Source organism: Microbacterium foliorum (assembly GCF_006385575.1).
Lineage (GTDB): Bacteria > Actinomycetota > Actinomycetes > Actinomycetales > Microbacteriaceae > Microbacterium > Microbacterium foliorum_B.
On sequence record NZ_CP041040.1, the window covers coordinates 1 to 56347 of the forward strand.

Consider the following 56347-nt stretch of genomic DNA (forward strand, 5'->3'; position numbering starts at 1 on the left):
ATGTCATCACCTGCCCAGCCCGACGTCCCGATCTGGACCACGGTGCAGGAGCTCCTCGAAGCGGATGACAGAGTCACCCCTCAGCTCCAGGGATTCCTCAGCCTCGCTGTTCCTGCCGGTGTGATGGCGGCGACGCTCTATCTCGAGGTCCCCAACGATCTCACCGCCGCGCAGATCAACAAGAGACTGCGCCTGCCGATCATGGAGGCTCTCTCTCACATCGGCGACGAGGTCACCTCCTACCGAGTGGTGGTCAACCACGAACTCGCCGAGCAGCCGACGGCGCCCATCGCCGTCGCCGACTACGGCCGCCAGGAGCAGATCCGCGTCGAATCTCCGATGGAGCAGCCGACGCAGCAGCGTCACGAGTCACGCCTCAATCCCAAGTACACCTTCGACAACTTCGTCATCGGGCAGTCCAACAGGTTCGCCCATGCCGCAGCCGTCGCTGTCGCCGAAGCGCCGGCCAAGGCCTACAACCCGCTCTTCATCTACGGTGACTCCGGCCTCGGCAAGACACACCTGCTGCACGCGATCGGTGACTACGCCCAGTCGCTCTATGCCGGCGTCAAGGTCAGGTACGTGTCGAGCGAGGAGTTCACGAACGATTTCATCAACTCGATCGCGAACAACCGGGGTGCGGCGTTCCAGGCCCGGTACCGCGACGTCGACATCCTCCTGATCGACGACATCCAGTTCCTGCAGGGTCGCGCCGAGACCCAGGAGGCGTTCTTCCACACCTTCAACACGCTCCACGACCACAACAAGCAGGTCGTGATCACGAGCGATGTCGCCCCGAAGCATCTGACCGGATTCGAGGACCGGATGCGGAGTCGGTTCGAGTGGGGTCTGATCACCGACGTCCAGGCTCCCGACCTCGAGACGAGGATCGCGATCCTGCGCAAGAAGGCGCAGAGCGAAGCCCTTCATATTCCCGATGAGGTACTCGAGTACATCGCCACGGTGGTGTCGTCGAACATCCGCGAACTCGAAGGTGCGCTGATCCGGGTCTCGGCCTTCGCCAGCCTGAACCGCTCGGCTCTCGACATCTCTCTGGCGCAGACGGTGCTGCGCGACATCATCGACACGGCAGAGGACAACATCATCTCGCCGACGGACATCATCACTGCGACCGCGCAGTACTTCAAGCTCACGGTCGACGACCTCTACGGCTCGAGCAGGTCGCAGCAGATCGCGACCTCGCGTCAGATCGCCATGTACCTGTGCCGGGAGCGCACCAGCCTGTCTCTGCCGAAGATCGGGCAGCTGTTCGGCAACCGTGATCACACCACCGTGATGTACGCCTACAAGAAGATCAGCGAGCTCATGAAGGAGCGTCGTTCGATCTACAACCAGGTGACCGAGATCACCACACAGCTCGGTCGACGCTGAACTCACGTCACCTCTAAAAAGGGGGTCGTAGCTTCCGATGGGACGCTACGGCCCCCTTTCCGTGCGTGCGGGAGGCATATGCGCGACCGGATCGATGCCAGTTTGCACATGTGGATAACTTGTGGATGAGTCGCCTCGAGATCGGGACGGATGTGTGTGAAACGGCCGAACCTGTGGATAACTCGGGGAGACGGTTCGACCGAGGGGAAGCTGTCCACCCGCGGATTCCTCAGGGTTTCCACAACTGACAACCGTGTAGTTCCCTACTCGCGTCTGCTTTCCACCGAGTTATCCACAGTATCCACAGGTGTTAACACCGTTAAGGAGTTAATTCAATTCAAGGGCGATCCGATCACCAGACGGTGGGGAAAGTCCGACGGGCCGGAGGTTTGCACCGGTCGTAGGGATACGCCCGACTGTGGGGCTAGCATGGGAAGCCCTGCACAGGCAGGACCGATGACGACACGTCTCAGAATGACGACAAGGGAGCACCAGTGAGGTTTCAGGTCAACCGCGATGTCTTCAGCGAGGCTGTCTCGTTCGTCGTCAAGCTGCTTCCGCAGCGCAACCCGCAGCCGATCCTCGCCGGAGTCCTCATCGAGGCAGACGGATCCGGGCTGACACTCTCGGCCTTCGACTACGAAGCATCCGCTCGGACCACCATCGAGGCCACGGTCGACACACCCGGCACGATCCTCGTTCACGGCCGACTGCTCTCCGACATCGCCAGCCGCCTCCCGAATGCTCCGATCGAGATCGCCGTCGAGGACGACGGCAGCATCACGGTCACCTGCGGCTCGGCTCGATTCACTCTCGCAGCCATGCCGGTCGAGGAATATCCATCCATCCCCGAGGTCTCCGGCTCGTCTGGTGTCGTCCCCGCCGATGACTTCGGAACCGCGATCGCTCAGGTCGGCTTCGCCGCATCGCGTGATGACGTGACCCCGGTGCTCACCGGTGTCCAGCTCGAGGTCTCCGGGCACACGCTCAGCCTGGTCGCCACCGACCGCTACCGCGTCTCGCTCCGAGACGTCCCCTGGGATGGCGAGGCTGTCGAGGCGAGCGCGCTGGTTCCCGCACGCACGCTTCTCGAGGTCGGAAAGACGTTCGGTCACGCCGGAACGATCCAGATCGCGTTCTCCGGAGCCGGCGACCGCGAGATCATCGCCTTCACGGCGGGCAACAAGACGGTCACCTCGCTGCTGATCAAGGGCAACTTCCCGCCTGTCCGTCGTCTCTTCCCCGAGCAGACCGAGCACTACGCGGTCGTCAACACCGCCGACCTGGTCGAAGCGGTCCGCCGTGTGTCGCTCGTGCTGGATCGCGCTGCTCCGCTGCGCTTCACGTTCACGTCCGACAGCGTCACGATGGATGCATCGGGCAGTGAGCACGCTCGCGCCTCGGAGTCCGTCGACGCGATCCTGAACGGTGGCGACGACGTCACTCTGGGCCTCAACCCGCAGTACCTCATCGAGGCGCTCGGCGCGGTCAAGAGCGAGTTCGTCCGCGTCACGTTCACCTCGAGCGACAACGCGAACAAGCTCAGCCCGGTGCTGATCACGAGCCAGACCTCGGTCGATCAGGCCGGACTCGACTCGTTCAAGTACCTGCTGCAGCCCAACCTGCTGCTCCGCTGATCCTGCGACGGGCGCGCTTCCGCGCGGCGACAGCGGTGTCAGACCCCGAAGGTAGGCTGACAGCGTGATTGTGGAACACCTGAGCCTGGTCGACTTCCGCAATTACGCGACCGCGGATCTGGCCCTGCACAAGGGCCCCAACGTTCTGGTCGGCCGAAACGGACAGGGCAAGACGAATCTCGCAGAAGCGGTCGTCTTCCTCGCCACTCTCGGCTCCCACCGGGTCTCGTCGGATGCGCCGATGGTGCGCGAAGGTCAGGACTTCGCCATCATCCGTGCTCGCCTCTCGCACGGTGAACGCAAAGTGCTGATCGAGGTGCAGCTCAACAAGCAGGGATCCAACAAGGCGCGCATCAACGGCTCGCCCTCGAAGACCAATGAGCTTCCCCGGTATGCGCATGTGGTGCTGTTCGCCCCTGAAGATCTCCAGATCGTGCGCGGCGATCCGTCGTCGCGGCGTCGTTTCGTCGACCAGCTGCTGATCCAGCGCACTCCTCGCATGTCCTCGGTGCTCGCCGACTACGACCGTGTGCTCAAGCAGCGCAACGCCCTGCTGAAGTCGGCACGGGCGCGGGGCATCAAAGGCGAAGGCCTGAGCACCCTCGACGTGTGGGACGACAAGCTCGTCTCGCTCGGGGCAGAGATCATCACGGCGCGGCAGCGTCTCGCGGCCGATCTGCAGAATCCGGTCGCAGAGGCATACGCGGCGATAGCCGGTGAGGACCACCGTCCGCAGCTCGACTGGGCGCTCTCGGTGCGCGGCGCAGATCCCGAAGAGGGAGTCGATGCGCCGGCCGAGACGTCGGGAGACATCGCCGAGATGTTCCACGCCGCGCTGCTCGCCAAGCGATCGAATGAACTCGACCGCGGACTCACCCTCACCGGCCCTCATCGCGACGATCTCGTACTCCGGGTGCGTGGTCTGCCTGTGAAGGGCTATGCATCCCACGGAGAATCCTGGTCCGTGGCTCTCGCTCTGCGCCTCGCCTCGGCCGAGCTGCTGCGCAGCGAGTCCCCCGCCGGCGACCCCGTGCTGATCCTCGACGACGTGTTCGCCGAACTCGACGCAGACCGCCGTCAGCGTCTCGCCGCCCTCACCGCGGGATACGAGCAGGTGGTCGTCACTGCAGCGGTGGAGGAGGATATCCCCGAGGTGCTCCACGCGCATGTGGTGAGGATCTCCGCCGGAACCATCAGCGACGAGAGGGAGGTGTCCGATGAGTGACACCACACCTGTTCCGGCATCCGAGACCCCCGAGACGGTCGCGACCTATCTGCGACTGCGTGGTCTCGCACCGAGCTCGAAGTCGTGGAAGCGCAAGCGGCGGATCGTCACAGACGATGACAACGCCCCCTTCACGCCCGGCCGCGATCCCGGCCCCCTCGGAGCGGTGCTCGACAAGCTCAGCCGCGACTCGGGGTGGCAGAAGACCCTGGCCCGTGAAGACCTGGTCAGGCAGTGGGCCGATCTCGCGGGCACCGACACCGCGAAGCACTCCGAACCCGTCTCGCTCGAGCGTGGAGTGCTCACCGTGAAGTGCGATTCGACCGCCTGGGCGAAGAACCTCCAGTACATGCGAGGGACCATCCTCACCGAGATCGGTCGACGGTATCCGGATGCCGGGGTCGAGAACCTCCGCTTCATCGGACCGGACGTACCCTCGTGGAAATGGGGTCCCAGAGTCGTTCCAGGACGGGGCCCGCGCGATACCTACGGGTAGGGCACCGTTCAGGGGGTTCGGGAGGCTCAGAGGGCCACACACGGCCGTTCAGCGGGATTTCGAGTCGAAAGACCGCTAGAATGGGAGTTCGTGATATCGATGTGGAGTATGCCCTCTGATGACGCCTGAATTCCCTGCTGACGAGACGGAATCGACCACCGGGGAAACCCCTGACCCCTCCCAGGGCGCAGAGACCCAGACTCCCGCGGAAGCGGAGACGAGGTCTACATCGATCTCCCCCAAGATCAAGCAGCCCGGCGAGTACGGTGCCGACTCGATCCAGATCCTCGAGGGACTCGAGGCGGTGCGCAAGCGCCCCGGCATGTACATCGGATCCACGGGTCCGCGTGGTCTGCACCACCTGGTCTACGAGATCGTCGACAACTCGGTCGATGAGGCTCTGGCCGGCTACGCCGACACGATCTACGTGACGCTGCTCGAGGACGGCGGCGTGCGCGTCATCGACAACGGCCGCGGAATCCCGGTCGACCCGCACTCCTCCGACCCGTCGAAGTCGACGGTCGAGGTCGTGCTGACCATCCTGCATGCGGGTGGCAAGTTCGGTGGCGGTGCCTACGCCGTCTCGGGTGGTCTGCACGGCGTCGGCTCCTCTGTCGTGAACGCCCTGTCGACCCGCTTCGATGTCGAGGTCAAGCAGAAGGGCTTCGTCTGGCGGCACAGCTTCGCCGACGGTGGAGTTCCGCAGCAGAAGCTCATCAAGGGCGAGGAGACCGACGACACCGGCACGAGCATCACGTTCTGGCCGGATGCCTCGATCTTCACCGAGACGACCGACTTCGACTACGACACCCTGCGCACCCGCTTCCAGCAGATGGCGTTCCTCAACAAGGGACTCCGTATCGAGCTGCTCGACGAGCGCGCGTCCTCGGCCTATGAGGTCGAAGATGCCGGTGTGACCACGACCAAGCAGCCGGGCGATGTCTTCTTCTACGAGCGTGGACTGGTCGACTACGTCGAGTACCTCAACAAGGTGCGTCACGCCGAGGTCGTCAACGACGAGATCATCGCTTTCGAGTCCGAGGACACGGCGCGCAAGATCTCGCTCGAGGTCGCGATGCAGTGGACCACCTCGTACACCGAGAACGTCTTCACCTATGCGAACACGATCAACACCCACGAGGGCGGCACCCACGAAGAGGGCTTCCGCGCCGCGCTCACCACGCTGGTGAACAAGTACGCGCGCGCGAACAACATCCTCAAGGAGAAGGAAGAGAACCTCTCCGGCGACGACGTGCGCGAGGGACTGACCGCCGTCATCTCGATCAAGCTCGGCGAGCCCCAGTTCGAGGGTCAGACCAAGACCAAGCTCGGCAACACCGAGGCCAAGGCTTTCGTGCAGAAGGTCGTGGGCGATCAGCTCGGCGACTGGTTCGACCGCAACCCGGCCCAGGCGAAGAACATCATCCGCAAGGCGCTCGACGCCGCGACCGCACGTCTCGCCGCACGCAAGGCGCGCGAGACCGCACGACGCAAGAGCGTGTTCGAGTCCGCGGCGATGCCCGACAAGCTCAAGGACTGCACCAGCAAGGACCCCTCGATCAGCGAGATCTTCCTCGTCGAGGGTGACTCGGCCGGCGGCTCGGCAGTGCAGGGACGCGACCCGCACACGCAGGCGATCCTCGCGCTCCGCGGCAAGATCCTCAACGTCGAGCGCGCACGTCTCGACAAGGCGCTCGGCAACCGCGAGGTCCAGGCGATGATCCAGGCCTTCGGCACGGGCATCGGCGAAGAGTTCGACATCGAGAAGGCGCGCTATCACAAGATCGTGCTGATGGCGGATGCCGATGTCGACGGTCAGCACATCACGACGCTGCTGCTGACGCTGCTGTTCCGGTACATGCGCGGACTCATCGAGGCGGGCTTCGTGTACCTCGCGATGCCGCCGCTGTACCGCCTCAAGTGGTCGAACTCCGCACACGAGTACGTGTTCAGTGACGCCGAGCGCGACGCGCTGCTGAAGTTCGGCCTCGACAACGGCAAGCGCATCCCGAAGGACGCCGGCATCCAGCGCTACAAGGGTCTCGGCGAGATGAACGCCAAGGAGCTGTGGGAGACCACGATGGACCACACCACGCGGACGCTCCGCCAGGTGACCATCGAGGATGCCGCGGCAGCCGACGAGATCTTCAGCGTGCTGATGGGCGAGGACGTCGAATCCCGACGCAGCTTCATCCAGCGCAACGCCAAGGACGTCCGCTTCCTCGACATCTGAGGCGCTCCGCGCCCTGCATTCGCTCGACTAACGACCGGAATCGACAACACACATGACTGACGACGCACGCCCCGAGCCCCCGGCACACGACCACGGAAAGATCGACCAGGTCGATCTGCAGTCCGAGATGCAGCGCAGCTATCTCGACTACGCGATGGCCGTGATCGTCGGCCGTGCCCTCCCCGACGTGCGCGACGGTCTGAAGCCTGTGCACCGCCGCGTGATCTACGGCATGTACGACGGCGGATTCCGGCCCGACAAGTCGTTCTCGAAGTGCGCCCGTGTCGTCGGCGAGGTCATGGGTCAGTACCACCCGCACGGTGACTCGGCGATCTACGACGCCCTCGTGCGTCTGGTGCAGCCGTGGGCGCTGCGGTACCCGCTCGCGCTGGGTCAGGGCAACTTCGGCTCTCCCGGCAACATGGGCGCCGCGGCTCCTCGATACACCGAGACCAAGATGGCTCCCCTCGCGCTCGAGATGGTGCGCGACATCGAAGAAGACACCGTCGACTTCCAGGACAACTACGACGGCCAGACCCAGGAACCGACGGTTCTTCCCGCGCGGTTCCCGAACCTGCTCGTCAACGGCTCGGTCGGTATCGCCGTCGGCATGGCGACCAACATCCCCCCGCACAACCTGCGTGAGATCTCGGATGCTGCGCTCTGGGCCCTCGACAACCCCGGCCTTCCGCGTGACGAGCTGCTCGACGGGCTGATCCAGCGCGTTCCGGGCCCCGACTTCCCGACCGGCGCTCAGATCCTGGGCACCAAGGGAATCCACGAGGCGTATCGCACCGGCCGCGGATCCATCACGATGCGCGCGGTCGTCAACGTCGAGGAGATCCAGGGCCGCACATGCCTCGTGATCACCGAGCTGCCGTACCAGGTCAACCCCGACAACGTCGCCGTGAAGATCGGCGACCTCGTGCGTGACGGCAAGATCAGCGGCATCGCCGACATCCGCGACGAGTCCTCCGACCGCACGGGTCAGCGCCTCGTCGTCGTGCTCAAGCGCGATGCCGTCGCGAAGGTCGTGCTCAACAACCTCTACAAGCACACGCAGCTTCAGGAGAACTTCGGCGCCAACATGCTCGCGATCGTCGACGGCGTGCCGCGCACGCTGGCGATCGACGGGTTCGTGACCTACTGGATCACCCACCAGCTCGAGGTCATCGTCCGCCGCACGCGCTTCCGTCTGGCGAAGGCCGAGCGTCGCATGCACATCCTGCGCGGTTATCTCAAGGCGCTCGACGCGCTCGACGAGGTCATCGCCCTGATCCGCCGCTCCGCCACGGTCGAGGACGCCCGCGAGGGGCTGAAGAAGCTCCTCGAGATCGACGACGACCAGGCCCAGGCCATCCTCGACATGCAGCTCCGCCGCCTCGCGGCTCTCGAGCGGCAGAAGATCCTCGACGAGGCGGCCGAGCTCGAGCGTCTCATCGCCGAGTACCAGGCGATCCTGGCCGATGAGTCGCTGCAGCGCGACATCATCCGCGAGGAGCTCACGGGCATCGTCGACCGCTTCGGCGACGACCGCCGCACGCACATCCTGCACGGTTTCGACGGCGATGTCTCGATGGAAGACCTCATCGCCGAAGAGGAGATGGTCGTCACCATCACCCGCGCCGGGTACATCAAGCGCACGCGGAGCGACAACTATCGGTCGCAGCACCGCGGCGGCAAGGGCATCAAGGGCGCCCAGCTGCGGGCGGATGACATCGTCGAGCATTTCTTCGTGACGACGACGCACCACTGGCTGCTGTTCTTCACCGACAAGGGGCGCGTGTACCGCGCGAAGACCTATGAGGTTCCCGAGGCCGGGCGCGACGCCAAGGGAACGCACGTCGCGAACCTGCTCGCCCTGCAGCCCGACGAGAACATCGCGCAGGTGCTCGACATCCGCGACTACGAGGTCGCCGACTATCTGGTGCTCGCGACGCGCGACGGTCTCGTCAAGAAGACGCGCCTCGACACGTATGACACCAACCGCCAGGGCGGCGTCATCGCGATCCGTCTGAACGACGAGGACGAGCTCGTCTCGGCCCTCATGGTCAACGCCGAGGACGACATCCTTCTCATCAGCCGTCGGGGCATGTCGGTCAGGTTCAGCGCGACCGACGAGGCGCTGCGGCCGATGGGCCGCGCGACCGCGGGTGTGAAGGGCATGAAGTTCCGTGAGGGCGACAGCCTGCTGTCGGCATCCGTCGCAGCCCCCGGTCAGTTCGTGTTCGTGGTGACCGACGGCGGGTACGCCAAGCGCACGGCCGTCGAGGAATACCGCGTCCAGGGACGCGGTGGTTACGGCATCAAGGTGGCCAAGCTCCACGACGATCGGGGCACTCTCGCGGGTGGTCTGATGGTCTCGTCCGACGACGAGGTCCTTGTGGTTCTGTCCAGCGGCAAGGTGGTACGCTCTGCCGTGGCCGAGGTGCCCGCCAAGGGCCGAGACACCATGGGAGTGGTGTTCGCACGGACGACGGAAGCCGACCGGATCCTCGCCATCGCCCGCAACGGCGAGCGGGGCCTCACCGAAGAAGACGAATCGGATGAGGCTGAGGTGGAATCCGAGTCCACCGCCCCCGAGACGAACGAGAACCCTGAGGAAGCAGACGCATGAGCACAGTAGCCGACAAGCTGGCGAAGAAGTCCACGCGCAAGACCAGTGGCAAGCAGGTGCGCCTGCGTCTCGTCTACGTCGACTTCTGGTCGGCCGTGAAGCTCTCCTTCCTCGGAGCGGTCGCACTCGCGATCGTCACCATGGTGTCGTTCTTCCTGATCTTCCTGGTGCTCCAGGCGACGGGACTCCTCACCCAGGCCGACGAGATCATCGGCGCGATCACCGACAACTCGGTGCGCATCTCCGAGGTGGCCGGTCTTCCGCAGGTGATGGCGTTCGCCGCCGTCGTGTCGATCCTGAACCTCATCGTCTTCACGGTGCTCGGCGCGGTCGTCGCCGGCATCTACAACGTCGCCGTGAAGGTGACGGGCGGTCTGCTCGTCGGCTTCATGTCGAACTGATCCTCCGGATTCGAAGAGGGGCGGATGCTGCGGCATCCGCCCCTCTTTCTGTTCTCCGGCGGAGTAGGGAAAACCCGAAGCCGGGTGTCTGGTTTGCTCGGTGTCGGCGCGATCGGCGCCGCCGTACCTTTGAACCATGACCACACACACTGCCACGCCACCACAGGCAACGGCCACGAAGCCGCCGCTGCGCATCGTGCTCACGATCCTGCACCTCGCAGGCATCGGAGTCATCGGCGGCTTCATCTTCGCGACTCTCTCCGGACTCCTCGGCACAGGCCTCGGCCTGCTCTTCGCGGCGGGCGTCGGCATCGTGCTGCTCGTCGGACTCGTCTACGCCCTCTTCGGCGTGGGCTGGTTCGAGGTGGCGCGGGTCAGCGCCCTCTACCGGTCGCCGATCACGCCGCTCAGGTGGCGTCCGCGTGACCGTCCCGGGTTCTCCGGCTGGGTGCGCTCGCTCGGACGCCAGTCGATCGACGGCCGCATGTGGCGGGCACTCGCGAACTTCGCGATCACCGCCGTACTCGGCTGGATCGTGCTGCGCCTCGCCTTCGGCCTGGTGTGGTCGATCACGATCTCGTTCGCACCTCTCACCGGAGCGGATGCCGTGATGGGCCCGTTCGGCGGAGGCGGCATCGACCCCGCGTGGGCACCGCTCGTCGGCATCCTCGGCATCGCAGCCTGCCTTGCCGGAATGATCGGTCTGGCGCTCCTGAACCGTGTGCTGTCGCTCGCCATCGTCGTTCGCAGCCGTGAGGCAGAGCTCACGGAGCGAGTGCGCACCAGCACCGCTCAGCGTGAGGGCGCGGTGCGCGCCGCAGATGTCGAGCGCACCCGCATCGAGCGGGATCTGCACGACGGCGTCCAGCCGCGACTCGTCTCGGTCGGCATGACCCTGGGGCTCGCACAGCAGAAGATCGACAACGATCCGGATGCGGCCAAAGAGCTGATCGCCGAGGCACACACCTCGACCAAGGCGGCGATCACCGAACTCCGTCAGTTGGCCCGCGGCATCCATGCATCCGTCCTCGACGATCGAGGCCTCGACGCAGCCCTCTCGGCCCTCGCAGGCCGGTCGCACATCCCCGTGAGTCTCGACGTGCGGATGGACGGACGCTGCAGCCGTGAGGCCGAGGCCGCCGTGTACTTCTCGATCGCCGAGTCGCTCACGAACGCCGCCAAGCATTCACGAGCCAGCGAGGCACGGGTCACCGTCCGTCTCCGCGACGGAGGAGTGCTCTGGGCACGTGTCGAAGACAACGGCATGGGCGGCGCGCAGGTGCAGCCCGGCGGCGGGCTCGACGGCATCGCGAATCGCGTGCTGGCAGCCGGCGGAACCTTCCGCCTCGAGAGCCCCGTCGGCGGGCCGACCAGCCTGGAGGTGAACGTGCCATGCGCATCCTGATCTGCGAGGACTCCGTCCTGCTGCGCGAGGGACTCGTGCGACTGCTCGAGGACGCCGGCCACAGTGTGGTCGCAGCTCTCCCCGACACCAACGGTCTCAGCGAAGCCGTGGTCGAGACCGATCCGGAGCTCTGCATCCTCGATGTCAGGCTGCCCCCGACGTTCACCGATGAGGGCATCCGCGCGGCACTCGGCCTGCGCGTCACGAACCCTGCGCTGCCGCTGCTCGTGCTCTCGCAGTACGTCGAGGAGCGGTATGCCTCCGACCTCATCGCGGCGCAGGGCGGGCCGCTGGGCTATCTGCTCAAGGATCGTGTCGCCGACGTCTCGGAGTTCCTCGCCTCGGTACAGAGGATCTCGGAGGGCGCGACGGTGCTCGACCCCGAGGTCGTGGCTCAACTGCTGATGCGTCGCAACCGGGACGACCGCATGCAGCGTCTCACCGAGCGCGAGCGCACCGTGCTGTCGCTCATCGCCGAGGGCAAGTCGAACCAGGCCATCGCGGGCCTGCTCTTCCTCTCGGAGGCGAGCGTGGAGAAGCACATCACCGCGATCTTCCAGAAGCTGGGCTTCGAGCAGGGCGAGTCGGGCAACCGACGCGTGCTGGCGGCCCTCGCACACATCGAGAACACGGGCGGCACGCCGCCGACCGGACAGACAGGACTGGGACGATGACCACGAACGACGACTTCCAGGGCGGGCACACCCCCCTCACTCCCCCGCCGGCATCTGCGCCTCAGGGCCATGAGCAGGCCCCCGCCTCCGCCACCGCTCAGACGACACCCGCCGACGCGGGGCGCTCGTCGGGAACGACGGCGATCATGATCGTGACGGCGATCGTCGGCGGAATCGCGCTGCTCGGCGCGGGAGGGTCTGCCGCCTTAGCGGCGACCGGCACCATGATGGGTTCTTCCGAGGGCAGCGATTCGGTGCTGACCGAGGATGTCTCAGGCATCGAGGGCATCGACCTCGACGTAGATGCGGGAAACATGCGCATCGAATTCGGAGACGTCGACGAGGCCCGGCTTGCGATCACCGACGCCCGTGGCCCGGCGTGGACTCTCGAGCGTGACGGAGACGACCTGGTCGTGCGGAGTCCGGAGTTCCGTTTCGGATGGTGGTTCGGCAGCTGGTTCGGTGACGACCAGTCTGCGGTGCTGACCCTCCCTGAAGAACTTCGCGACGCGCAGCTCGACGCCGACCTCACGCTCGATGCGGGCAGCCTCGATGTGGTCGGTGAGTTCGGCGCTCTCGACGTCACCGTCAACGCGGGGGCCCTCGATCTCGAAGGAGCGGCGGACAGCCTCAGCATCGACATGAGCGCCGGCCGTGCGGACGCGCTGCTCGACGGCGTCGACGAGGCGAACCTCAGCGTCTCGGCGGGCGATCTCAACGTGGAGCTGACCGGACGTGCACCGTCGCAGACGACGATCGACGTGAGCGCGGGATCGGTCGACCTCACCGTTCCTGACGAGTCGTACTCGATCATCCAGGACGTCAGCGCCGGATCGCTCGACGCGAAGGTCGACCAGTCATCCGACACCCGGAACGTGATCGACGTCTCGCTTTCGGCGGGCAGCGTGACCATCCGCCCGGGGCGCTGACCACGATCGAGGGCAGGGGCGCGCCGTGCCCCTGCCCTCGATTGGGTATTTCGAGGAATCTCCGGTAAAGTTTCGGAGGTTGACGGGCCCATAGCTCAGGCGGTTAGAGCGCTTCACTGATAATGAAGAGGTCCCAGGTTCAAGTCCTGGTGGGCCCACTCCTCAACTTAAAAATTCCCTCACGGGGCCTTAGCTCAGTTGGTAGAGCGCCTGCTTTGCAAGCAGGATGTCAGGAGTTCGAATCTCCTAGGCTCCACACTGTGTTGAGACAGTTCGAGAAGGCCCCGCCTAGTGCGGGGCCTTCTCGTTTCTCCCCTCGCGCGTGCTCGGCAGCTACGCTCGTGGGATGAGCGCATCAGTGACGGATACCTCGCCGGTCGTCGCCCGGCCCCCGCGCTGGTTCGCCCGACGTCGGTTCGTGCTGATCATGAGCCTTTTCGTCATCCCGATCGCACTCTCCGCATCCTTGAACAGCTACGGACCGCTCACCGTCGACTCCGCCCTGCGCATGGCCTTCGCTTCGGTCGCCGGTCAGACCATCGCGATCCTGGGCGCGCTGGTGGCGTTCGTCATCACGCTCACGTCTCGCCGCAGCCTCCCCGGCGTCGTCTTCTTCGCACTGGTGGTGTTCTTCGTCACCACGAATGCCGTCACGGTGATGGGTGGAACAGGACAGCTGCTTCTGGATCGACTCGACCTGATCGCCGAGACGGCCGCCCTCGACTAGCGCATCCCGCGCTCCTCCACAGGTGTTAACAACCCTGTTAACAACTGCCCCAGCCTGCTCGAAACGCTGATCTTCGAGTCCACAGGTGTGGATGGGCCTGTTAACAACTAGGAGATGCCCTAGTTATCAACCCCCCTTCTCACTTCCAGGTCGAGGGCGTAGCGTGCACGCATGGCTGACAGGGAGACGATGATCCAGACCGAGGTCGTGTTCGACGGAGCGAGCTTCCTGCTCTCCCAGGATCAGGACGTCGACGACCTGCGAGAACGCATCGAGTCGGCGACGAGGACCTCCGGCACGTTCGTCGACCTGGTCGTGGTCGGAAACAGGGCCGTGAGCGTCCTGATCACCCCGAACACCCAGGTGACGATCAGCGTCGCACCGGTGGCGTACGACCCGCGTGACACCGGCGACGTGGACTTTCCCTACAGCGGATACCACGACGAACTCTGAAGGCGGGATGCGGCGGCAGAACCGCCCGTGATCAGAGCTTCGGACCGCGGATGATCCGTACCGGCCCCCTGGCCTCACGGATGCTCACCCGCTCGCCCTTCTGAGTGACGACGAGCTCGTCGCGGTCGGCGAGCTCTGCGGCTACACGCCGGACGTCGGACATCAGAGGGCGCCAGGTCTCGCCGCCCACCGTGCGGGCGACATCGCTCGGGCAGATCGACGACTCCGCACGCTTCCGGGTGAGTGCACGAAGCGCGGCCGCGATCCTCTCGTCGAAGCCGGCGCCGGCGCGGTCCTCCCACCAGGGCTCCCCACGTTCACCCAGCGCGGTCTTCGCATCGTGCACCCGGCGTCGCGCATCGGGATCCTGGGCCTTCACGGCACGACGCGCAGCCATGAGCTCGTCGACCAACTCCTGGCGGAACGCGTCGGGGATCGACGGGTCCGTCGCCCGCCATCGCCGTCCGTCGATGATGACGTGGTGCCCGTCTGCGGTGTGCTCCGGGCCGCGCACATCGCTGAGATCGGTGCTGTCGTCGGGTGCCATGGTGCCAGTCTCGTCACCCGGATCGCGTCGGCCAAGGGGCTTGACCGCTCGTGAGCGGGCGATCCGCGGCGCAGTTCAGACCGCGGTGAGCCCGTGGGGTGCGATGTTCAGTCGCTCGCACCCGTCAGCGGTCACGACGACGATGTCCTCGATGCGTGCACCCCACTCGCCCGCGAAGTAGATGCCGGGTTCGATGCTGAAGGCCATGCCCTCGCGCAGCACCAGATCGTTGCCGGGCGCGATGTAGGGCTCCTCATGCACCGAGACGCCGATCCCATGACCGGTGCGATGCAGGAAGGCCTCTGCGAGCCCGGCCTCGGCCAGCACCGAGCGCGCCGCCGCGTCGACCTCCTCTGCCGTCACTCCGGGGCGCACGGCGTCGACCGCGGCGTGCTGAGCGCGCACGAGCACCGCGATGCGATCGGCGGCCTCGGGGTCGGGGGCGCCGACGACGTAGGTGCGGGTGCTGTCGGAGTTGTAGCCGCTGGGCACTGCTCCCCCGATGTCGACGACCACGATCTCGCCGTCGCCGATCACACGGTCAGACACCTCGTGGTGCGGGTCGGCGCCGTTCGGGCCCGAGCCGACGATGACGAATTCGACGGTGCGGTGTCCCTCGGCGACGATGGCCTCGGCGATGTCGGTCGCCACCTCGCGCTCGGTGCGCCCTGCGCGCAGCCACTCGGGCACGCGCCTGTGCACGGCATCGATCGCCGCACCGGCGAGGCGCAGCTCGGCGACCTCCTCGGGATCCTTGATCATCCGACCCTCACGCAGCACCGGTGTCGCGAGCTCGGCGCGCACGTCGATCCGGTCGGCCAGCGGAATGACGTGCAATGCCGGCAGTGCGTCGGAGACACCCACCCTCGAGACGGAGCCGAGGGCTTCGGCCACGAGGTCGTAGGGGTTGTCGCCATCGACCCAGTCGGAGACCGCGAGTCCGAGCTGCCCCACGGCGGTGGTCCTGACCTTCGCCAGCTCCATCCGGGGCACGATGATCGTGGGTGCGATGCCGGGTCCGAGCACGAGTGCGGTGAGGCGTTCGATCGTGTCGCCTTCGACTCCGACCAGGTACTGCAGGTCGGGCCCAGGGCCGACGACTATCCCGTCGAGGCCGGAGTCGGCGGCGAGAGATGCTGCGCGGTCGAGTCGGGCGGCGTACACGGAGGCGGGGAACGGCAGTGTGCTCACGGCATCCACGCTACTGCTCGGGCCCCGGCCAGGGAACGGCGACTCAGCTCACGGCGAGGCGGATGCGCTCAGTGAGCAGCTTGCGGTTCGCGGGGGTCAGGTCGAGCAGCGCGTAGGCGGTCGGCCACATCGTGCCGTCGTCGAGGTTCGAGATGGGCTCGAAGCCGAAGGTGCCGTAGCGCACCTTGAACTTGCTCGCCGGCTGGAAGAAGCAGAGCACCTTGCCGTCCTTGCCCCACGCCGGCATGCCGTAGTAGGTGCGCGGCATGAGCTCGGGAGCGACCTCGGTGACGAGGGCATGCAGCGCCAAAGACAATTCGCGATCCTTGTCGTCCGGCAGCTTCGCCACCGCAGCCTCGAGATCTGCGACCCCCTCGGCACGCACCTCTTCAGCGCTCTTCTTGGCCCGAGAGCGCGACTTGCGCTTGTCGGCCGCGGCCTCCTTCATGGCCTCGCGTTCCTCGGCGCTGAAGTTCTTCTCGTTGTCAGCCATGACGGGTTCCTTTCTCGGCGTGATCTGCGATGAACATCACACTACGGATGCCGCGGTCGGCTGTGCTTCTCGATTCCTGATCGATCCGGCCATCCTGTGCGAGCACGACTCGACACACAACGCTCGAGGTCATTGCGCGGCGGCTAGGGTGAGGGCATGGACATGCGGGTCGCGGCATACGCGGTCGTCACCGATGACGACGGACGCATACTTCTCGCGCGATGGACCGAGGGTCGTCGAGTCGCGTGGACCATGCCCGGTGGTGGCCTCGAGGCGGGCGAGGCACCCGAAGACGCCGTGCGACGGGAGCTTCGTGAGGAGACCGGCTACAGCGTCAAGGTCGGAGAGCTGCTCGGCATCCACTCGCGGGTGATCCCCGCCAGCCAGCGGGTGAACGACTCAGACCAGCCCCTGCACACGCTGCGCATCGTGTATCGAGCATCGGTCACGGGCGGCAAGCTGACCTTCGAGGCCGACGGCTCGACCGACATGGCCGAGTGGTTCCCTCTCAAGGCCGTGAAGGAACTGCAGAGGGTGAAGCTGGTCGACATCGCGCTGCGGATGGCCGGCATCCTCTGAGTCAGCCGCGCGCCTCTTCGGGAACCGAGATGTCGGCCACCGTGGCGCCGTAGGCGGTGATGAGATCGTCTGCATCGACGAACAGGCTGTACCCGTGGGCGCCGGCTCCCATGGCGATCCGCTGTCCGACGATCGACTCGTCGGCGAACACGGGCCATTCGGTGGTGCTGCCGATGGGCACGATGGTGCCGCGCTCGTACCCGGTCGCCGCGAGGGCGAGCTCCGGCTCAGGCAGACGCAGCTTGTTCACACCGACCACTGCCCGCAGCTTGGGCCACGAGATCGATCTGCCGCCCGGAACGAGCGCGAACAGGTAGGTGTCGTCCGAGCGCTTGACGACGAGGGTCTTGACGATGCCGGAGGGCAGGATGCCGAGCAGCTCCGCAGCTTCGACGAGGCTGCGGGCGGCTGGCCGTTCGCGGATCTCGATATCGAGGCCTCGTGCGGCTGCGGCATCCCTCACCCGGGCATGCAGATCCCCCGGCTCGGAGGCCGGGGGCTGCGATGTCGAGGTCACGCGTCAGGTGCAGCGAGCGGGTCGTCGGCGACCCAGAGCTCGTCGTCCGCGCGCAGTGCCTGCCAGGCGGCGTAGAGAACACCGGCTGCTGCGGCGACTCCGAGGATCAGGGCGATGATCGAGCCGACGCCCGGGCCCTTCGGCTCGGGCTTGGTGGCCTTCCGGACCTTGCGAACGACACCCTCGCGCTTGGCGTTGGCGACGTCCCACGCGGTGAGCGCGGTTCCGACGACTCCACCGACGATCGGGACGACCTTGTCGTCCACGACGTGGTGCCCGAACCGCACGCCACGGTCGACGACCGGGGCGACGCGACGGTTGTAGGTGTCCTGCACGACAGGACCGACCTGCTCGCGACCGAAGTGGCCGAGCTGGCGTCCGGCCTCACGTGCGACGTCGGCGGCGTGGCCGACCAGGACCTGCTGGTTCTCCCAGAGCTGGTTGGCGTCGTTCTGAAGACGACGCAGCTCCTTCTTCCGCTTGCGGCTGATGCTCACGATGCTCTCCTGTCGATTGGAGTACGGATTCCCCATCTTGCCACGCGACCCTGGATGGGGCGAGGGAATCGCCGAACCCTTGCGTCGAAGGGCGAACACCGCTAGACGCGGGCCAACTCATGGGAAGCTCTGCGAGAATGGACGCATGGCTCACGCTTCTCATGTCGCAACCCTGCACACCAACCACGGTGACATTGTCATCAACCTCTTCGGCGATCACGCTCCGAAGACGGTCAAGAACTTCGTCGGCCTCGCCGACGGCACCCAGGAGTGGACGCACCCCGCCACCGGCAAGCCCGGCGAGGGCGCTCTCTACAAGGACGTCATCTTCCACCGGATCATCCCGAACTTCATGATCCAGGGCGGCGACCCGCTCGGACAGGGCGTCGGCGGTCCCGGCTACAACTTCGACGACGAGATCAACATGGAGCTCAACTTCAACGAGCCCTACATCCTCGCCATGGCCAACGCCGGCCTGCGTCGAAACGCCATCACGGGCAAGCCCGAGGGCACCAACGGCTCGCAGTTCTTCATCACGACCGACCCCACGCCCTGGCTCCAGGGCAAGCACACGATCTTCGGCGAGGTCGCGGATGACGCCTCCAAGGCTGTCGTCGACGCGATCGCCGCAGTGCCGACGGCCGCGGGCGACCGCCCCATCGAGCCCGTCGTGCTGCAGTCGATCGACATCGTCGCGGCCTGACGCCGACGCTGGCCGATCCGGATGACCACGCCTGAGTTCGCGGACAACCGCGACAACTTCTGCTACCGGCATCCGGATCGGCAGAGCTTCGTGCTCTGCCAGCGGTGCCTGCGCACCATCTGCCCCGAGTGCCAGACGCAGGCACCCGTCGGAGTGATCTGCCCTGAATGCATGGCGGATCAGCGCAAGAACCGCACTCCCGCCCAGAAGCGCGCCGAGCGCCGCTGGGGCGGCCGCAACTCCGCCACCGCCACCGTGCGCAGTGGCAAGCCGATCGTCACCTACGTGCTGCTCGCGGTGACGTCGTTCATCGGGCTGGTGCAGCTCATCCCGGGGATCGGCGATGCGATCACGGGCCAGCTGCTCTTCGCCGCGGGCTACCTGTACCCCAACCTGTCGCTCATGTCGTTCGAGCCCTGGCGACTTCTCACCGCCGTCTTCGCGCATGGCGGGTTCCTGCATCTCGCGCTCAACATGCTCGCTCTGTGGATGCTGGGGCAGAGCCTCGAGCCGATGCTGGGCCGGGTCCGCTTCCTCGCGCTGTATCTGATCAGCGGTCTCGGCGGCTCCGTCGCCGTCGCCCTGCTCGCGCCCGGGACCGCGACGGTCGGCGCGTCCGGTGCGATCTTCGGCCTGATGGCCGCGCTGCTCATCATCGGCAGGCACATCGGTGCGAATGTGACGGGGATCCTCGTGATCCTCGGCATCAACTTCGTCGTCGGATTCGTGTTCTCTCAGAACATCGCCTGGCAGGCGCACCTCGGCGGTGCGATCGTCGGAGCACTGCTCGCCTTCATCCTCACCAGAACCCGAAGGCGCGAGCAGCGCACACTGCAGATCGTGCTGCTCGCCGCGGTCGTCGTCGCCCTGATCCTGATCGTCGCCCTGTTGGTGCCATTCCTGATCACGACGGTTTACTCCTGATCAAGAGTTGTTAACAGGGTTGTTAACCGTTGTGAATAACATGGGTGTAATTCTCCCCAGGGTGGGGATAACCTGTGGATAACTCTCTTTCGTCGAGAACGAAAGAAGGCCCCTCTCGCCGGAGCGAGAGGGGCCTTCTTCGAAGAGGAGGGGCTGGCGTCAGCGCCAGCGAGTGGTCATCAGGAAGCCGATCAGGGCGATGCCCAGGCCGATCGCGAGGTTCCAGTTGTCGAGACCCGGGATCGGGAACTGCATGCCGGAGATGTAGAACACGAGAATCCACACCAGACCGAGGAGCATGAAGCCGATCATCACCGGCTTGAACCACACGGCGTTGGGTGCGGCTTCGCCTTCGCTGCGCGGAGCTTCGGGTTCTTCAGTCTTGCGGTCGCGTGCCATTCCCACAGTGTACCCAAGAGTGTCATATCGCGCGGAAAAGCAAGGCCAGAGGGCTGGTGTCCAGGTCTGGCGGATAAGATCTGGCCATGACTGCATCCGTCGTCTCGGGGGAGCGACGTGCACACCGCCGTCGCCCCCGATCGCGCGCGACCTTCACGAGCGTCCTCGGGGAGCTGCTGCTCACCGGCGGAGTGCTCGTGCTCCTCTTCGTCGCGTGGCAGATGTGGATCGGCGACATCATCATCGCCGCACAGAAGAACGACGAGGGCGCGGCCATGTCTCAGACGCTTGCTGAGGCTCCCGCACCCGAGCCCCCGCCGCTGGTCGAGGGGGAGGACGGCACGACCTACTACGAGCCCGTGATCCCTGCCGCACCCGCAGACGCGCAGTGGTTCGCACAGATGCAGGTCCCGCGTTTCGGGTCCGAGTACAACGTCGGCATCTACGGCGGCACGAGCCGTGCGCGCACTCTCGACGACCTCGGAATCGGCGTGTACACCGACTCGAAGATGCCCGGCGAGGTCGGCAACTTCGCCATGGCCGGGCACCGCACCACATGGGGCAAGCCCTTCAACCAGCTCGACAAGCTCCAGGTCGGCGATGCGATCGTCGTCGAGACCCCCGACGGATGGTTCACCTACCGTTTCCGGACGCTGGAGTACGTGAAGCCGACCCAGACCGACGTGCTGCTCGATGTGCCGCAGATGCCCGGCGTCGAGACCGGCGAGAAGTACATCACACTGACCGCCTGCTCCCCGCTCTACTCACTGGCCGAGCGCATCGTCGCCTACGGGGTGTTCGAGAGCTTCCAGCCGCGCGCCGAAGGCCCGCCCACAGCTCTCACCGACCCCCCGCCTCCGCCGGCAGCGCCGTCGATCTAGCCGAACGGAACGAGACACATCATGTATGCCGCCCTCTGGCGCCTGCTGCCCGGTCCGTGGTGGCTGAAGCTCTTCTTCCTTCTCGTGCTCATCGCAGCGGTGCTCTACGGGCTGTTCTGGTTCGTGTTCCCCTGGGTGAGCCCCCTGATCACCCCGGGCGAGGTCGATCTCGAATGACCCGCGTGCTCGTCGTGGACAACCACGACAGCTTCGTGCACACCCTCGTCGGGTACCTGCGTGAGCTCGGCGCCGACGTCACGCTGATCGAGGCGGATGCCACCGACGCCGTGCAGCTCGAGGGGATGCTGCCCGCGTTCGATGCGCTGCTGCTCTCGCCCGGACCGGGCGCTCCGGCCGATGCCGGGGTCTCGATCGATGCCGTGCGCCTCGCCACGCGGATGCGGATGCCGCTCCTCGGGGTCTGCCTCGGGCATCAGGTGATCGGCGCGGCGTTCGGCGCGGCCGTGTCGGAGGCGCCCGAGCTGATGCATGGCATGGTGTCGCCGGTCACGCATGACGGCTCGGCGCTCTTCGCCGGCATCCCCTCGCCGTTCGATGCCGGCAGGTATCACTCCCTAGCCCTCGCGGAGTCGGCGCTGCCGTCTGACGTGGTCGTCACTGCACGCACCGACAGCGGCACCGTGATGGCCCTGGAGCACACTCGGCTGCCGATTCTCGGGGTGCAGTTCCACCCCGAGAGCGTGCTCACAGAAGGTGGCTACCGTCTACTCGCGAACTGGCTCGAACTCTGCGGCGACGCAGATGCCGTGGCGCTGTCATCGAACCTGCACCCGCTGTCGGGGGAGTGACGCGCCGCTGAGGTGTCGTCCCGGTCGCGCTCGTTCGTCGCGCGGTGCGGCGTCCCCCGAGGGAGCGAGACGGCTCAGTCGGCGGCGACGCAGTAGCGCAGTTCGACGGTCGAGCCGATCGCGACATCGCCCGGCGCGGCCGACATCGACGACACGGTCGGAGGCTCGGTCGGCGTGCAGTCGATCAGCTCGACCGGGCTCGGCGTGAGCCCGATGCGTTCGAGCTCTGCCTGCGCGGCATCCATCGTCCACCCCGTGACGTCGGTGAGGGTCACCCGGCCGCTGGCGACCACGAGATTCACGACGGTCTGCGGCGCGACTTCGCTCTCGGCGGCCTCGCTCGCCTCCATCACCGTCTCTGCTGCCAGCCCCTTGTCGTTGCGCTGGATCACTGTGCCGAGTTCGAGACCCGCTGCCGCGAGAGCATCTTTGGCGGCCGTCAACGACAGACCCTCGAGAATCGGCACCATCACGGTCTCCTTGCCGGATGACACGTAGATGGTGACGGAATCACCCTCGCTGACGGCTGTGCCGCTCTCCGGATCGGTGCGGATCACGTTGCCCTCGACGATGTCGTTGCTCGACTCGAGCACGAGCTTCGACGTCAGATCGAGTTCGCCGAGATCGTCCTGAGCGCGCTCGGACGAGACGTTGACGAGATCAGGCACGACACGAGCGCTCGACGGCACGTCATCCGGGCGCATGCTGAGCGTCCACACCCAGAACAGCACGGATGCCAGGAGCACCGCGAGCAGCGCGACGCCTGCCCAGATCCACGCGACCGGCGGACCAGACTGCGTGCGAGCCATGGTCGTGTCGGTGCTCAGCTGGCGCAGCGATCGGGCGGTCTCCTGCGCGGCGCGGGGGCTCGGGCCGTACAGCTCGCTGGTGAGCGCGCCGAGTTCCTTGCGGCTCGGCGCGTGACCCGAGACCGCGGAGTCGAGCGCTGCGCGGAAATGCGCAGCATCCGGGTACCGCTGGTACGGATCCTTCGCGAGTGCACGCAGAACGATCGGGTCGAGCGCACCGGGGGAGTCCTCGTTCACCTCGGTCGGAGGCACGGGGGTCTCGCTCACGTGCTGGTAGGCGACAGCGACCGGCGACTCGCCGCGGAACGGCTGACGACCCGTGAGCAGTTCGTAGAGCACCACGCCCGTGGAATACAGGTCTGCCCTGGCGTCGACCGGCTCGCCCTTGGCCTGCTCGGGTGAGAAGTACGCGGCGGTGCCGATGATCTGCGTGGTCTCGGCGACGGTCGACGATGAGTCGGACACGGCTCGGGCGATGCCGAAGTCCATGACCTTGACCTGGCCCTTGTCGGTGACCATGACGTTGCCCGGCTTGATGTCGCGATGCACGACACCCGCGCGGTGCGAGTAGTCGAGTGCCTCGAGGATGCCGTCGACATAGCGCACGGCGTCTTCGACAGGCACCGGCCCCTTGGCGATGATGTCCTTCAGCAGGGTTCCGCTGATCAGCTCCATGATGATGTACGGAGGCTCATCGGTGCTGCTGTCGGTGGTCGAGGGGTCACCGGCGTCGTAGACGCGGACGATCGACGGGTGCGACATGCGCGACGCCGACTGCGCCTCGAGCCGGAAGCGCGTGCGGAACGCATTGTCGCGCGCGAGCTCGGGGTCGAGGATCTTGATCGCCACCGCACGACCCAGCGTCAGGTCGTACCCGCGGTACACCTTCGCCATGCCGCCGTGCCCGATGAGCTCGTCTACGCGGTAGCGTCCCGCGAGAACTCGTGGCTCTGTCGACACGTACTGACCCCCTGATACGACCTTATGGATGCTCTAGCCTACGGCGCGAGCGGTTTACTCGCCTGAGTCGCCGCCGTCTGTGTCGCCCTCACCGGGATCCGGTGCGGCAGGCAGGATGGGGACGCCCGGCATGGCATCCGACTGCTCGGACGGCATGTCGCTTCCGCAGAACACACGGAACGTGGCGGTGATCGTCTGTCCGGCCGTGCCGGGGATGATCTGCGTCGAGAGCACGCTCGGACCGAAGCTGCGGATGGACTCGCCGGAGTTTCCGCCCGAGAAGGTCGCGTTGGTGAGCGTCACCTCGAAGGCCGATCGCGCCGGGGTGCCGGAGGGGCATTCGAAGCTGGGCCAGTTGAGCGTGACGGGCTCGCCCTCGGTGGCGGTGCCGGCGATGGTCGGCGTGCCCGAGGGCTTGCCCACCTTCACCTGCTCCTTGAAGGTCGTCAGCATGATGGTCGTACCCTCGGGAACGTTGCCACCCGGCTGGACCGATTCGACCGTTCCGACCTGATTCGCGCTCGGGGCGACGGTGTTGCCCACCGTGCACTCGGCCTGGAGCCCGGCGTTGACCGCCGCGGCCTGCGCGGCCTCGCACTGCATTCCGACGAGACCGAGAGCATCGACGTCGACCAGTTCGGGCTCAGGCGTCTCGCTTTCGCTCGGCGTCGGCTCGGGCGTCTGCGAGGTCGTCTCCGACTGGGAAGGCGCGGGCTCAGGGTCACTCGGGTTCATCAGCGCGAACACGGTTCCGCCGAGCACGACCACCAGCAGGGCGATCAGAGCGATGAGCGGCCACGTCCACGGGCTGCGCTTCTTCTTCGTCTTCTCGGCGTCCTCATCGGCCTGCTCACCGGTGGGCAGCTGAGCCGTGGTGGGGAGGATGCGAGTCGTGCCGTCGTCGCCCGATGCCGTGAGCAGTCGGGTGGCGTCGTCGGAGGCCACACCACCGGTCGCGATGGCCGGCACCGCGATCGCTGCGGAGTTCAGGTCTCCTCGGCGCAGTGCCTGCGCGGCGCGCGCCACCGTGGCGGACGACGAGGGTCGGTCGGCCGGCTTCTTGGCGATCATCGCCATGACGAGGTTCTGCACCGGGATCGGCACGGTCGGCGGCAGCGGCGGAGGCTGCTCGTTGATCTGCGCCATCGCGATGGCGACCTGAGACTCGCCCGTGAACGGGCGCTTGCCTGCGAGGCACTCATACGCGACGATGCCGAGGGAGTAGGTGTCGGTCGCCGGCGATGCCGGGTGCCCGGAGGCCTGCTCGGGCGAGAGGTACTGCACGGTGCCCATGACCTGACCGGTGGCCGTCAGCGGCACCTGGTCGGCGATGCGGGCGATGCCGAAGTCGGTGATCTTGACGCGGCCGTCGGGCGTGATCAGCAGGTTTCCCGGCTTGATGTCGCGGTGCACGAGACCGGCCGCGTGGGCGGCCTGCAGAGCGGATGCCGTCTGCGCGACGATGTCGAGGGTCTTGTCGGCGCTCAGCGCGCCGTCGCGTTCGAGCACGGTCGAGAGAGCCTCGCCGGGCACGAGCTCCATGACGAGGTAGGCGCTGCCGTTCTCCTCGCCGTAGTCGAAGACGCTCGCGATGCCCTCGTGGTTGACGAGTGCGGCATGGCGCGCCTCAGCGCGGAACCGCTCGAGGAACCCGGGGTCCCCCATGTACTCGTCCTTGAGGATCTTGATGGCCACGGTGCGGCCGATGACGTGATCCGTCGCCTCCCACACCTCGCCCATGCCGCCGATCGCAATACGCGACTGCAGCTCGTAGCGACCACCGAACGACACACCCTGCGTCGGTCTCATCTGCCCAGCACCGCCTCTATGACCTTCTTTGCAATCGGAGCGGCGATGGTGTCGCCGGATCCTGACTGCCCTTGTCCGCCGCCGTCTTCGACGAGGACCGCTACTGCCACTTCCGGGTCGTCCGCCGGTGCGAAACCGGTGAACCACAACGTGTAGGGCTTGTTACCGTTCTCGGTCGTGCCTGTCTTTCCAGCCACATCGACCCCGTCTATTCTTGCACCCTGGGCAGCGCCGTTCGAGACGCTGGCGACCATCGACGCCGCGACCTGTTCGGCGGTCGTCGCATCGGTGGCCTGTCCGAACTGGGTGTCGTCGTACGAACGGATGACCGAGAGGTCGTTGCCGATCACCGTGTCGACCAGGCGGGGGTTCATCACGACGCCGTCGTTCGCGATCCCGGCCGCCACCATCGCGATCTGCAGCGGTGTGGAGGTGACCTGTCCCTGCCCGAACCCGGTGAGCGCGGTCTGCGCGTCGTCGAGAGCCCGCGGGTAGCTCGAGGGCGTGGATTCCAGCGGCGTGGAGAAGCTCTGATTGAAGCCGAACTTCTCGGCCATCTCGCGAATCGCGTCGTCACCGAGCTCGACCGCGAGCTCGGCCATGGGGATGTTGCAACTCAGCCGGATGGCTTCGGCGATGGTGACGGTGTCACCGCTGCCGCACGTGCCGCCCCAGGCGTTGGCGACCGTGTTGTTCGAACCCGGCAGTGTGTACCGCGCAGGGTTCGGGAGCGTCGAGTCGGGCGTCCAATTGCCCGACTCATAGGCCGCGGCCGCCACGACCAGCTTGAACGTCGAGCCCGGGGGGTTGAGGTCGCCGGCGATCGCCCGATTCGAGAGCGGCTTCGCCGGGTCTTCGTCGAGCTGATCGTAGGTCGCGTTCGCGGCATCCGCGTCATGGGTCGCGAGCAGGTTGGTGTCGAAGCCTGGCGTCGACACCATGGCGAGAATCCGCCCGGTCTTCGGCTCGATGGCCACGACAGCGCCGTTGAGGCCCTGCAGGCCCTCGTAGGCCGCTCGCTGTGCAGCGGTGTCGAGAGTCAGTTCCACACTGAATCCGCTCTGCGGCTGGCCCGAGAGGATCCGCTCGATCTCGGCGAAGAACGCGCTCGAGCCGGTGCCGGAGAGGTCGGAGTTCATCGCCCGCTCGATCCCGGTCGCCGACTGCAGAGCGGGGTTGAAGTACCCGGTGACGGGCGCCCACATCGCGGCATCCGTGTAGACGCGCTGGAACTGGTAGCGGTCGTCCGAGGGCGTCGAGGAGGCGATCGCCACGTCGTCGACGATGATGGATCCGCGTTGGATCTCGTAGCTGTCGAGCAGCGTGCGCCTGTTGTTCGGGTTCTGCCCGAGGGAATCGGCCTCGACGACCTGGATCCAGCTGGTCGCCGCGAACAGCGACAGGAACATGAACAGCATCACGATGCTGAGACGGCGGAGTTCTTTCGTCATATCAGCCGATCACCGCCCTGGGTTGGCTGCGGACGCCGTCGGAGATGCGCAGCAGGATCGCGACGATGAGCCAGTTGGCCACGAGCGATGAGCCACCGGCGGCGAGGAACGGGGTGGTCAGACCGGTGAGCGGGATCAGCCGGGTCACACCGCCGACCATGATGAACACCTGCAGTGCGATGGTGAACGAGAGGCCGATCGCGAGCAGCTTGCCGAAATCGTCCTGACCGGCGAGCCCGATGCGCACGCCGCGGCTGACGAACACCATGTAGAGGCAGAGGATGGCGAACAGCCCGATCAGGCCGATCTCCTCGCCGAGGCTGGTGATGATGTAGTCGCTGTGCGCGAGCGGGGTGACCTCGGGGCGACCCTGACCCCACCCGGTGCCGAGCAGACCGCCGTGCGCGAGGCCGAACAGGCCCTGCATGGGCTGGAATCCCGCGACGTCCGGGTCGACCTTCTCGGAGTCGAAGAGGAACAGCCAGTTCGTGAAGCGGCCCTGCACGTAGCTGAGGATCTGCGTGGCGACCGCGACTCCCGCGGCGACCAGGCCGAGGCCGATCAGCACCCAGCTGGTCTTTCCGGTGGCGACGTAGAGCATCGCGACGAACATGCCGAAGATGAGGGTTCCGGTGCCGAGGTCGCGCTGGATCACGATGATTCCGAGCGAGATAGCCCACACGACGAGCACGGGGCCGAGCTCGCGCATGCGAGGCCAGGTGATGCCGAGGAACTTCGTGCCCACCGACGTGAGGCTCTCGCGGGTGCGCACCAGGTAGCCGGCGAAGAAGATGGCGAGGCAGATCTTGGCCAGCTCGCCGGGCTGGAAGGCGAACATGCCACCGAGTGACACCCACACCTGGGCGTTCGCGTCGGGGATGCGCAGGCCGGGCACGAACGGCAGCAGCAGCAGCAGGATGCCGGAGAGGCCGAAGATGTAGGTGTAGCGGAACAACACCCGGTAGTTGCGCAGCAGGATGATGGTGGCGATCGCGCCGGCGAGCGAAATCGCGGTCCACGCGAGCTGCTTGGTCGAGTATGCGTTCCACCCGGTCAGCGACTCGGCGATGTCGATGCGGTAGATCATCGCGATGCCGAGGCCCGTGAGCAGGGTGGCGATCGGCAGGATGAAGGGATCGGCAGCGGAGGCCACGGCGCGCAGCACGAAGTGCACCGCGAACGCCAGGACGGCGAGTCCACCGCCGATCGCGAGGATCATCGGGTCGATGATGCCGAGGGCGCCGAGCTGCACGAGGGTGAGGGAGGCGCCGCTGATCGCGACGGCGAACAGAAGCAGCCAGAACTCGCGGTTGCGCTGCGTCTGCGGCATCCGCATCTTCTTGAGGGCCTTGATGACGCTCGTGTCGGCCGTGACGTCGGCGCTCATCCGGGATCCTCCGTAGGCGTCGCGGTGGGCGCGGGAGTGGGCAGGGGAGTCTCGCCGGTCACACGGTCTGCTCCGGCCTGCAGACGCGTGACGATCGCCTCGGCGTCGGAGAAGGAACGGGCGGTGATCGTGCGCTCGACGGAATCGCGCTGGTACGGCGGCAGGTTCGCGAGCAGGATGTCGGTGTCGCGCAGCGGCGTCGACAGAGTGATCGGGCCGATGTTCTGCTGCACGCCCTGGTAGATCACGACACTGTCTTCGTCGGCGCCGACGAAGTAGCGGGTCTGGGTCCAGCTGTAGGCCGCGAAGGCGGCGAACGCGAGCATCGCGACGACCACCAGCATCCCGGCGATCCAGCCGAGCCGGCGGCGCTTCGCACGCCGGCGGTCTTCTTCGATGAGCTCTTCGAGATACTCGGGGGCCGGCTCGAAGTGGCTGGGCTCGTTCGCCGCCTGCCGAACAGGGTGCAGCCAGTTGCCGCGCGGTGCGCGCACGGGCGGCACGGTGATGTTGGCGGGGTTCGACGCCGATCCGACGATCGTGGCGGTGCCGGAGTGCATGGCGTGCTGTCCGCCGACCTCGACGAGGACGATCGTCACGTTGTCGGGAGCACCGCCGTCGAGCGCCTGCTTCAGCAGGTTGTCTGCCGTGCGCCCCGGTGCCATGCCCATGCGCATCGCCTTGAGGATGTGCGCCTCATCGACGACACCCGAGAGTCCGTCGGAGCACAGCAGCCAGCGGTCGCCCGGCTGGGTGTGCATGACGAACATGTCGAGCTCGGGGTCGGCGTCCATGTCGCTGAGCACGCGCATGAGCACCGAACGACGCGGGTGGTACCGCGCCTCTTCGGGGGTGATGCGGCCCGAGTCGACGAGCCGCTGCACGAAGGTGTGGTCGGCCGTGATCTGTGTGACCGCATCGTCGCGGTAGAGGTAGATGCGCGAGTCGCCGATGTGGCCGATGACCGCGTAGTCGTCGACCATGATGATCGCGCTGAGCGTGGTGCCGAGGCCGGCGAGCTCGGGGCGGTCCTTGGCGGCGCGGATCAGATCGCCGGCTGCCGTCGTCGCGGCGGCCTGAAGGGAGGCCTGCGCGTCTTCGACCGAGGTGTAGGGCTGGTCGAGCGGCTCGAGCCGGTGGATCGCGATGCTCGAGGCGACGTCGCCGCCCGCGTGGCCGCCCATGCCGTCGGCGACGACGAACAGGTTCGCCCCGGAGTATCCGGAGTCCTGGTTGTTGGAGCGGACCTTCCCGGTGTGGGAGATCGCGGCGCTCGAGCCTTCGAAGACCATGCCGGGGTCAGGCTCGCAGCTCGAAGGTCGTGGCGCCCACCTTGATCGGGGTGCCGAGGGAGAGGCCGACCGGACCGCCGGTCACCCGCTGGCCGGCGACGTACGTGCCGTTGGTGGAGTCGAGGTCCTGGATGGCCCAGCTGTCGCCTCGGAGCAGCAGACGTGCGTGATGGCTGGAGGTGTAGTCGTCGCGGATCACGAGAGCAGACTCGCTCGAGCGGCCGATCGTCAGCGTCTCGGTGCCGAGGGGGAGTTCGAGTCCTGCCTTCGGTCCGGAGGTGATCACGAGACGCTTGGCCGTCGCGACTGTCGCGGGGCCGGTGCTGGGCTTCGAAGAGGCGGGGCGAGATGCCGGCGCCGAGGCGGGTGCCTGTGTCGGGGCGGGCATCGCCGCAGCGGCCTCGGCCGGGAGCTTGCGCACCTTCATGCCGAACAGGTCGGCGCGCAGCGAGTAGACGACCCCGAACACGAAGAACCACAGGATCAGCAGGAAGCCGATGCGCAGCAGGAGCAGGACGAGCTCGCTGGGAGTGCTCACGAGATGGCTCCGAACGCGCGGGTCGCGTCGTCGTCGCGCGGACGCGGCGGGCGTGACGGAGTGGCGACGGGAACGATGCGGAACACCAGATCGGTGCGTCCGATGGTGATGGTGGTCTCGGAGGGCAGCGCCGCTTCGCGCACCTTCTGGCCGTCGACCTTGGTGCCGTTGGTCGAGCCGAGGTCACGCATCATGGCGCGCTCGCCGTCCCAGAGGACCTCGACGTGCTTGCGGCTGGATCCGGCGTCGGAGATCGTGATGTCGGCATCCGTTCCGCGGCCGATCACGGTGCGCGCGCGGGTGAGCGAATGGCGACGCCCGTCGACGTCGATCACGGCCTGCCAGTTGACGCGGCCTTCGACCGTGCCCGAGCTGACGTTGATCGTGCCGGTGGCGATCTTGTCGTCGCCCTCGAGCGAGATCGAGAGCGGGCCCGAGAAGCTGTAGCCCTGGGCCTTCGCGTGCTTCGTGAGAAGTGCATGCAGCTCATCGGTGAGCGCTCCGCCGAGCCCCTGCATCCGCTCGGCGTCGTCTGTGCTGAGGCGCACCACGAAGTTGTTGGGCGCGATGATGCGGTCCCTGCTCACCACAGCCGCTTTGGTGTCCGCTTCGCGCCGAAGGGCCGAAGCGATCTCCACGGGCTGGATGCCGCTGCGGAAGGTCTTCGCGAAGGCGCTGTTCACAGCGCGCTCGAGACCCTTCTCAAAGCTGTCAAGTAGTCCCACTGGGCTCCTCTGGCATACCGACCGGTACGGACATCGTAGCCAGGTGTGCTGGGTGAACGCCGTCGCGAGGAGGGAAAGCGCCGAGAATCCGGGGGAGTGGGGGAGGGTGCGCGGTCTTGAGAGGGTGTCTCGCGGCGGTCGTGGGTGCGCCGTCGGGAGGAAAACTGCGCTTGGGGAGGAGGAATGCGAGGAGATCCTCCTCCCCAAGGGCAGAAGTCCTCCCGAGTGCGCTGAGCCCGACGCGGCCTCGGTTTCTTGGACAGGCGAAACGCGTGATATCTTTGGGAAGTTGAGTTCTTCGGAGCCCGACATACTCGCGCGAGTGGCGGAATGGTAGACGCGCTGGCTTCAGGTGCCAGTGTCCTTATGGACGTGGGGGTTCAAGTCCCCCCTCGCGCACAGCGAGAAGTAGGGCCCGGTCCGGTTGGATCGGGCCCTTCTCCGTTTCTTGAAGCGTCTATCGCCCGTCTGCTCACGAGCGGAGATCAGGAGCGTCGATTTCACTGTTGCTGGAGCAGGTCACAGCTCCACGAGGCCGGCCTTGACGGCGATGATGAGCACCTGCACTCGATCGCGAGCATTCCACTTCTTCATGACAGCGCCCAGATGCGTCTTGACTGTGCTCTCGGCCTGGTGGAGAGTCTCGGCGATCTCCTGGTTCGACTTCCCGCGGGCCAATTCGCGCAGAATCGCCGATTCGCGTTCGTTCAGTTCTCTCACCGAGACCGCCGGTGTGGCCGCATCCGACTTGACGTCGAGGATCAGCCTCCTGGTCACCTCGGGAGACAGCGCGTCCGACCCGGAGTGAACCGCCGCGACGGCCGCGACCACCGCTTCGGGGGGTGAATCCTTGAGCAGATAGCCGGCGAATCCGCCTCTGAGCGCGTGGACTATCGCATCCGTCGTCCCCAGCGTCGTAATGGCGAGGATGCGCGCGCCGTTGCCCGCGTCCTGCAGACGCTGCGCTGCCTCGAAGCCATCGACTCCGGGCATGTTCAGATCCATCAGCACGACATCGGGACGCAGCCTCTCGGCCAGCTCCACCGCCGTGGCACCATCCTCGGCCGTCCCCACCACCTGCATGGCTGATGAGCGCTCGACGAAGATCGCGAGAGCGCTGCGCATCAGCTGCTCGTCGTCGGCGATCAACACCCGGATCTCACTCACGCGATCGACAGTATCCGAGGGGCGCGCGGTACGAAAGTTCGGCAGATCGGCACATTTGGAGGGCGTCTCCTGGGCGATGCCGATGCCGGTGCCGGTGAGGAGGAGGTGATGGGAATGATCCTCGAAATGCTCGCTGGCGGATTCTGGACGGAACTCTGCAAAGTGCTCGGACTCGGCCACTGACCACAGGTTCCGACCACGGTTGACTCGAAGGGTTCCCTGCGGCGCACAATGGACCTGTGGACGGGGACGCGGTAGAGGACGAACGTGCTCTCCGACGCGGGTTCAGCGATGTCTCGCCCCTGAGCAGAGTCGAGCGGATCACGCTTCTGGCTCTGACCGCCGGACTGCTCATCGCGGGAATCGTGATGCACGTGGTCGCCGGCGATCCACTGCTGGTGGTCCTGTTCGAGTCGTCCTTCACTGTTGCGCTGGCGGGGTTCGCGTTCGCGCCTCGGCTGTCGGCGCTCGTGTACCTCGTCCTCCTCTTCGGCGCGTTCTTCAGTGACGCCCAGGCGCTCGCTCTGGTGGTCGCCGCCGTCGCGTTCGCCCTCGTCGTCAGGACCTGCGGTCTCGGCATCGTGCTGCTCGTCGCCGTGCTCTGGTCGAGCGGACTGGTATGGAGTGCGATCGAGAACGGCACCCCTATCGGCGAGACGGTCGTGCTCATCGTTGTCGGCGTGGTGTCTGCATCGAGCGGTCTCATCCTGCGCAGGATCGAAGCGGGGTCGCGTCGGCTGAAGGAGCAACTGGAGGCCCGCGCCCGCGCGGAGTACGAGTCCATCGTGTCGGAGCGCCTTCGGATCGCCGATGAGCTGCACGACGTCGTCGCCCACGACCTGACGATCATTGCGATGCACGTGAACCTGCTCGGCGAGTGCGAAGCGCACGACGCTTCGCTCGAGGCGATCCGGTCTTCCTCCACGAGGGCCCTCGACGACCTTCGACGGGTGGTCGGCGAGTCTCACCTCCGCGCTGCGGACGGGCCGGCGGCATGCAGGAGGGAGTTCCAGGAGGCCATCGCGGACGGATGCCGGACCGTCGAGCGCGCCGGGATGACGGTGCGCACCGAACTCGACGAGATCGACGATCTCCCGCTGCCCAGAATCGTCGATCTCACCCTCTCCCGTCTGGTGCGCGAGGCGACGACGAACGTGCTCAAGCACTCGTCGGGGACGGACATCGTCGTGGGACTGCGCACGACTCCGGGCTTGATCGAGTTCGAGATCAGCAACCCGGTCGACACGGTTCGCCGTACCCCCCGCGTGCCCTCCGGCGGGTTCGGCCTGGTGCGGATGCGCGAGCGGGTCTCGAGGATCGGCGGCACCTTCGCATCCGGTGCCGCGTCCGGCATCTGGACGCTGGCCGTCAGCGTGCCCGTCGACCGTCGCGGGGAGTGACCCCGCACAAGTCGCGTGGGTCCGTCGAAGGTACTTTCGTACCGCGTATTCGGCACCTCTGGGGCATCTGGTTTCGCGCAAGATGATCGTGTGATCGATCGGGACTTCTGTCCACGCCCTGCAGTACATGTTCGGGGATGAGGGTTCGCGGAGGTTCGTCCTGCACGATTCACGCCCCGGCTGGTACTTCTCCGTACTCGTGACCTTTGTCTTCGGCATCCTGTTGACACGGCGCACGAGGGCGAAACGGGACGCACAGGCGGGAACCCGGATACCGATTTCGACGAAATGGGGTCAGACATGATGATCACGGACACGGGTCATGCGATCCGGGCGACGGCGTTGACGAAGCGCTTCCCCCGCGGAACCGCAGTGGACGAGGTGAGTCTCGAAGTCAACCGGGGTGAGGTCTATGGCTTCGTCGGCCTCAACGGGGCGGGTAAGACCACCTTCATGCGGATGCTCGTGGGACTCGCGCGACCGACCAGCGGCTCGTTCTCGGTGCTGGGTAGCTCGACGCTGAGCAACGAGATCCTTCGGCGGGTGGGGACGATGATCGAAGGCCCCACCTTCTACCCAGGGATGACGGGGCGCCAGAACCTCGTACTCGTCGCCAAGTATGCGGGTCTTCGCCGGGAGAGCGTCGAAGTGGCGCTGGAGACCGTTGAGCTGCTCGATCGGGCCGACGACGTCTTCCGTACCTACTCGCTAGGGATGAAGCAGCGTCTCGGTCTTGCCGCGGCGCTGCTTGGGGAACCCGAACTCCTGATCCTGGACGAGCCGACCAACGGACTCGACCCTGCCGGCATCTCGGCGATGCGCGATCTGATTCGGACCCAGGCACGACAGGGGCGATCCGTGCTGTTGTCCAGCCACCTGCTGTCGGAGATCGCTCAGGTCTGCGATCGGGTCGCAGTGCTGCATCGGGGGCGGATCATCGCCACCGGCACCCCCGCCGAGATCGAAACCGCGCACGGCGGTGCACCGAGGATCACCATCACGACAGTGGATGTCGCGGCGGCACTCGAGGTGCTGCGCAACCACGCGCACGTCGACGGAGTCAGGGCGACGGACGAGGGCGTCGAGGTGATCTCGGCGCAGGACATCACCTCGTCCCTCACCGTCGCCCTCGTGTCTGCGGGAGTGGAGGTCACCGGGATCCGGCGTGATCAACGCTCGCTGGAGGAGGTCTTCCTGGAGATGACTGCAGCCGACGAACGGAGCGCCTCATGATGTCGACGGTGAACGCCGAGCTTTACGGAATGCGGCACAGGAGGGCGTTCACCGTCCTGCCCATCGTCTGGCTGCTCCAGATCGTGCTGTTCGCGTACGTCGCGAACTTCATCGTGGCGATGACTGTCGAAGATCTCTCTGGGCTACAGCGAGAGGCGATGCTGGCGAGCCTGACCACTGAGTCGGCATCGGCCGCTGTCCTCGGTTCGCTGCCGATGTACGGAGCGCCCGTGCTGATCATCCTCGGCGCGCTGATGGCCGCGGGAGACGAACGGTCTGGAATCCTCCGCCTCACCGTCAGCCGCGTACCCGAGCGAGGGACGGTGCTCACCGGCAAGATCACCGCATTGCTGCTGCTGGTCTCGGTCGTCATCGTGCTGTCGGTGGTGACGGCAGCTGTCTGTGCGATCGTGATCTCGCTCATCGAGGGAACGCCGATGCGGTGGGATCTCTCGGCGATCGTGACCGAGACCGCGGCATCCTGGCTCATCGCGTCGGCGTGGGCGATGATGGGCTTCATGCTGGGCATCGTGACCCGCTCGCTCGCGGCGAGCATCGCGATCGGGGTGTTGTGGGCGTTGGTCGTGGAGCAGATGGTGCACGGCCTCGCGGCGGTGGCCACGGCTCTCGCGCCAGTGCGGGTGGGCCTGATCAGCGGCGCGTCCGCCGTGCTCGCCGACGCGGCGGGTATCGCCTCCATGCCGGGCGGCGTGCCCGATGCCCCAGTGAGTGCTGCGATCGTCGTGCTCGTGGCGTGGACTGTCGTGAGTGGAGCTGTGGCCACAGTGGTGTTCCGAGCGCGGGACATCCGATGAGGAAGGGAAGGATCATCATGACAACAGAAGAGACGATCGACCGGTGGCGGAGCCTGCGACGCGTCACGACCGTCGTCGCGGTGCTCGGAGCAGCGAGTGCGGTGGCGGCCGTTGTGTGGCATTTCGGCTTCTCGGCCCCTGGTGTGACCCGCGCGCTTGCCTTCCTCGGCATGGTCGGAGCCGTCGCAGCGGGTGCAACGGCCGTCATCAGCAGGACGACGGGGCAGAAGGCGATCTTCGCGATACTCGCTGTGCTGTCCTTCATCGCCTCGTCATCCGTGTTCGGGATGACGTTCTCATGAACGTCGGCGGAGGAGTACAGCATGACAAGACTGAGATCTGAAGTCGCGGCCCTGGAGGTAGAGACCTTCGAGGTCTTCGACCTCGCGATGTCCGACGATCTCGCGGCGGCATCCACAAGTACAACGAGTAGTGCGTGCAGCACGACGTCGACCTGCTCGTGCTCGACATCGTCGTGCTGCAGCACCACATCGACGAGCTGTGCATCAACATCGTCGTGCGCGTGATCCGTCACCCGAGGGCATGCGGAGTCGATGCGGCACACGCTTGCTGTTGCGATGACCCCTTGAATCTGCCGAGGAAGCCGGGCCTTTTCACATGCGTCGGAAGGATGTCAGCGACGCACCGACCGGCGTGCCGCCTCGAAGCGCACCCAGTCGTGGTCGGATGCCGGTGTCAGCTCCCATTCTTCGACGGGGCCGCTCTCCCATGCGGTCGCGGCCACAGCACCGCCCGCCTCGGTGATGTCCGTCACGACGCCGGCGTCGAGCCGTCCGCCGGTGAGGAGCTTCTCCTGTGACGGCTTCTTCAGTCGACCCCACCACTCGGGCTCGGCCGTCGCGGTGAGCACCTCACCCTTCTTCAGGACGACGGCGACAGCATCCGCATCTCCGGGGGCGGAGTCGTCGACGACGAGAACGGGCGCGCGCCGCACGCCCAGCGCCGCGATCACCGCCTCGCCGAGAGAGTCGTAGCTGCCGGTGCTCGTGTGGCGGCCGTCGAGTGTGTGCTCGATGTGGAAGGTCATGGATGAAGGCTACTCACCGCCTGAGCAGGACGCGCGAAGCCACCTCGTTATTTTGAATGACTAAAAATAAGGTACGGTGGAAGGACGATGTGGTGCCGGGGTTGCAGCCCCGGCACCACTGTCCGTGAGACACCACCATCCCTGACTGAGGAGGCTCGAATGAGTCACGAACACGCCCCAGAGTACAGATCTCTGCCCGCCCCGCTGCTGCGTCTCGCACAGCATGAGGCCGTGCAGCGCATCACCACCGCCGACCTGCTCGCCACCCCGCCTCGCGTGACCGAGTCGGGTCGATTCGTCGGGCGCGTGGACTCGGGCGGCCTGGGCAGCCCGCGCTTCTTCGTCGGCGAGTACCGCGACGGGCGGATGCCGGCCGCACTCGTGCTCGAGTACGGCGTTTCATCGGCCGATCAGACCGGTTCGGCACGGGTGTGGAGCCTGGCCGACCACCGTGGAGTGAGTCCGGACTACCGCCTCGTCCACGACGATTCCTCCCGCGGTTACGTCACGGCCTGAGCCCTGAGCTCACAGCACCCTCGCAGGACTCGCCGCCCCCACGTGTCGGTGGTGGCGGCCGAGTCGTGATGGTGTGAACAGGTGAGACCGCCAGCATCCTCCCGCAACGACGACCAGAGCGACGTGTCGCCCGAGTCCGGACCCGTGACTCGACCTCGCCGGCGGCGTGGTCGGGTGATCGGCTGGATCAGTGCAGCTGTCGTCGTGGCGCTGGTCGCCGTCGGCGCGATCGCCTACGCGCAGCTGCAGGGAAACGTCACCACCGCGCCGATCCGCTCCGACGACGGAGAGACCGAGCCCGAGCTCGCGACGGGGGATCTCAACATCCTGCTGCTCGGATCCGACTCCAGGGCACTCGAATCGGAGGGCTTCGGTGAAGACGACGGCAGTGAGCGCAGCGATGCGATGGTCGTGGCGCACATCTCGAGCGACAACACCCGGATCGACGCCGTGCAGCTTCCGCGCGACACCCTCGGCGACCTGCCCGCCTGCGACGACAACGGACGCGGGTCGTATGGCGGCGGCTGGGGGATGCTGAACTCAGCGCTGCAGTACGGACCCGCCTGCTCGGTCGCGGCGGTCGAGCAGCTCACGGGACTGACGATCGATCATTTCGTGCAGATGGACTTCGAGGGCTTCATCGGCATGGTCGATGCTATGGGCGGCATCGACGTGTGCCTGCCCGAGCCCCTGCAGGACGGCCACGCGAGGCTCGATCTGCCGGCCGGCGCGCAGTCGATCAACGGCGACCAGGCACTCGCCCTCGCCCGCACCCGGCACGCGCTCGCAGAAGAGAGCGACATCGCTCGCCTCGGGCATCAGCAGATGGTGCTCTCGGCGATCGTGCAGAAGGCGACGAAGTCCGACGTGCTGGTGCGCCCCGACCGTCTCTACGCCTTTCTCGACGCCGTCACCTCGTCGATGACCGTCGACCCCGGGCTCGGCGCGCTGACCGACCTGGCCGGCCTCGCCGCGCGGGTCGCGAACGTTCCGCTGAGCAGCGTCACGTTCGTCACGATGCCGACGACCGAGGCTCCTGAAGATCCCAACCGAGTCGTGCCCACCGCCGATGCCGACGTCATCTTCCGCGCGCTGATCGACGACGTGCCGATCGTGCTGACCACCGACGAGGTGCAGCCCGAGGCGCCGGTGCGCACCGCCCCCGTGCAGATCCTCAATGGTGCGGGTGTCAGCGGTCTGGCATCCCGTGTCTCGGAGGACGCGACCGGCTACGGATACACCGTGGCGAGCATCGCCAACGCCGACCCGGTCGAACTGACGACCGTCACCGCTGCCGACACCCCCGACGCCCAGCAGACGGCTCAGGCGCTGGCCGCCGAACTCGGGCTCGCGGTGACCGTTCAGATCGGCGACGTCGACGGGGTGCAGCTGCTTCTCGGAGCGGACTACGAAGCGCTCATCGCCCAGCCTCGCGAGACACCGGTGCCGCCGCGGCCGGTCGACGCCGTGAACCGGAGCGCAGACACCGACCTCTGCGCCGGCTGAGCGGCCCTCGCTCAGGGCTGGGGACGGCAGACTGGAGGGGACTTCGTTCCCCACCGTCAGGAGACGCAATGCCGGATCAGCCTCGTCGAGCCCCCAGCCAAGCCGTGCTCAGCGTGCAGCAGGTGGTGCAGGTCAGTCCCGACCTCGTGCGCATCACGGCCGGAGGCGACGGGTACGAGGCCTTCACTGACAACGTCTTCGCCGACAAGTACGTGAAGATCCTGTTCGCAGACCCGCGCCACGGGCTCACTCCTCCTTATGACCTCGCGCAGCTGCGCGAGGAGAGCCCCGAGAAGCTGCCCGCCCGGCGCACCTACACGGTGCGCGCGGCGGATGCCGAGCAGCAGCGCCTCGTGATCGACTTCGTCGTGCACGGAGACGAGGGCGTCGCGGGCCCGTGGGCTCGGTCGGCGCAGGTCGGCGACACGCTCGTCGTCAGCGGAGCCGGCGGAGGGTACCGCCCGGCATCCGAAACGCCGTGGCATCTGCTCATCGGCGACCACACCGCCCTCCCCGCGATCTCATCGGCCGTCGAGGCGATGGAAGCGGATGCCGTCGGGCACATCATCCTCACGGTGGCCGACCCCGCCGACCGCCTCCTGCCCGAGGTTCCGGCCGGCGTGACGGTTCGATGGACCGACACGGATGACGAGCTGTTGGCCGTTGTCGCCGAGCTGCCGTGGGGTGCGGGCCACCCCGGCGTCTTCGCGCACGGAGAGCGCGGAACCATCAAGGCCGTCCGGGCCCTGCTGAAGCAGCGCGAGGTGCCGAGAGAGTCGCTGTCGATCTCGGCCTACTGGGCACGGGGCCGCGCCGAGGATCAGTTCCAGGCCGAGAAGCGGGAGCCCATCGGCCAGATCGAGTAGCGCTCGCCCGCGGTCAGAACCCCTCCGGCTCGCGAGGCGTATATGCGCTGGTGAGCGCTTCGAGCTCGGCGGGTTCGAGGTGGATGCTGACGGCCGCGACGGCATCCTCGATGTGACCCACCTTCGTGGCGCCGACGATCGGCGCCGTGACCGCGTTCTGCTGAGCGACCCACGCGAGAGCGATCTGCGCGCGGGAGACTCCTCGCGCCTCGGCGACGCGAGCGACCGCCTCGACGATGGCGCGGTTCGACTCCTCCTCGCGGCGATACAGCGTCGCTCCGAAGGCATCCGTCGCGGTGCGCGCCGTCTTCTCGTCCCAGTCGCGTGTGAGCCTGCCGCGCGCGAGCGGCGACCAGGGCAGCACCCCGACTCCGGAATCGAGGCAGAACGGGTGCATCTCGCGCTCCTCCTCGCGCTGCAGCAGGTTGTACTGGTCCTGCATCGACACGAACGGCGTCCATCCGTTCTGCGCCGCAACGTGCTGAGCCTTCGCGAACTGCCATGCCCACATCGACGACGCACCGATATATCGGGCCTTGCCGGAGCGGACGACGTCGTGCAGAGCCTGCATCGTCTCCTCGATCGGCGTCTGCGGATCCCATCGATGGATCTGGTAGAGGTCGACGTGGTCGGTGCCGAGGCGCCGCAGGCTCGCGTCGACGCCCGACAGGATGTGTGCGCGACTGAGCCCGGCCTGGTTCGCACCCGGTCCCATGCGCCCGTGCACCTTGGTCGCGATCACGACCTCATCGCGGCTGGCGAAGTCGGCCAGCGCTCGACCGACGAACTCCTCGCTCGTGCCGTCGGAGTAGACGTCAGCGGTGTCGAAGGTCGTGATCCCGGCTTCGAGCGCTTGCCTGATCAGCGGACGGCTGGCCTCTTCGTCAAGCGACCACCCGTGCGCGCCGCGATCGGGGGCGCCGAAGCTCATGCATCCGAGCACGACCCTCGAGATCCGCAGTCCTGAGTGACCGAGCCTCACGCTGTTCTCTGTGTCGAGCATTCGAATACTCCCTCGTGTCGTGTCTGCGACCGATGCTCTCACGGTACGGAGCAGTCAGGCGCTTCCGTCAGCTGAATCTGAACAGCACGAGCACGAGTGCGAACCAGATCGCCTGCCCGAGGAACGGCACCCAGAGCACGAGGAGCACCGCGAACCCGCCCTTGACCAGATCGCCTCGCTTGACGAACGCCGCCATGCCCATGGCGACGGCCAGCAGAGCTGACGCGATGGCCGGAACCTCGAGGGGGAGCCGCTGGATACTCTTCAGAATCCCCGGAAACAGAGTCGAGAGGGCGGTGGCTGCGGCAGTCAGCCCGATCACCAGGATGATGACCTCTGCAGTGATCTCGATGCGCTTGTCTCGGCGCTCAGTCACCGTCATCTCAGTGTCCACGGTGGCGAGCCTAGAGACGGATGCTGGGAGCTGACGGCGACGCTCTCGGCGATGCTGTCGCTCGGCGCGCGATCATCGCCACGGCGGCTCGGCCTGGCCGGACTCCCGACTCCGGTTGAGATCGATGCGCACGTCGATGGTGTGCTGCGCGCCTTCGGCCTGTCCGGCTGACCCTGACCCTGACCAGACGGGCGGAATCCTCCCCGCCCAGAGGTCGGCTGTCAACCGCCCTGCGCTCGCCGCGGATCAGGCGGATCATGATGACTCGGACGAATCAGAGGAGGGCATCATGTCGAACATCGACGCATTCGCCAACAGCTTCCCGCCGAACATGCCGGGGGTTCCCCCGGTCGACCACTTCGTCGACGAAACGTTCCCCACCGACACCTCGCAGCCTGAGACGCAGGGCGAAGAACCGCTCGACGCCGAGCTCGGCGAGGACGGACAGGGCGATCTCGCCCCGGAGGATGAAGGCACATCGCACAGCGGCGACGCACCGACCGATCTGCGGGACGGCACAGAGTGAGCCACGGCCAGGAGTCTGGCCGGGATGTGAGCGGCGCAGAACCCTCAGAAGAGGGGATCGCGGCGCTCATCGACGATCGGAATGCCGATGACCCTGACCAGATCGGGGAGATTCCCGCCGGCAACGCCGGGGCGGACTCCGGCGGGTCGGGCCCGGTGCGGGTCGATCCGTCATCGGAGTCATCCGTGCAGGACGAGTCGGTCCACAACGACGAGCCGGGTGTCGGTACGCGCCGCTCGGGTGACGCAGGGGACTGAGGGGACTCGGGCCGTCGGGAGGCTGAGGCAGCCGCGCCGTCGGGAGGAGAACTGCGCTTCGGGCGGAGGGAATCCGAGGATTCATCCTCCCCAGGCGCAGTTCTCCTCCCGAGGCGCAGTGCCGGTGCTGCGCGCAGCCTCCCCAGGGCCGCCCAGGAGGGACCGGATCAGCGCCGCGCGACCCGTCGGGCGATCGCGCCGAGCGCGCGGTCGATGATGACGAACACGTAGCCGACGGCGACGAGGGCGATCGTGAGGGCGATGATCCACTGCGTGACGCCGGCGATCCCGAGCGCGTCGACGTCCATGAAGGGGTACGGATACGTCTGTCCGGGCGTGAACTCTCCGCCGAGCGCTCCGTAGGCGAATGCCCACGTCAGGTACGCATAGGGGATGAGCGTCCACAGCGGCGGGTCGACCCAACGGAACGACCCCTTCGGCACGAAGACCAGCCAGTCGATGATCACCAGCACCGGCGTGATGATGTGGATCAGGTTGTCGGTGAGCGAGAAGATCTCGGCGTCGCCGTCGGCGAACCTCGTGGGCACGAGCACGATCAGATAGATCAGCATCGTGACGGTGATCGCGAACATCACCGCTCCGCTGCCCCGGGCGCTGGGCGTCGAGGTGCCGAGCGGGCCGCTCTGACGCAGGTCTCGGACGGTGCGGACGATGAGGAGCAGCGCCCAGGCGAGGCAGATCAGATTGCTGACCATCGTGTAGAACAGCACGGTCGTCCATGACGGATCGCCGGTCAGGAGGTTGGCGTGCCGGATGACACCGGTGAGGATGACCGCCAGCGTGATGAGTCGGTAGACGAGAGCGACCGGTCGGGAGTTCACCGCGGCGTGCGAGAACAGCGATCCGCGCGCGGGCTCTGAGTCGGGTAGGCCGGAAGCCGTGGACGGAGAGATGACGGCTTTGGACATCCTTCGAGGCTACGCGTTCTCGGGCGGCGCCAACGCCGAATCAGCGCCGCACCGGGTCGGAATCGCCGTCGAGGAATCGCTCGAGATCGCGCAGGGTCGGGGCGGCCTCCCAGTCTCCGGGAACCAGGCACGCCATCGCGCCGCACGCGTTCGCTCGCCGGAGGACCGCGTCGATGTTCTGCCCGTCGAGCAGAGCACTGAGATAGCCGGCGACGAAGGCGTCACCCGCCCCCACGGTGTCGACCGGGTCGATCGTGAATCCCGGCGCGCCGTTCACGGAACCGGCCGCGTAGACCGACGCTCCGTCGGGCCCCTGCTTCAGCACGGTCGTCGCACACCCGGCATCCTGCAGTCGTGCAGCAGCCTCGACCGGTGAGGTCCCCGGATACAGGATGGCGAACTCCTCGGCGCCGCCGAAGACGACATCGGCGCGTTCGGCGATATCGCGCAGCACCGGGCCCGCGACTCTGGGTGAGGCGAGCGCCGAGCGGTAGTTGATGTCGAAGCTCACCATGGTGCCGGCCGACCGCGCCCTGTCGATCGCAGCATGCACGGCGGCCCTGGCCGTCTCGGACAGTAGGGGCGTGATGCCGGTGAGGTGCAGCAGGGAAGCGTCTTCGACCCATCCGTCCGGCAGGTCCTCGGGCCGCAGCCTGGATCCGGCCGACCCCGCGCGGTAATAGTGCACGGCGGTGGATGCCGCAGAGGGGCGCTCCTTCACCATCAGGCCGGTCGCGGCATCCGGGTCGACGATCGCTCGCACATCGACGCCGTCTCCGCGGATCTCCCGCGTGACGCGCTCGCCGAGGGAGTCGTCGCCCACGCGTCCGAGCCACGATGTCGGGATGCCGAGCCGGGCGAGACCGATCGCGACGTTGCTCTCGGCGCCGCCGATGCCGAACGCCAGAGAGTTCGCGTGCCGCAGCGAGCCGATCTCGGTCGTGCGCACGAGCGCCATGGTCTCGCCGAGAGTGACGACCGACGGCGACGGCGAGGTCACGCGGAGTCCCGGGCGCACACCTCGACGAACGCGGCTGCCCGCTCGCGCAGTGCGGCGGGATCGCCGTCGTTGAACGCGTCACCGAGCAGCGGTCCGCCCACGCTCACCGCGACCGCACCGGCACGCAGCCAGGCCTCGGCTCCCGCGAGATCGACGCCGCCGGAGGGCACCGCGACGAGATCGGGGAAGGGGCCGCGCAGGTCTTTGAGGTACGAGGGACCCGCCTGGCCGGCCGGGAACACCTTGACCGCCGACGCGCCCGCAGACCACGAGGCGAACAGCTCGGTCGGCGTGAGTCCGCCCGGAACGATCGGCACACCGGCATCCGTCGCCTGGGTGACGAAGTCGGTCGACGTGATCGGCGTGACGATGTAGGCAGCACCCACCTCGATGGCCCGTGCCAGGTCGTCGGTGTTCGTGACGGTGCCGATGCCGAGGTCGATCGCGTCACCGAACCGCGCGAGCAGCTGGGGGAAGTGCTCGAAGGTGCCGGGAGTGGTCAGCGTGAGCTCGACACTGCGGATGCCGGCGTCGACGAGCACGTCGAGTACGGCGTCGTAGTCCTCGGCACGCGTCGCGCGCGCGACGACGATCAGGCGGGAGTCGACCGTGCGCTGAGGCAGGGCGACCCGGCGGACCTCACCAGTCATGACCTCACCAGTCATGGACGGTCCCGTCGAGCAGGCGGTTCACCGGCAGATAGGCCTTGGTGTACTCGTGGCCGGCTGCGGCATCCTCGTCGAGGTCGACACCGAGTCCGGGCTTGTCACCGGGGTGCAGGAAGCCCTTGTCGAACGTGAAGGAGGTCTGGAACACCTCGAGCGTCTGCTCGTTGTGCGGCATGTACTCCTGGATGCCGAAGTTGTGGATCGCGAGGTCGAGGTGCAGGGCGGCGGCCATGCCGACCGGCGAGATGTCGGTCGGACCGTGGATGCCTGACTTGATGCCGTAGATCGCGGCGAAGTCGAGCAGCTTCTTCATGGCCGTGATGCCACCGGTGTGGGTGACCGCCGAGCGCACGTAGTCGATCAGACGCTCGGTGATGAGGGTCTGGTAGTCGAAGACCGAGTTGAAGACCTCGCCGATCGCGAGCGGCGTCGTGGAGTGCTGGCGCACCAGGCGCAGCGCGGTCTGGTCTTCACCCGGGGTGCAGTCCTCGAGCCAGAAGAGGTCGTAGGGCTCGATGTCCTTCGCGAAGCGTGCGGCCTCGATCGGCGACATCCGGTGGTGTCCGTCGTGCAGGATGCGCAGGTCGGTGCCGAAGTCCTCGCGGATCTGCGAGAAGACCCCGGGCATGTGGGTGAGGTAGTTGCGGGTGTCCCACGTCTCCTCGCTCGGGCGGTCGCCCGAGCGCTTGGCGGGCTCGTAGTCGTAGCGCACGCCGGGCCCGGCGTTCGAGACGCCGTAGATCTGGCCGAGGCCGGGCACGCCGGTCTGCACGCGCACGGCGGTGTAGCCGAGCTCTTCGTAGCCGGTGATCGCATTCTTGAGCGCCGCGTAGTCGGTGCCGGAGGCGTGCGCGTAGACGCGGACTCCCTCACGGCTGGCGCCGCCGAGCAGCTGGTACAGCGGCATCCCGGCCTTCTTGGCCTTGATGTCCCACAGGGCCATGTCGACCGCGGCGATCGCCGCCATGGTCACAGGGCCGCGACGCCAGTACGGGCCGCGGTAAAGGTACTGCCAGGTGTCTTCGATGCGATCCTCGTCGCGGCCGATGAGCATCGAGGCGACGTGGTCGGAGAGGTACGAGGCGACCGCGAGCTCGCGTCCGTTGAGCGTCGCGTCGCCCAGGCCGACGATGCCGTCGGAGGTCGTGATCTTGAGCGTGACGAAGTTGCGTCCGGGGCTGGTGATGTTGACGTCGACGATCTCGATGGTCATGTCGTTCTCCTGAAGATGCGGGGCGAGGTGCGGGGTGCGGACGTTCGGGCGTCCGCACCCCTGGTCGTGATGAGCGGCTGGGTCAGATCGCGTCGCGCGGGTCCGTCAGGTCGCGACCGGCGACCTCAGGCATCCAGATCGAGGCGATGAGGGCGCTCAGGGTGAAGATGAAGAGCATGATGATGATCGGGATGAACGAGCCGGTGACGGCCGACACCCACGCGGCGGCGATGACAGGACCCGCGCCGGTCGCGATGATGGCGGCGATCTCGCGTGCCATGGCCGTGAACGTGTAGCGGTTGCGGGAGCCGAAGAGCTCGGGCAGCGTGAGGTTCTCGAGCGACGCGAAGCTCATCACCGCGAGGTTGTGCAGCACGACGTAGCCGATGAAGACCTGCACCGTGACACCGCTGCTGATCATGAGCATCGTCGGGACGATGATGATGAGCGCGACGATCGACCAGATCATGTACATGCGCTTGCGGCCGAAGCGGTCGCCGAGCCAGCCCGACAGTGGCACGGTGATGAACGCGACGAGCGACGAGACGATCACGGCGTTGACGCCGATCGAGCGGTCGAGCAGTAGCACGACGGTGATGTAGCTGATGAGGTAGGTCTGGATCATGCCCGAGTTGCCGGCCTGGCCGAATCGCAGCAGGAGGGCGATCGAGAACGCCTTCCAGGGCTTGCGGTTCATCGCCTCGAGCGTGCGGATGTCGTTGGTCTCGGTGGCGAGCTGGATCGTCTCCTCACGCGAGAGGGCCTTGCCGTCGACGACGTCATCGCGCTCTTCGAAGACCGGGGTCTCCTTGAGGTTGAAACGCACCCAGATCGCGAAGAGCATGATGATCGCGCTGCCGATGAACGGGATGCGCCATGCCCAGTCGATGACCTCCTGCTCGCTGTAGGCGACGAGGAGGATCGCCCAGATGCCCGAGGCGAGCAGGGTTCCGCAGTTGGTGCCGAGCGCGACGAGCGAGGCGATGATGCCCCGGCGCTTGGCCGGTGCGTACTCGGCGAGCATGACACCCGCGCCCGAGATCTCGGCTCCCGCGCCGAAGCCCTGCGCGATGCGCAGCAGCACGAGGAGGATCGGCGCGAGCACGCCCACCTGGTTGTACGTCGGCAGGAAGCCGATCAGGGTGGTCGCGAGACCCATCAGGAGGATCGTGTAGAACAGCACCTTCGTGCGGCCGGTCTTGTCACCGAGACGCGCGAAGAAGAATGCGCCGACCGGGCGGGCGACGTAGCCGACGCCGTAGGTGGCCATCGCGGCGACCACGGCGACCGCCGGGTTCTCGGAGGAGAAGAACAGATCGGCGAAGACCAATGCGGCTGCCAGCGAGTAGAGCTGGTAGTCCATGAACTCCAGCGCCGTGCCGAGCCATCCGGATATGGCCGCGCGCACGAGGTCTTTGACCGACCTCTTCTCGGCGGGATCGGCGGCCGTGGCCGTCGTCTGCGGTTCTGACATGGGAGGTACTCCTTCGGACCAGGAACAGGGTGGGGTGTCGGGTGTCGGGTGTCGCTAGAGGGAGAGCAGGACCTTCGCCGAGGCGGACGAGTCGCGAGCGAGGTCGAAGGCCTGGACGGCATCGGATGCCGGGAGGACGTGGGAGATGACGGAGTCGAGGGCGTCGGACTCGGCCAGCAGGGCGACCGCGTCGTCGATCTCGGTGGAGAAGCGGAAGGCGCCGCGGATCGTGAGCTCCTTGGCGAGCATCGGCGCGAGGTTCACTCCGATGTCGGCGTTCGGGAGCATTCCGACCTGCACGATCGTGCCGGCGCGGCGAGCGGCGCGGACAGCTGAGGAGAGCGCGACTCCGACGCCCGAGCATTCGAAGACGATGTCGTACGACTCGTTCTCGATCGTGTCGCGGCCGACGAGCGACACCTCGGTCGCGCCGAGGGCCTTCGCCCGCTCGAGGGGCTCTTCGCGCACATCGCTGGCGCCGATCACCGACGCTCCAGCCTTGACCGCAGCGGCCACGACGAGGAGGCCGATGGGTCCGGCGCCGATCACGAGCACCCGCTTGCCGGTGAAGTCGCCGGCGAGGTTCACGGCGTGGATGGCGACGGCCAGCGGCTCGGCGAGGGCTGCGCGCTCGAGGGGCAGCGAGGCCGGGAGCACTCGGATCATCTGCTCTTCGACGATCAGCATCTCGGATGCTCCGCCCTGACGGTGCGGATTCGCCGCGGCGCTGCCGAAGTAGTCGCCGCCGGGGCGCAGGTGCGGGCGGTCTTCGAGACCGGGCACCTCAGGGCCGTAGCGTGCGGGGTGCACGGTGACGGGGGTGCCCGGCGCGAGGCGACCGGACGGGTCGAGGTCGACGACACCCGACAGCTCATGACCGGGGGTCAGCGGCTCCTGGATCGTGTACTCGCCGTTGGCGCCGTGGAAGTAGTAGTGCAGGTCGGATCCGCAGATGCCGACGTAGTTCACGCGAAGGCGCACCTCGCCGTCGTCGGGGGTCGGAACCTCGCGGTCCTCCCAGCGGATGTCTTCTTTGCCGTGGATGGCGAGAGCCTTCATGGCTGCATCTCCTCTGCCCTGGTGAGTGCTGATGTGCTTGTCTGGGATGCCGAGACGGCATCCCAGATAGCGGCATTGACGCCGCGTCGCTGGATGGTGTCGACGAGTTCGCCGACGCGGGCGATGAACGCATCCTGCGATCCGAGTTCATCACCGAACAGGTGCAGCTCGGCGATCACGCGCTGCGCGAGCTCCCGACCGTTGCGGGCGGTGGCCGCGTATCCGGCCAGTCGTTCGCGGGCGCCGTCGGTCATCGCGGCGGCGTGCGGGCCGGGGTCGAAGCCCGGCAGGGGCGCGATGCATGACAGGTATCCGGCGACGGTCAGAGCGATCAGGTGCGGCATCTCGCCGTTGCGGAGGGCGAGCAGCGCGGGCTCAGGGATGCGCTGACGCAGCTTGACCGAGCCGTCGGTGCCGACCTGGCTCGTGCGGTGGCCGAGGGCGCTGTTGGCCCAGCGCTCGAACAGCTCGCTCTCGTAGGCGCGGATGTCGACACCGGACGGCACCTCGATCGAGGGCTCGTACTCGTCGCGCAGCACAGCACGAGCCGCGCTCTCGATGCCGTCGAGTCCGATCGCCTCGGGAATCGTGCCGACTCCGCTGAGAGCGCCGAGGTAGGCGATGAGCGAGTGCGTGCCGTTGAGCAGCCGCACCTTCATCTGCTCGTAGCGTGCGACCTCGTCGGTGAAGACCGCGCCGCCGGCTTCCCAGGCGGGGCGGCCGCCGGCGAAACGGTCTTCGATCGCCCACATCGTGAAGGGCTCTGCCGGCACGGGGATGTCGTCGGTGGCGCCGAGCAGCGCGCTCACGCGGGTGCGCAGCTCGGCCGTGGTCGACGGCACGATGCGGTCGACCATGCTCGAGGGGAACGATACGGAGCGATCGAGGAAGGCCAGCGCGTCGCTGCCTTCGGAGCCGGGCAGCTCGTGCAGGAACTCGCGCACCAGCTTCTCGGTGTGCTTGCCGTTGGCCGACAGGTTGTCGCAGCTGAGGATCGAGATCGGGGCCCCGCCTGCGGCAGCGCGGGCCTGCAGCCCGCGGGCGAGCTGGCCGATCGTCGAGCGGGCGGCGCCGCCACGCAGGTCGGCGCGCACCGTGTCGTCGTCGAGATCGAGGCGCTGGGTGGCGGGGGAGTAGCTGTAGCCGTTCTCGGTGACGGTGAGGGTCACGATGCGGATGCCGGGGTCGGCGATCTGCGCGATCACGCGCTCGGGCTGCTCGGCGCCGACGAACGCATCGGTGTGCACGCCGGGGATGGTGAGCGAGGTGCTGCCGGGCGAGATGGTCGCGACCGAGTAGAGCATGTCCTGCGCGTGCATCGCGTCGACGATCGAGCGCGAGCGGGATGCGACGCCGATGATGCCCCAGTCGCCGCCTGCGGACTGGAGTGCCGCCGCGGTGTAGACCGCCTGGTGCGCGCGGTGGAAGCTGCCGAGTCCGAGGTGCAGGATGCCTGCGTCGGTCGGGGCGACAAGGGGGGAGGCTGTCGCAGAGGTCGTGCGGCGCAGGGCCGGTGCTGGGATGCTCACGCGGTGGCTCCTTCGCTCGGGGCCGCGCACCGCTGAGGGTGATCGGCGTTGATCGTCATGCAAATCAGTGTGCAGTGTTTGTACAAACTTGTCAACCTGTTTTACATCGGGGTCGAGGATCGTAGGATTGCAGCGTGGGTGGGAGGTGAAGATGGCAGCGACGCTGACAGACGTGGCGCGCCGTGCTGGAGTGTCCATCGCGACCGCCTCCCGCGCGTTCGGAGAGCCGGATCGTCTCGCGCCGAACACCCTCGGTCGCGTGCTCGAAGCCGCGGGTGAACTCGGCTACGCGACCTCGCAGTCCGCCACCGCGACCCGCACCTTCGGGGTCGTCGTGCCCGACGTCTCGAACCCTGTCTACGCGACCCTGCTCAAGGCGATCCAGGGGCAGGCCTGGCATGGCCGCCACCGCATCGTGCTGTTCGACGCCGATGAGGATCTGCGTCGCGAGCGCGAGCAGATCGAGCAGGCACGCAAGCTCGACGGGATGCTGTTGTGCAGCCCTCGCCTGCCCGACGCCGACGTGCTCGAGCTGGTCGGCGACACGCCCTACGTCGTGGTCAACCGCCAGATCGACGGCGCCCCCTGCGTGCTGATGGACACCGAGCACGGGCCTGCTCAGGCGATCGAGCACCTCGCCGCACTCGGGCACACGCACATCGCCTACGCCGCCGGCCCGCGCGGATCGTGGGCCGACGTCCGTCGGGCCGACACCGTCGCCCGCGCGTGCGAGCGCCACGGCATCCGCCTGACCGGACTCAGCCACCACGCCGCATCCATCCAGGGTGGCCGCGCGGCCGCCGCCCCGGCCGCGGCGAGCGGTGCCACGGCCGTTATCGCCTACAACGACCTCGTCGCCCTCGGACTCGAGGCTGGACTGCTCGAGCTCGGCAAGCGCTGCCCCGCAGACATCAGCATCGTGGGCATCGACGACATCGACCTGGCCGGCGCGGTCACGCCCGCGCTCACGACGGTGCGGATGCCGATCGAACGCAGCGGTGCGCTCGCCGTGGATCTGCTGCTGCAGGCTATGAGCGGCACGGCGATCGACGACGTCGTGACGCTGGGTTCGCAGCTGATCGTGCGCGCCTCGACCGCTGCTCCTGCCGCCTGAACCCGGCTGTTCCGATGCTCGCTCAACGACCGGGGGTGAGGCCGCTTCGCGTCCGAGGGCGGCTTGGCCGTTGATGACGAGAGCGAGGAACAGGTGCTCGATGTCTGCGGTGCGGAGCCCGAGTCGGGATGCTTCTTCCATCGCGGCGAGAGACAGAGACTGGCTCGTCTGAGCGACGCGAAGACGGGTTGGGCCCTAAGGCCGCCAGTAGACGGACCCATCGCTTTCACGGGCGAAAACTCCGTGCACGATGAGGTAACGGCGAAGCGTGGGGATATCGGTGGTGTACCGTTCCAAGCGCGCGTTTAGCTCGGGTTCTCCTACGAGTTCCCCCGCTTTGATCGTCTGTTCGCCAATCTTCTGAAGAAGCTCAGTCCGGTCGCTCCCACGCCGAGGATACTGAGCGATACGCCCATCCGCGTCGATCCAGCGCGCCATTGGATCGGCCGTTCGGTCACTCGACTCGGCCAGGGTGGCGAGCACTGCTTTGATCTCAGCGGGACGAAGTGTCAGAGCCTTGCCGCTGCGTGCAACGAGGCCGCTGCGAACCAGGGCGTCCACAGCCTTCCGTTGCCGGGCGAGTGAAAGCTCATCCGTAGGCCTGCCGTGCAGCACGATGTGTGCGAACACCCGCGCCACCTCGTTGTTCGCAAGACACGCAAGCATCGCCCGTGCATCACTCATGATTTCTCCACCATGACAGATCGACGGCGCGATGGCCGCATTTGTCCCACTGCGACGAGGAGGATGCATACCCCATAGAGCATGATCGAACACGTGATTGCCCATTCGGCGCCCCAGCGATCACCTATGACCATCGTGATCGGAGCGACAACTGCGACGATGAGCGAATCCGCCATGGAAACCAACGATTCCGAGGTCGCACGGTAGTCGTTGCCGATGCGTTCGTGGAAGAGCCCGGCCACGACGATGGTCTGCAGAATTTGCAAGCCGATGTGAATCAGGAAGGACGCCACGATGAGCGCGGGCTGGTCGAGGAAAGCAAAAAGAAGCGTCGCGACGGCGTTAAAGGTTGCAAGGAGTATCACGCGACTTGCTGAGACTTTGATGAACCGAAGGAAGAAGGGCGCAACGATCGACGTGACATTCATCACGAAGAAGCCAATGAAGACGAATCCGAGTGACACCATGTCGAATTTTACCTGCCACAGCAGGAACGGGGCGACAGCACACGCGTTCGTGACGATGTATATGAGGGTGTACGGGCCCTTGACGACGCCGATCGAATCGTTCAGGTACTGCTTCCAAGGTATTCGTTCCACATGGGTGTCGACGTCCCTGAATGAGAACACCGTGACTGTCGCCAACGTGTAGAGCCCGATGGCACCGAGCCAAATGAACTCCGGCTTGATCTCAAACAACCAGAGACCAAGCAGTCCGGCCAGGATCGCGGCAGCCCCTGCGAGATATTCGAGGCGTCCGAACGTGCGCGAGATAGACGTCGCGTCTGCCTTTGGGATCTGATTGATGATCAAGGCGGTGCTTGTCCCACTCAACGCAGCCACGGCGATCCCGGCGAGCACCTGCGCCGTGATCAGGAGTTCGGGCGATAGGTTCAGGAAGAACAGCGAGAATGCGGCGATTCGGACGAAGTTGCCGATCTGGAGGGCGGCTTTGTTCGAGTACCGGTCGAAGAGCACGGCGAACGGCAGTTCCGTCACTGCGACGGCGATGCTGAAGGCGGAGGTCATCAGGCCAACGAAGGCGAGCGAGTAACCGAGCGTCTGAAAATAGACGACATCGACGACGGTGAAGCAAGCGACGCCGGCGGCGCTGAGTATGTAGAACGCGTAGATTCTGGTCATTTCTCACATGAAGGTCGGCCCCGCGTACGCGACGCGGGGAGCAGGAGCTGATGGTAGGGACCTGGCAAATTCTGCGAGTCTGTCCGACGAGGTGAAGTACGTCGCGTCGGTGAGGCACATTCCTGAGGCGAGGACGCGTACCACAGCAAAGCTGGGGGAGTCCGCGATCACGACCCGATAGAGCGTGATCGACTCTCGCGTGAGGACCTCGATCAGTGAAGAAAGCGCGAAGCGGGCTTCAGTGCGCGGCGCTGTTCCGGACGGCAGTGCGGCTTCCGCAGAATCCTGAAAGAAGTTCGGCAGCAGATCCATCGCCTCGCCGGTAAACCAGATGTGTCGCATATCTCCGTCGACCGGATCGACTTCGATCGCGAGACTCAACGAGTGCAGGATCTGCAGGCACTCGACGAATGCACGGAGGGAGGCCTGTTCCGTGTCCTCGGCTGCGCCGATACCTCGAGCGGTTCGAGTCTCGTAGTCGTCATCGGCAACGTAAGTGACGTGCACGACCGGGACGTCGAACGGATTAGGAAGCGCGTGGAACGTGAACCGTCCCGGTATGCTCTGTATGGCGTCTGCGACATAGGGGTGGAGGGCACCGATCGGGAGAGCCGCCAAGCTCTGACCCGTCCGAGCGAAGTACCAGAATGCGTCACGTTCGATCAGCTCCAACAGCGCCTGCAGTGTCGCGTCCTCGACGTTCGCTCCAGTCGCTACTCCAGTCGTAGTTGTGACAGTAAACCGTGACGCGGTGGAATCCCGTGGCATGTACGGGCAGAAGGCGAGATTCGCCGGCACAAACACATCATTACGAAGTGTGAGATTCTCGCCGAGCACCCACTCGACGGCGCGTTCAGGCGAATATGCCTCGATCCCTGCAGTCGTGTCGTTGGCTGGATAGCCGAACTCGAGGATTGGATCGATCGCCGCCGCGAGCTCGCGTTCGATTCCGACGACCACACGCGTGTGGAAAGGGTCGGCCGCGAAGTACCGTTCAAGCCCCTCGCCGAGAAAGCTCGCGAGCGCTTGATCGGTATTCAATCCCTTACCACCCGCGACCTCGCATTCGCTCAGGTTGGTCGAGGTTCGGATGAGCCCTTCGATCAGCGTCGCATACGGTTCATCGCCGCCGTTATAGGGATTGCTGACGATGCTGACGAAGCCGATCGCCGCTCGATTCGCAGCAACGAAATCAGCTGCGGGAGCAGCTCGACGACCTCCCGTATCAGCTGACTCGGTTCCATGTGTTTGGATCCTCACAGCCGGGAAAGCAGTCGCGTAGTCCGTCAGCTGACGAGGCGCATCACGGCATTCCATGCAGTCGGGTACAGGAAAGCACACTGACCAACACTGTGGTCCGTAGATGTCATTTACGGCGGTGGGGATCCCGTGCCGATCAAGCATGCGGAAGATCAGCTCGATCGCTTCATCCTCAAGCAGATCCGGACGATCAAAGTCTGCATAGTGTTGCTCGAGCAACTGCAGCGACGATCCCAAGCACGCGCGACATCCCCACGTGCGCCCCGCAACAATCGGTGCCCAGACGGAACCCGTTTCACCCTGGAAACAGGCGACGACCAAAGAAGAGTCTCGGGGGAATCGTGCAGGGGAGCTCGGGTCTAGACCGAGTTCTGAGCAGATCTCTTGGTAGATGGCTTCCATCGTTTGCTACTTCTCCAGACGGCGGGGCCGGCCCCATGGCCAGCCCCGCCTCTTGCTACCTCACGGGCGGGGCCCGTACTTGCTCTTGCCCTGACGTCCAACAAAGACGCGACGGCGCTTCGGTGCGATAAGCATCAATTCCCCCTTTCGCTCAACACGTGGAGTCGTGAAAATCACGGCCCACCTATCAAGATCCGCGCTATCGCAAAGCGTGACGCTGAAGAATGTAGACTTTCGTCTAGATTTTGCTCGCCCCCAGAAAGCTGGGAGCTAGGGCAGAATGCCATGGTCGGCGCGGAGCCCGATGAGTTGCTGGATAAGAACGTCTTCGGCGACTGGATCGAGGTGCTTATCGGTGCCTTCGAGGGATCTGCAGGAAGGCCCTACCGACGTACTCAGCGGTGTCTTGGCGCGTACTGAATCCTTGGGTGCAGACTCTTCCGACGAGAGCTGTCGCGAAGCGCCGGATCTCAGCGGAGGATGCCCTTCTCGCGCGCGACCGAGACCGCGGCGGTGCGTGAGCTGACGTCGAGCTTCGAGAAGATGTGCGCGAGGTGCGACTTCACGGTCGTCTCGCTGACGAAGAGCTCGTCAGCCACCTCGCTGTTCGATCGCCCGGCGGCGACGAGTTCGAGCACCTCGATCTCGCGGCTGCTGAGGCTGACGCGCGGCGCGCGCATGCGATCGAGCAGGCGGGAGGCAATCACCGGCGCAAGCGCGCTCTCTCCGGCGGCCGCCGCGCGCACGGCGGCGGTCAGCTCGTGCGGTGGGGCGTCTTTCAGCAGATAGCCGCTCGCACCGGCCTCGACGGCGCCGAGGATGTCGGCATCCGAGTCGTAGTTGGTGAGCACGAGCACATAGGGCGGAGCCTCGAGCGCACGGATGCGTCGCGTCGCGTCCACACCCGTGGAGGGGGACTGGGAACCGAACTGCAGATCCATCAGCACCACGTCGGGATTCTCGCGCTCGGCGCAGGCGACGGCCTCCTCCGGTGTGCCTGCCTCGGCGACCACTTCGAGATCCGCTTCGAGACTGAACAGGGCGGTGAGGCCGGCGCGGACGATGGGGTGATCGTCGGCGATGACGAGCCGGATCATGCGAACTCCGTCAGCGGGAGGTCGACCGTGAGTGTCGTTCCTCGTCCCGATGCGGCGTCGATCTCGAGCCGTCCGCCCAGCTGCTGCACTCGCTCGGCGGTCGCGCGCAGGCCGAAGGAGTCGGACTTCTCGGCGGCACCCGGTGGAGGGCGCTCGGCATCGAATCCTTCTCCGTCATCCTCGACGGTGAAGCAGAGGCGGTCTCCCTCGATGCTGATGGTGACCGTCGCGGTCGTCGCATGGGCGTGCTGGAGGACGTTGGCGATGGCCCCCTGCGTGATGCGCAGCAGCGCCGTCTGCAGATGCATGGGCAGGACGACAGTGTCGGACACCCGCACCTGCACGTCGAGTCCCTGCGTCGCCCACTGCGTGCGGGCCAGCCGCCGCAGCGCCCCGCCGAGCGTCTGATCGTCGAGCTGGGGAGGCGTCAGCTCGCGGATGAACCGCCGCGCCTCGACGAGGTTCGCGGCGGCCGTCTCACGCGCGAGCCGGATGTGCTCGATCCCCGGGCGCGTATCGTCGGCGCGTTCCGCGGCATGCAGCAGCATCTGGATGCTGGAGAGTCCCTGCGCGAGCGTGTCGTGGATCTCGCGGGCGAGCCGGGCGCGTTCTGCGAGAACACCCGATTCGTGCTCGCGCGCGGCCAGCTGTCCGCGGGTCGCGAGCAGCTCACTGACCAGGGCCTCGCGCTGCTGGGCCTCCCTCGCCAGAGCCTGGTAGCCGAGGCCGATCAGGAGCGCCACGCCGGCGCCGACGAACGGGCCGACGACTCCGCCGACGCTCCACCCGCCGTGGATGCCAAGTGCGCACACCGCGACGATCGTCGACGCGAGTATCGCGGCCGAACCCACCCAGCACCCCAGCAGGTGGAGGAACAGGAAGAACAGAGGGAAGACGAGGTAGGCGGCATCGGCGCTCACCCAGAGCAGGCCCAGCCACTCCGCCGAGAGCAGGGCCAACCAGATCAGGGACATCAGCCGTCGTGCGTGCGAGAGGCGAGTGAGCAGCAGCCCCGACGCGTACGTGACGCCGACGATCAGCGCCAGGACCACCGCCGGGGCGCTCGACTCCGACGGGTCGAGCACGGCACGGACGATGACCAGCCCGGTCAGGGCGAAGAAGAGAACGTGGAGGCCCGTCCGCAGACCCACGAACACCGGGGTCAGAGCGGTATGCGCCATGGCTCGAACTCTACGCCGCCGCGCCGGGCGCGGCATCGTCCGAAAGGACGATCGAGGCGTACTCATCCTGGGCGGGGAATGCTCTCCGAGTGGCCGATGACCACGACGGCGCCGACGACGAGAGTGGAATGGTCGCCGCATCGGAGACAGGAAAGGCAACCGTC

Annotated in this window: 57 protein-coding genes and 3 tRNA genes; 31 read left to right on the top strand and 29 right to left on the bottom strand. The window is 66.6% G+C overall.

Translation table 11 applies throughout. The annotated features are described in order from the left end of the window. From dnaA to FIV50_RS00070, 14 genes are all read left to right on the top strand, one after another. Positions 1–1392: a chromosomal replication initiator protein DnaA gene (gene dnaA / locus FIV50_RS00005; RefSeq protein WP_140035638.1), complete on the top strand. Its 1392-nt coding sequence runs from the start codon at positions 1–3 to the stop codon at positions 1390–1392. A 494-nt stretch (positions 1393–1886) separates the two neighbouring features. After that, entirely contained in the window at positions 1887–3029 is a 1143-nt protein-coding gene (dnaN, locus tag FIV50_RS00010) for a DNA polymerase III subunit beta (RefSeq protein ID WP_042541557.1), read from the top strand. A gap of 64 nt (positions 3030–3093) precedes the next feature. Then, positions 3094–4254 carry a DNA replication/repair protein RecF gene (gene recF, locus FIV50_RS00015; protein WP_140035639.1) on the top strand — a complete coding sequence of 387 codons (1161 nt, stop codon included), beginning with the start codon at positions 3094–3096 and terminating at the stop codon, positions 4252–4254. Then, positions 4247–4750: a DUF721 domain-containing protein gene (locus tag FIV50_RS00020; protein ID WP_140035640.1), complete on the top strand. Its 504-nt coding sequence runs from the start codon at positions 4247–4249 to the stop codon at positions 4748–4750. Before recF ends, FIV50_RS00020 begins: the two co-directional genes overlap by 8 nt. Before the next feature lie 118 nt (positions 4751–4868). Beyond that, positions 4869–6983 (top strand): DNA topoisomerase (ATP-hydrolyzing) subunit B, encoded by a 2115-nt coding sequence (gene gyrB, locus FIV50_RS00025; protein ID WP_258184339.1) that lies wholly within the window; start codon positions 4869–4871, stop codon positions 6981–6983. Between the two features lie 52 nt (positions 6984–7035). Then, entirely contained in the window at positions 7036–9600 is a 2565-nt protein-coding gene (gene gyrA / locus FIV50_RS00030; protein ID WP_140035641.1) for a DNA gyrase subunit A, read from the top strand. Continuing rightward, entirely contained in the window at positions 9597–10001 is a 405-nt protein-coding gene (locus FIV50_RS00035; RefSeq protein WP_140035642.1) for a DUF3566 domain-containing protein, read from the top strand. Before gyrA ends, FIV50_RS00035 begins: the two co-directional genes overlap by 4 nt. Before the next feature lie 136 nt (positions 10002–10137). Beyond that, positions 10138–11406: a sensor histidine kinase gene (locus FIV50_RS00040; RefSeq protein WP_140035643.1), complete on the top strand. Its 1269-nt coding sequence runs from the start codon at positions 10138–10140 to the stop codon at positions 11404–11406. Then, positions 11394–12080 carry a LuxR C-terminal-related transcriptional regulator gene (locus FIV50_RS00045; RefSeq protein WP_140035644.1) on the top strand — a complete coding sequence of 229 codons (687 nt, stop codon included), beginning with the start codon at positions 11394–11396 and terminating at the stop codon, positions 12078–12080. Before FIV50_RS00040 ends, FIV50_RS00045 begins: the two co-directional genes overlap by 13 nt. Beyond that, complete coding sequence (locus FIV50_RS00050) at positions 12077–13009, top strand: DUF4097 family beta strand repeat-containing protein (RefSeq protein WP_181164271.1); 933 nt, start codon at positions 12077–12079, stop codon at positions 13007–13009. The genes FIV50_RS00045 and FIV50_RS00050 overlap by 4 nt, the downstream gene beginning before the upstream one ends. An 84-nt stretch (positions 13010–13093) precedes the next feature. Then, positions 13094–13167, top strand: a tRNA-Ile gene (locus FIV50_RS00055). 25 nt (positions 13168–13192) lie between these two features. Beyond that, positions 13193–13265 (top strand) — tRNA-Ala (locus FIV50_RS00060). A 90-nt stretch (positions 13266–13355) separates the two neighbouring features. Further along, complete coding sequence (locus FIV50_RS00065; protein WP_140035645.1) at positions 13356–13736, top strand: hypothetical protein; 381 nt, start codon at positions 13356–13358, stop codon at positions 13734–13736. Positions 13737–13907: 171 nt separating this feature from the next. Beyond that, positions 13908–14189 (top strand): hypothetical protein, encoded by a 282-nt coding sequence (locus tag FIV50_RS00070; protein WP_140035646.1) that lies wholly within the window; start codon positions 13908–13910, stop codon positions 14187–14189. A gap of 31 nt (positions 14190–14220) precedes the next feature. On the opposite strand, the gene FIV50_RS00075 is transcribed toward FIV50_RS00070, so the two are convergent. From FIV50_RS00075 to FIV50_RS00085, 3 genes are all read right to left on the bottom strand, one after another. Next, a complete protein-coding gene (locus tag FIV50_RS00075; protein WP_140035647.1) occupies positions 14221–14736 on the bottom strand; it encodes a DUF3253 domain-containing protein in 516 nt (171 codons plus the stop codon). Positions 14737–14811: 75 nt separating this feature from the next. After that, a complete protein-coding gene (locus FIV50_RS00080) occupies positions 14812–15927 on the bottom strand; it encodes a M24 family metallopeptidase (RefSeq protein ID WP_140035648.1) in 1116 nt (371 codons plus the stop codon). A gap of 43 nt (positions 15928–15970) precedes the next feature. Then, positions 15971–16420 (bottom strand): DUF1801 domain-containing protein, encoded by a 450-nt coding sequence (locus FIV50_RS00085; RefSeq protein ID WP_140035649.1) that lies wholly within the window; start codon positions 16418–16420, stop codon positions 15971–15973. Positions 16421–16576: 156 nt separating this feature from the next. On the opposite strand from FIV50_RS00085, the gene FIV50_RS00090 reads away from it, so the two are divergent. After that, complete coding sequence (locus FIV50_RS00090; protein WP_140035650.1) at positions 16577–16999, top strand: NUDIX hydrolase; 423 nt, start codon at positions 16577–16579, stop codon at positions 16997–16999. Position 17000: 1 nt separating this feature from the next. On the opposite strand, the gene FIV50_RS00095 is transcribed toward FIV50_RS00090, so the two are convergent. After that, on the bottom strand, positions 17001–17462 hold the full coding sequence (locus FIV50_RS00095; RefSeq protein WP_181164366.1) for an aminoacyl-tRNA deacylase: 462 nt from the start codon (positions 17460–17462) through the stop codon (positions 17001–17003). Positions 17463–17512: 50 nt separating this feature from the next. Further along, positions 17513–18013, bottom strand: coding sequence for a DNA helicase (locus FIV50_RS00100; protein WP_140035651.1), 501 nt, complete (start codon positions 18011–18013; stop codon positions 17513–17515). Between the two features lie 145 nt (positions 18014–18158). Here FIV50_RS00100 and FIV50_RS00105 point away from each other — a divergent pair, with 145 nt between their 5' ends. Both FIV50_RS00105 and FIV50_RS00110 read left to right on the top strand, forming a co-directional pair. Beyond that, the gene (locus tag FIV50_RS00105) at positions 18159–18716 is read left to right on the top strand and encodes a peptidylprolyl isomerase (RefSeq protein ID WP_056375004.1); all 558 of its coding nucleotides are present in this window, start codon (positions 18159–18161) and stop codon (positions 18714–18716) included. Between the two features lie 21 nt (positions 18717–18737). Further along, on the top strand, positions 18738–19640 hold the full coding sequence (locus FIV50_RS00110) for a rhomboid family intramembrane serine protease (protein ID WP_140035652.1): 903 nt from the start codon (positions 18738–18740) through the stop codon (positions 19638–19640). 159 nt (positions 19641–19799) lie between these two features. On the opposite strand, the gene FIV50_RS00115 is transcribed toward FIV50_RS00110, so the two are convergent. After that, entirely contained in the window at positions 19800–20039 is a 240-nt protein-coding gene (locus tag FIV50_RS00115) for a cell division protein CrgA (protein WP_140035653.1), read from the bottom strand. Between the two features lie 86 nt (positions 20040–20125). Here FIV50_RS00115 and FIV50_RS00120 point away from each other — a divergent pair, with 86 nt between their 5' ends. The 3 genes from FIV50_RS00120 to FIV50_RS00125 are packed head-to-tail and all read left to right on the top strand — an operon-like array spanning position 20126 to position 21729. Then, the gene (locus FIV50_RS00120) at positions 20126–20920 is read left to right on the top strand and encodes a class E sortase (protein ID WP_140035654.1); all 795 of its coding nucleotides are present in this window, start codon (positions 20126–20128) and stop codon (positions 20918–20920) included. 21 nt (positions 20921–20941) lie between these two features. Continuing rightward, a complete protein-coding gene (locus tag FIV50_RS17550) occupies positions 20942–21097 on the top strand; it encodes a hypothetical protein (protein ID WP_042541024.1) in 156 nt (51 codons plus the stop codon). Continuing rightward, complete coding sequence (locus tag FIV50_RS00125) at positions 21094–21729, top strand: anthranilate synthase component II (RefSeq protein WP_140035655.1); 636 nt, start codon at positions 21094–21096, stop codon at positions 21727–21729. Before FIV50_RS17550 ends, FIV50_RS00125 begins: the two co-directional genes overlap by 4 nt. A gap of 74 nt (positions 21730–21803) precedes the next feature. On the opposite strand, the gene pknB is transcribed toward FIV50_RS00125, so the two are convergent. The 7 genes from pknB to FIV50_RS00160 are packed head-to-tail and all read right to left on the bottom strand — an operon-like array spanning position 21804 to position 30700. Then, positions 21804–23498 (bottom strand): Stk1 family PASTA domain-containing Ser/Thr kinase, encoded by a 1695-nt coding sequence (pknB, locus tag FIV50_RS00130; RefSeq protein WP_140035656.1) that lies wholly within the window; start codon positions 23496–23498, stop codon positions 21804–21806. 54 nt (positions 23499–23552) lie between these two features. Further along, complete coding sequence (locus FIV50_RS00135; RefSeq protein WP_140035657.1) at positions 23553–25307, bottom strand: protein kinase domain-containing protein; 1755 nt, start codon at positions 25305–25307, stop codon at positions 23553–23555. Next, complete coding sequence (locus FIV50_RS00140; protein ID WP_140035658.1) at positions 25304–26758, bottom strand: peptidoglycan D,D-transpeptidase FtsI family protein; 1455 nt, start codon at positions 26756–26758, stop codon at positions 25304–25306. Before FIV50_RS00140 ends, FIV50_RS00135 begins: the two co-directional genes overlap by 4 nt. A gap of 1 nt (position 26759) precedes the next feature. Next, positions 26760–28145, bottom strand: coding sequence for an FtsW/RodA/SpoVE family cell cycle protein (locus FIV50_RS00145; RefSeq protein ID WP_140035659.1), 1386 nt, complete (start codon positions 28143–28145; stop codon positions 26760–26762). Next, complete coding sequence (locus FIV50_RS00150; RefSeq protein WP_140035660.1) at positions 28142–29437, bottom strand: PP2C family protein-serine/threonine phosphatase; 1296 nt, start codon at positions 29435–29437, stop codon at positions 28142–28144. Before FIV50_RS00150 ends, FIV50_RS00145 begins: the two co-directional genes overlap by 4 nt. A 7-nt stretch (positions 29438–29444) precedes the next feature. Next, positions 29445–29975: an FHA domain-containing protein FhaB/FipA gene (locus FIV50_RS00155; RefSeq protein ID WP_140035661.1), complete on the bottom strand. Its 531-nt coding sequence runs from the start codon at positions 29973–29975 to the stop codon at positions 29445–29447. Beyond that, on the bottom strand, positions 29972–30700 hold the full coding sequence (locus FIV50_RS00160) for an FhaA domain-containing protein (RefSeq protein ID WP_140035662.1): 729 nt from the start codon (positions 30698–30700) through the stop codon (positions 29972–29974). The genes FIV50_RS00155 and FIV50_RS00160 overlap by 4 nt, the downstream gene beginning before the upstream one ends. Positions 30701–31016: 316 nt before the next feature. On the opposite strand from FIV50_RS00160, the gene FIV50_RS00165 reads away from it, so the two are divergent. Continuing rightward, positions 31017–31099, top strand: a tRNA-Leu gene (locus FIV50_RS00165). 120 nt (positions 31100–31219) lie between these two features. Here the strand turns inward: FIV50_RS00165 and FIV50_RS00170 are convergent. After that, positions 31220–32047 carry a response regulator gene (locus FIV50_RS00170; RefSeq protein WP_258184340.1) on the bottom strand — a complete coding sequence of 276 codons (828 nt, stop codon included), beginning with the start codon at positions 32045–32047 and terminating at the stop codon, positions 31220–31222. A gap of 59 nt (positions 32048–32106) precedes the next feature. Here FIV50_RS00170 and FIV50_RS00175 point away from each other — a divergent pair, with 59 nt between their 5' ends. From FIV50_RS00175 to FIV50_RS00190, 4 genes are all read left to right on the top strand, one after another. After that, positions 32107–33267 carry a sensor histidine kinase gene (locus FIV50_RS00175; RefSeq protein ID WP_140035663.1) on the top strand — a complete coding sequence of 387 codons (1161 nt, stop codon included), beginning with the start codon at positions 32107–32109 and terminating at the stop codon, positions 33265–33267. A gap of 300 nt (positions 33268–33567) precedes the next feature. Beyond that, positions 33568–34500 (top strand): ABC transporter ATP-binding protein, encoded by a 933-nt coding sequence (locus FIV50_RS00180; protein ID WP_219846229.1) that lies wholly within the window; start codon positions 33568–33570, stop codon positions 34498–34500. Then, positions 34497–35315 carry an ABC transporter permease subunit gene (locus FIV50_RS00185; RefSeq protein ID WP_140035664.1) on the top strand — a complete coding sequence of 273 codons (819 nt, stop codon included), beginning with the start codon at positions 34497–34499 and terminating at the stop codon, positions 35313–35315. The genes FIV50_RS00180 and FIV50_RS00185 overlap by 4 nt, the downstream gene beginning before the upstream one ends. A 17-nt stretch (positions 35316–35332) precedes the next feature. Further along, positions 35333–35617: a hypothetical protein gene (locus FIV50_RS00190; protein ID WP_140035665.1), complete on the top strand. Its 285-nt coding sequence runs from the start codon at positions 35333–35335 to the stop codon at positions 35615–35617. Positions 35618–35949: 332 nt separating this feature from the next. Here FIV50_RS00190 and FIV50_RS00200 read toward each other — a convergent pair whose 3' ends face one another. Further along, positions 35950–36363, bottom strand: coding sequence for a hypothetical protein (locus FIV50_RS00200; protein WP_140035667.1), 414 nt, complete (start codon positions 36361–36363; stop codon positions 35950–35952). A gap of 159 nt (positions 36364–36522) precedes the next feature. On the opposite strand from FIV50_RS00200, the gene FIV50_RS00205 reads away from it, so the two are divergent. The 3 genes from FIV50_RS00205 to FIV50_RS00215 all read left to right on the top strand — a co-directional run bounded on the left by FIV50_RS00205 (position 36523) and on the right by FIV50_RS00215 (position 39251). After that, on the top strand, positions 36523–36879 hold the full coding sequence (locus FIV50_RS00205; RefSeq protein WP_140035668.1) for a hypothetical protein: 357 nt from the start codon (positions 36523–36525) through the stop codon (positions 36877–36879). Positions 36880–36960: 81 nt separating this feature from the next. Then, positions 36961–38385 (top strand): LCP family protein, encoded by a 1425-nt coding sequence (locus tag FIV50_RS00210; protein WP_219846230.1) that lies wholly within the window; start codon positions 36961–36963, stop codon positions 38383–38385. A gap of 68 nt (positions 38386–38453) precedes the next feature. Beyond that, positions 38454–39251 carry a siderophore-interacting protein gene (locus tag FIV50_RS00215; RefSeq protein WP_140035669.1) on the top strand — a complete coding sequence of 266 codons (798 nt, stop codon included), beginning with the start codon at positions 38454–38456 and terminating at the stop codon, positions 39249–39251. Between the two features lie 13 nt (positions 39252–39264). Here the strand turns inward: FIV50_RS00215 and FIV50_RS00220 are convergent, their stop codons facing one another. Both FIV50_RS00220 and FIV50_RS00225 read right to left on the bottom strand, forming a co-directional pair. Then, complete coding sequence (locus FIV50_RS00220) at positions 39265–40254, bottom strand: aldo/keto reductase (RefSeq protein WP_140035670.1); 990 nt, start codon at positions 40252–40254, stop codon at positions 39265–39267. A 67-nt stretch (positions 40255–40321) separates the two neighbouring features. Beyond that, positions 40322–40648 (bottom strand): hypothetical protein, encoded by a 327-nt coding sequence (locus FIV50_RS00225; protein ID WP_140035671.1) that lies wholly within the window; start codon positions 40646–40648, stop codon positions 40322–40324. Between the two features lie 289 nt (positions 40649–40937). Between FIV50_RS00225 and FIV50_RS00230 the strand changes: the two genes are divergently transcribed. Next, complete coding sequence (locus FIV50_RS00230) at positions 40938–41174, top strand: hypothetical protein (RefSeq protein ID WP_140035672.1); 237 nt, start codon at positions 40938–40940, stop codon at positions 41172–41174. Between the two features lie 26 nt (positions 41175–41200). Beyond that, complete coding sequence (locus FIV50_RS00235) at positions 41201–41431, top strand: hypothetical protein (RefSeq protein ID WP_140035673.1); 231 nt, start codon at positions 41201–41203, stop codon at positions 41429–41431. A gap of 167 nt (positions 41432–41598) precedes the next feature. Here FIV50_RS00235 and FIV50_RS00240 read toward each other — a convergent pair whose 3' ends face one another. The 7 genes from FIV50_RS00240 to FIV50_RS00270 all read right to left on the bottom strand — a co-directional run bounded on the left by FIV50_RS00240 (position 41599) and on the right by FIV50_RS00270 (position 49303). After that, a complete protein-coding gene (locus FIV50_RS00240) occupies positions 41599–42360 on the bottom strand; it encodes a Pr6Pr family membrane protein (RefSeq protein WP_140035674.1) in 762 nt (253 codons plus the stop codon). Positions 42361–42400: 40 nt separating this feature from the next. Continuing rightward, the gene (locus FIV50_RS00245) at positions 42401–43360 is read right to left on the bottom strand and encodes a sugar kinase (protein ID WP_258184341.1); all 960 of its coding nucleotides are present in this window, start codon (positions 43358–43360) and stop codon (positions 42401–42403) included. Then, positions 43357–44010: a bifunctional 4-hydroxy-2-oxoglutarate aldolase/2-dehydro-3-deoxy-phosphogluconate aldolase gene (locus FIV50_RS00250; RefSeq protein ID WP_140035675.1), complete on the bottom strand. Its 654-nt coding sequence runs from the start codon at positions 44008–44010 to the stop codon at positions 43357–43359. Before FIV50_RS00250 ends, FIV50_RS00245 begins: the two co-directional genes overlap by 4 nt. A gap of 4 nt (positions 44011–44014) precedes the next feature. Continuing rightward, positions 44015–45241, bottom strand: coding sequence for a D-mannonate dehydratase ManD (manD, locus tag FIV50_RS00255; protein WP_140035676.1), 1227 nt, complete (start codon positions 45239–45241; stop codon positions 44015–44017). Between the two features lie 82 nt (positions 45242–45323). Continuing rightward, positions 45324–46715, bottom strand: coding sequence for an MFS transporter (locus FIV50_RS00260; RefSeq protein WP_140035677.1), 1392 nt, complete (start codon positions 46713–46715; stop codon positions 45324–45326). A gap of 54 nt (positions 46716–46769) precedes the next feature. Continuing rightward, positions 46770–47774: an L-idonate 5-dehydrogenase gene (locus tag FIV50_RS00265; protein WP_140035678.1), complete on the bottom strand. Its 1005-nt coding sequence runs from the start codon at positions 47772–47774 to the stop codon at positions 46770–46772. Continuing rightward, the gene (locus FIV50_RS00270; protein WP_258184342.1) at positions 47771–49303 is read right to left on the bottom strand and encodes a mannitol dehydrogenase family protein; all 1533 of its coding nucleotides are present in this window, start codon (positions 49301–49303) and stop codon (positions 47771–47773) included. Before FIV50_RS00270 ends, FIV50_RS00265 begins: the two co-directional genes overlap by 4 nt. Before the next feature lie 151 nt (positions 49304–49454). On the opposite strand from FIV50_RS00270, the gene FIV50_RS00275 reads away from it, so the two are divergent. Beyond that, positions 49455–50417, top strand: coding sequence for a LacI family DNA-binding transcriptional regulator (locus FIV50_RS00275; protein ID WP_140035680.1), 963 nt, complete (start codon positions 49455–49457; stop codon positions 50415–50417). Positions 50418–50612: 195 nt separating this feature from the next. On the opposite strand, the gene FIV50_RS00280 is transcribed toward FIV50_RS00275, so the two are convergent. The 5 genes from FIV50_RS00280 to FIV50_RS00300 all read right to left on the bottom strand — a co-directional run bounded on the left by FIV50_RS00280 (position 50613) and on the right by FIV50_RS00300 (position 56183). After that, positions 50613–51101 carry a DUF2087 domain-containing protein gene (locus tag FIV50_RS00280; RefSeq protein ID WP_181164275.1) on the bottom strand — a complete coding sequence of 163 codons (489 nt, stop codon included), beginning with the start codon at positions 51099–51101 and terminating at the stop codon, positions 50613–50615. Next, positions 51098–52243: an MFS transporter gene (locus FIV50_RS00285; RefSeq protein ID WP_140035682.1), complete on the bottom strand. Its 1146-nt coding sequence runs from the start codon at positions 52241–52243 to the stop codon at positions 51098–51100. The genes FIV50_RS00280 and FIV50_RS00285 overlap by 4 nt, the downstream gene beginning before the upstream one ends. A gap of 3 nt (positions 52244–52246) precedes the next feature. Then, complete coding sequence (locus FIV50_RS00290; protein ID WP_140035683.1) at positions 52247–53905, bottom strand: YcaO-like family protein; 1659 nt, start codon at positions 53903–53905, stop codon at positions 52247–52249. A gap of 470 nt (positions 53906–54375) precedes the next feature. Further along, entirely contained in the window at positions 54376–55002 is a 627-nt protein-coding gene (locus tag FIV50_RS00295) for a response regulator transcription factor (protein ID WP_140035684.1), read from the bottom strand. Further along, positions 54999–56183, bottom strand: coding sequence for a sensor histidine kinase (locus FIV50_RS00300; RefSeq protein WP_140035685.1), 1185 nt, complete (start codon positions 56181–56183; stop codon positions 54999–55001). The genes FIV50_RS00295 and FIV50_RS00300 overlap by 4 nt, the downstream gene beginning before the upstream one ends. Positions 56184–56347: the final 164 nt, after the last annotated feature.

What these genes read in the sequence shown, in the direction of transcription:
- FIV50_RS00115 (WP_140035653.1), bottom strand. Translation starts at nt 20,039, where the DNA reads ATGGCACGCGACCGCAAGACTGAAGAACCCGAAGCTCCGCGCAGCGAA.
- FIV50_RS00275 (WP_140035680.1), top strand. Translation starts at nt 49,455, where the DNA reads ATGGCAGCGACGCTGACAGACGTGGCGCGCCGTGCTGGAGTGTCCATC.
- dnaA (WP_140035638.1), top strand. Translation starts at nt 1, where the DNA reads ATGTCATCACCTGCCCAGCCCGACGTCCCGATCTGGACCACGGTGCAG.
- FIV50_RS00040 (WP_140035643.1), top strand. Translation starts at nt 10,138, where the DNA reads ATGACCACACACACTGCCACGCCACCACAGGCAACGGCCACGAAGCCG.
- FIV50_RS00145 (WP_140035659.1), bottom strand. Translation starts at nt 28,145, where the DNA reads ATGAGCGCCGACGTCACGGCCGACACGAGCGTCATCAAGGCCCTCAAG.
- FIV50_RS00050 (WP_181164271.1), top strand. Translation starts at nt 12,077, where the DNA reads ATGACCACGAACGACGACTTCCAGGGCGGGCACACCCCCCTCACTCCC.
- FIV50_RS00110 (WP_140035652.1), top strand. Translation starts at nt 18,738, where the DNA reads ATGACCACGCCTGAGTTCGCGGACAACCGCGACAACTTCTGCTACCGG.
- FIV50_RS17550 (WP_042541024.1), top strand. Translation starts at nt 20,942, where the DNA reads ATGTATGCCGCCCTCTGGCGCCTGCTGCCCGGTCCGTGGTGGCTGAAG.
- FIV50_RS00085 (WP_140035649.1), bottom strand. Translation starts at nt 16,420, where the DNA reads ATGGCTGACAACGAGAAGAACTTCAGCGCCGAGGAACGCGAGGCCATG.
- FIV50_RS00230 (WP_140035672.1), top strand. Translation starts at nt 40,938, where the DNA reads ATGTCGAACATCGACGCATTCGCCAACAGCTTCCCGCCGAACATGCCG.
- FIV50_RS00280 (WP_181164275.1), bottom strand. Translation starts at nt 51,101, where the DNA reads ATGAGTGATGCACGGGCGATGCTTGCGTGTCTTGCGAACAACGAGGTG.
- FIV50_RS00250 (WP_140035675.1), bottom strand. Translation starts at nt 44,010, where the DNA reads ATGACTGGTGAGGTCCGCCGGGTCGCCCTGCCTCAGCGCACGGTCGAC.
- FIV50_RS00105 (WP_056375004.1), top strand. Translation starts at nt 18,159, where the DNA reads ATGGCTCACGCTTCTCATGTCGCAACCCTGCACACCAACCACGGTGAC.
- FIV50_RS00215 (WP_140035669.1), top strand. Translation starts at nt 38,454, where the DNA reads ATGCCGGATCAGCCTCGTCGAGCCCCCAGCCAAGCCGTGCTCAGCGTG.
- FIV50_RS00290 (WP_140035683.1), bottom strand. Translation starts at nt 53,905, where the DNA reads ATGGAAGCCATCTACCAAGAGATCTGCTCAGAACTCGGTCTAGACCCG.
- manD (WP_140035676.1), bottom strand. Translation starts at nt 45,241, where the DNA reads ATGACCATCGAGATCGTCGACGTCAACATCACCAGCCCCGGACGCAAC.
- FIV50_RS00140 (WP_140035658.1), bottom strand. Translation starts at nt 26,758, where the DNA reads ATGACGAAAGAACTCCGCCGTCTCAGCATCGTGATGCTGTTCATGTTC.
- FIV50_RS00045 (WP_140035644.1), top strand. Translation starts at nt 11,394, where the DNA reads ATGCGCATCCTGATCTGCGAGGACTCCGTCCTGCTGCGCGAGGGACTC.
- FIV50_RS00240 (WP_140035674.1), bottom strand. Translation starts at nt 42,360, where the DNA reads ATGTCCAAAGCCGTCATCTCTCCGTCCACGGCTTCCGGCCTACCCGAC.
- FIV50_RS00070 (WP_140035646.1), top strand. Translation starts at nt 13,908, where the DNA reads ATGGCTGACAGGGAGACGATGATCCAGACCGAGGTCGTGTTCGACGGA.
- FIV50_RS00185 (WP_140035664.1), top strand. Translation starts at nt 34,497, where the DNA reads ATGATGTCGACGGTGAACGCCGAGCTTTACGGAATGCGGCACAGGAGG.
- FIV50_RS00075 (WP_140035647.1), bottom strand. Translation starts at nt 14,736, where the DNA reads ATGGCACCCGACGACAGCACCGATCTCAGCGATGTGCGCGGCCCGGAG.
- FIV50_RS00265 (WP_140035678.1), bottom strand. Translation starts at nt 47,774, where the DNA reads ATGAAGGCTCTCGCCATCCACGGCAAAGAAGACATCCGCTGGGAGGAC.
- FIV50_RS00220 (WP_140035670.1), bottom strand. Translation starts at nt 40,254, where the DNA reads ATGCTCGACACAGAGAACAGCGTGAGGCTCGGTCACTCAGGACTGCGG.
- FIV50_RS00205 (WP_140035668.1), top strand. Translation starts at nt 36,523, where the DNA reads ATGAGTCACGAACACGCCCCAGAGTACAGATCTCTGCCCGCCCCGCTG.
- FIV50_RS00260 (WP_140035677.1), bottom strand. Translation starts at nt 46,715, where the DNA reads ATGTCAGAACCGCAGACGACGGCCACGGCCGCCGATCCCGCCGAGAAG.
- gyrB (WP_258184339.1), top strand. Translation starts at nt 4,869, where the DNA reads ATGACGCCTGAATTCCCTGCTGACGAGACGGAATCGACCACCGGGGAA.
- gyrA (WP_140035641.1), top strand. Translation starts at nt 7,036, where the DNA reads ATGACTGACGACGCACGCCCCGAGCCCCCGGCACACGACCACGGAAAG.
- FIV50_RS00200 (WP_140035667.1), bottom strand. Translation starts at nt 36,363, where the DNA reads ATGACCTTCCACATCGAGCACACACTCGACGGCCGCCACACGAGCACC.
- FIV50_RS00300 (WP_140035685.1), bottom strand. Translation starts at nt 56,183, where the DNA reads ATGGCGCATACCGCTCTGACCCCGGTGTTCGTGGGTCTGCGGACGGGC.
- FIV50_RS00135 (WP_140035657.1), bottom strand. Translation starts at nt 25,307, where the DNA reads ATGAGACCGACGCAGGGTGTGTCGTTCGGTGGTCGCTACGAGCTGCAG.
- FIV50_RS00035 (WP_140035642.1), top strand. Translation starts at nt 9,597, where the DNA reads ATGAGCACAGTAGCCGACAAGCTGGCGAAGAAGTCCACGCGCAAGACC.
- FIV50_RS00150 (WP_140035660.1), bottom strand. Translation starts at nt 29,437, where the DNA reads ATGGTCTTCGAAGGCTCGAGCGCCGCGATCTCCCACACCGGGAAGGTC.
- FIV50_RS00020 (WP_140035640.1), top strand. Translation starts at nt 4,247, where the DNA reads ATGAGTGACACCACACCTGTTCCGGCATCCGAGACCCCCGAGACGGTC.
- FIV50_RS00285 (WP_140035682.1), bottom strand. Translation starts at nt 52,243, where the DNA reads ATGACCAGAATCTACGCGTTCTACATACTCAGCGCCGCCGGCGTCGCT.
- FIV50_RS00180 (WP_219846229.1), top strand. Translation starts at nt 33,568, where the DNA reads ATGATGATCACGGACACGGGTCATGCGATCCGGGCGACGGCGTTGACG.
- FIV50_RS00090 (WP_140035650.1), top strand. Translation starts at nt 16,577, where the DNA reads ATGGACATGCGGGTCGCGGCATACGCGGTCGTCACCGATGACGACGGA.
- FIV50_RS00065 (WP_140035645.1), top strand. Translation starts at nt 13,356, where the DNA reads ATGAGCGCATCAGTGACGGATACCTCGCCGGTCGTCGCCCGGCCCCCG.
- FIV50_RS00190 (WP_140035665.1), top strand. Translation starts at nt 35,333, where the DNA reads ATGACAACAGAAGAGACGATCGACCGGTGGCGGAGCCTGCGACGCGTC.
- FIV50_RS00125 (WP_140035655.1), top strand. Translation starts at nt 21,094, where the DNA reads ATGACCCGCGTGCTCGTCGTGGACAACCACGACAGCTTCGTGCACACC.
- FIV50_RS00295 (WP_140035684.1), bottom strand. Translation starts at nt 55,002, where the DNA reads ATGATCCGGCTCGTCATCGCCGACGATCACCCCATCGTCCGCGCCGGC.
- FIV50_RS00120 (WP_140035654.1), top strand. Translation starts at nt 20,126, where the DNA reads ATGACTGCATCCGTCGTCTCGGGGGAGCGACGTGCACACCGCCGTCGC.